General features: G+C 55.0%; 29 protein-coding genes. 3 read left to right on the top strand and 26 right to left on the bottom strand.

Features of this window, described 5'->3' with window-relative positions:
• Nucleotides 1-199: 199 nt before the first annotated feature.
• From DQG23_RS39635 to DQG23_RS39675, 9 genes are all read right to left on the bottom strand, one after another.
• Complete coding sequence (locus DQG23_RS39635) at nucleotides 200-1,819, bottom strand: dihydroxy-acid dehydratase (protein ID WP_272949091.1); 1,620 nt, start codon at nucleotides 1,817-1,819, stop codon at nucleotides 200-202.
• Nucleotides 1,820-1,877: 58 nt separating this feature from the next.
• Complete coding sequence (locus DQG23_RS39640) at nucleotides 1,878-3,026, bottom strand: Gfo/Idh/MocA family protein (protein ID WP_158560943.1); 1,149 nt, start codon at nucleotides 3,024-3,026, stop codon at nucleotides 1,878-1,880.
• Between the two features lie 645 nt (nucleotides 3,027-3,671).
• On the bottom strand, nucleotides 3,672-5,141 hold the full coding sequence (locus tag DQG23_RS39645) for a PP2C family protein-serine/threonine phosphatase (RefSeq protein WP_113036590.1): 1,470 nt from the start codon (nucleotides 5,139-5,141) through the stop codon (nucleotides 3,672-3,674).
• Nucleotides 5,142-5,162: 21 nt separating this feature from the next.
• Nucleotides 5,163-5,501: an STAS domain-containing protein gene (locus DQG23_RS39650; RefSeq protein ID WP_113036591.1), complete on the bottom strand. Its 339-nt coding sequence runs from the start codon at nucleotides 5,499-5,501 to the stop codon at nucleotides 5,163-5,165.
• Nucleotides 5,498-5,938, bottom strand: a complete 441-nt coding sequence (locus DQG23_RS39655; protein ID WP_158560944.1) for an ATP-binding protein — start codon at nucleotides 5,936-5,938, stop codon at nucleotides 5,498-5,500. The genes DQG23_RS39650 and DQG23_RS39655 overlap by 4 nt, the downstream gene beginning before the upstream one ends.
• A 46-nt stretch (nucleotides 5,939-5,984) precedes the next feature.
• Nucleotides 5,985-9,173 (bottom strand): HEAT repeat domain-containing protein, encoded by a 3,189-nt coding sequence (locus DQG23_RS39660; protein ID WP_113036593.1) that lies wholly within the window; start codon nucleotides 9,171-9,173, stop codon nucleotides 5,985-5,987.
• 175 nt (nucleotides 9,174-9,348) lie between these two features.
• Entirely contained in the window at nucleotides 9,349-9,849 is a 501-nt protein-coding gene (locus DQG23_RS39665) for a GNAT family N-acetyltransferase (RefSeq protein WP_113036594.1), read from the bottom strand.
• 18 nt (nucleotides 9,850-9,867) lie between these two features.
• Nucleotides 9,868-12,669, bottom strand: a complete 2,802-nt coding sequence (locus DQG23_RS39670) for an adenylate/guanylate cyclase domain-containing protein (RefSeq protein WP_113036595.1) — start codon at nucleotides 12,667-12,669, stop codon at nucleotides 9,868-9,870.
• 187 nt (nucleotides 12,670-12,856) lie between these two features.
• Nucleotides 12,857-16,135: a copper amine oxidase N-terminal domain-containing protein gene (locus DQG23_RS39675; protein WP_146762476.1), complete on the bottom strand. Its 3,279-nt coding sequence runs from the start codon at nucleotides 16,133-16,135 to the stop codon at nucleotides 12,857-12,859.
• A gap of 438 nt (nucleotides 16,136-16,573) precedes the next feature.
• Here DQG23_RS39675 and DQG23_RS39680 point away from each other — a divergent pair, with 438 nt between their 5' ends.
• From DQG23_RS39680 to DQG23_RS39690, 3 genes are all read left to right on the top strand, one after another.
• A complete protein-coding gene (locus DQG23_RS39680) occupies nucleotides 16,574-16,960 on the top strand; it encodes a DUF4280 domain-containing protein (RefSeq protein ID WP_113036597.1) in 387 nt (128 codons plus the stop codon).
• Nucleotides 16,961-17,079: 119 nt separating this feature from the next.
• Nucleotides 17,080-18,912 carry an MORN repeat-containing protein gene (locus tag DQG23_RS39685; protein ID WP_158560945.1) on the top strand — a complete coding sequence of 611 codons (1,833 nt, stop codon included), beginning with the start codon at nucleotides 17,080-17,082 and terminating at the stop codon, nucleotides 18,910-18,912.
• Between the two features lie 26 nt (nucleotides 18,913-18,938).
• Entirely contained in the window at nucleotides 18,939-19,901 is a 963-nt protein-coding gene (locus DQG23_RS39690; protein WP_113036599.1) for a glycerophosphodiester phosphodiesterase family protein, read from the top strand.
• A 162-nt stretch (nucleotides 19,902-20,063) separates the two neighbouring features.
• On the opposite strand, the gene DQG23_RS39695 is transcribed toward DQG23_RS39690, so the two are convergent.
• The 17 genes from DQG23_RS39695 to DQG23_RS42475 all read right to left on the bottom strand — a co-directional run.
• Nucleotides 20,064-21,920 (bottom strand): extracellular solute-binding protein, encoded by a 1,857-nt coding sequence (locus tag DQG23_RS39695; protein ID WP_113036600.1) that lies wholly within the window; start codon nucleotides 21,918-21,920, stop codon nucleotides 20,064-20,066.
• Between the two features lie 303 nt (nucleotides 21,921-22,223).
• Nucleotides 22,224-25,457, bottom strand: a complete 3,234-nt coding sequence (locus tag DQG23_RS39700) for a heparinase II/III domain-containing protein (RefSeq protein WP_113036601.1) — start codon at nucleotides 25,455-25,457, stop codon at nucleotides 22,224-22,226.
• A gap of 68 nt (nucleotides 25,458-25,525) precedes the next feature.
• Complete coding sequence (locus DQG23_RS39705; RefSeq protein ID WP_113036602.1) at nucleotides 25,526-29,251, bottom strand: hypothetical protein; 3,726 nt, start codon at nucleotides 29,249-29,251, stop codon at nucleotides 25,526-25,528.
• A gap of 87 nt (nucleotides 29,252-29,338) precedes the next feature.
• On the bottom strand, nucleotides 29,339-30,220 hold the full coding sequence (locus DQG23_RS39710; RefSeq protein ID WP_113036603.1) for a carbohydrate ABC transporter permease: 882 nt from the start codon (nucleotides 30,218-30,220) through the stop codon (nucleotides 29,339-29,341).
• A gap of 18 nt (nucleotides 30,221-30,238) precedes the next feature.
• The gene (locus tag DQG23_RS39715; RefSeq protein ID WP_113036604.1) at nucleotides 30,239-31,192 is read right to left on the bottom strand and encodes an ABC transporter permease; all 954 of its coding nucleotides are present in this window, start codon (nucleotides 31,190-31,192) and stop codon (nucleotides 30,239-30,241) included.
• 91 nt (nucleotides 31,193-31,283) lie between these two features.
• Nucleotides 31,284-32,918, bottom strand: coding sequence for an extracellular solute-binding protein (locus tag DQG23_RS39720; RefSeq protein ID WP_113036605.1), 1,635 nt, complete (start codon nucleotides 32,916-32,918; stop codon nucleotides 31,284-31,286).
• A 185-nt stretch (nucleotides 32,919-33,103) separates the two neighbouring features.
• Nucleotides 33,104-34,858, bottom strand: coding sequence for a sensor histidine kinase (locus tag DQG23_RS39725; RefSeq protein WP_113036606.1), 1,755 nt, complete (start codon nucleotides 34,856-34,858; stop codon nucleotides 33,104-33,106).
• Nucleotides 34,859-34,871: 13 nt separating this feature from the next.
• Entirely contained in the window at nucleotides 34,872-36,284 is a 1,413-nt protein-coding gene (locus tag DQG23_RS39730) for a response regulator (RefSeq protein ID WP_113036607.1), read from the bottom strand.
• Nucleotides 36,285-36,911: 627 nt separating this feature from the next.
• The gene (locus DQG23_RS39735; protein ID WP_113036608.1) at nucleotides 36,912-38,585 is read right to left on the bottom strand and encodes a hypothetical protein; all 1,674 of its coding nucleotides are present in this window, start codon (nucleotides 38,583-38,585) and stop codon (nucleotides 36,912-36,914) included.
• A 21-nt stretch (nucleotides 38,586-38,606) separates the two neighbouring features.
• Nucleotides 38,607-40,715 (bottom strand): phage tail protein, encoded by a 2,109-nt coding sequence (locus DQG23_RS39740; RefSeq protein ID WP_113036609.1) that lies wholly within the window; start codon nucleotides 40,713-40,715, stop codon nucleotides 38,607-38,609.
• A 93-nt stretch (nucleotides 40,716-40,808) separates the two neighbouring features.
• On the bottom strand, nucleotides 40,809-43,058 hold the full coding sequence (locus DQG23_RS39745; RefSeq protein WP_113036610.1) for a putative baseplate assembly protein: 2,250 nt from the start codon (nucleotides 43,056-43,058) through the stop codon (nucleotides 40,809-40,811).
• A gap of 52 nt (nucleotides 43,059-43,110) precedes the next feature.
• Entirely contained in the window at nucleotides 43,111-46,158 is a 3,048-nt protein-coding gene (locus DQG23_RS39750) for a putative baseplate assembly protein (protein ID WP_113036611.1), read from the bottom strand.
• A 41-nt stretch (nucleotides 46,159-46,199) separates the two neighbouring features.
• Nucleotides 46,200-46,601 (bottom strand): GPW/gp25 family protein, encoded by a 402-nt coding sequence (locus DQG23_RS39755; protein WP_113036612.1) that lies wholly within the window; start codon nucleotides 46,599-46,601, stop codon nucleotides 46,200-46,202.
• Between the two features lie 38 nt (nucleotides 46,602-46,639).
• On the bottom strand, nucleotides 46,640-47,365 hold the full coding sequence (locus DQG23_RS39760; protein WP_113036613.1) for a phage baseplate assembly protein V: 726 nt from the start codon (nucleotides 47,363-47,365) through the stop codon (nucleotides 46,640-46,642).
• Nucleotides 47,362-48,453 carry a phage late control D family protein gene (locus DQG23_RS39765; protein ID WP_113036614.1) on the bottom strand — a complete coding sequence of 364 codons (1,092 nt, stop codon included), beginning with the start codon at nucleotides 48,451-48,453 and terminating at the stop codon, nucleotides 47,362-47,364. The genes DQG23_RS39760 and DQG23_RS39765 overlap by 4 nt, the downstream gene beginning before the upstream one ends.
• 4 nt (nucleotides 48,454-48,457) lie before the next feature.
• Nucleotides 48,458-49,087 (bottom strand): CIS tube protein, encoded by a 630-nt coding sequence (locus DQG23_RS39770; RefSeq protein WP_113036615.1) that lies wholly within the window; start codon nucleotides 49,085-49,087, stop codon nucleotides 48,458-48,460.
• A gap of 68 nt (nucleotides 49,088-49,155) precedes the next feature.
• A partial coding sequence (locus DQG23_RS42475; RefSeq protein WP_202866026.1) for a hypothetical protein occupies nucleotides 49,156-49,914 on the bottom strand: 759 nt, incomplete at its 5' end.

The raw sequence follows: 49,914 nt of genomic DNA on the forward strand, positions 1-49,914 counted from the left end.
GCACCGAGCAGCCGGCTTCAATCAGCATTTGTTCGTAGCGGTCTGCAATGAGGCGAGTGTCGCCGGTCACGCTCGCCATCTTGACGAGCTCGAGCGTATCGTCTACGACGCGCCCTACATGAACCTGTTCCAATATTCGTGAAAGCGGCATCGTGCCAAGCCCTTCTTTCTTTCCTATAGTATGGAGTGGCTGAGGAGCCTACCCTCTGCCGACGATCGGCGGGACGAAAACGGCTTCCGCCTTGCTGTCGGGACGCAGCACGTCCAGATCGCAGCCTTCCGGCGCTTGCAGCGTATGCTCCGCAAACAGACGCGGATAGCCGCGTTTATGCTGCGCTTCCGGCGGCTGCCAGGCCGCGAGCCGGGCTTCGATCTCGCTGTCGTCGAGCATCAGTCGAATCGTCGCAGCCTCGATATCGAGCTCGATCCAGTCGCCGTCCCGCACGATTGCAAGAGGACCCCCGACCGCCGCTTCTGGCGCGGCATGCAAAATAACGGCGCCGTAGCTCGTCCCGCTCATCCGCGCGTCGCTGATCCGCACCATATCGCGCACGCCCTGCTTCAGCAGGTTGGCCGGAATCGGAATGGAGCCCCATTCGGGCATCCCCATCGCCACCGGACCGCAATATTTCAAGACCAGCACGTGCTCCGCCGTCACCTCCAGCTCGTCGCTGTCGATCCGCGTCAGCATATCCGTGTAGTTTTCGAATACGACGGCTTGCCCCCGGTGCTTCATCAAATGCGGTGATACCGCGGACTTTTTGATAACCGCCCCTTGCGGCGCAAGATTCCCTTTCAAAATGCCCAAGCCGGCACGCTCCTTGAACGGCGCTCCGAGCCGGGCGATGACTTCGGCGGCCGTCTCGTATTCCGGCATCTCCGAGCCGTAGATGCGCCCGATCGTTTCGCCGGTACAGCCCAAGCAATCCTGATCAAGCATCGGCATCAGATTATGGATAACCCGCTGCAACCCGCCCGCCCGATGGAAATCGTCCATGCTGTACGATCCGCTGGGCTGCAGGTTGACGATGAGCGGCACCGTCTCCGTCAGCTCCGCATATCGCTCGATCGGAATGCGGATGCCGAATCTGCCCGCGATCGCGGTCAAATGAATCGCCGCATTCGTGGAGCCGCCCATCGCCGCCAGCAGCTTGATCGCGTTATGAAAAGCGGACTCCGTCATCAACCGGGAAGGCGTGAGGTTTTCCCGCACCATCTCGACGATTCGCATCCCGGTCGCTTCGGCCGCTATTTTGCGTCTGGCGTCGGTAGCCGGAATGCTGGATGTGCCGGGAAGCATCATGCCGAGCATCTCGGACAAGCTTTTCATCGTCGACGCCGATCCCATGACCGGGCATCCGCCCAAGGTGCAGGAGATGGATTTCTCCAGCTCCCGCCACTCTTCATCGGACAACAATCCGGCTTTATAGTCGTCCGAATACTTCCACAGGTCCGTTCCGTAATTGACCGTCTTGCCGCGGAAACTGCCCGACGAACGATGGCCGGCGGCCAATTGCAGGGCCGGCAGGTCGCAGCTGGCCGCCGCCATCAGCTGCGCGGGCACCGTTTTGTCGCATTCGCACAAAAGTACGACGCCGTCGATCGGCTGCGACCGGATGCTTTCCTCCAAATCCATGGAGAGCAGGTTGCGGTACAGCAAGTCGGACGGCTTCATAAAGTCGGCAGGCGTGGAAATCGTATGCAGCTCGATCGGATATCCGCCGGCAAGCAATACGCCCTTTTTGACGTATTCGACCAATTCCTTATGCGGATAATTACAGCTGTTGAAATCGNTGCGGAACGGTGCTGGAAGGTCAATTCGGCGTTATCGTTTTCGAACCATTCGCTGCTGCGTAATTTCATCTCTTTCACCTTCTTCACAATTTGACGATCTGCTCGCCGTACGTTGAGTTTTTACGAAAATCGGGCATGTCCATCGTCCGCCCGCCGTTCATGACCGACAGCTCGGACAGCAGCGCCACGGCGGTCCATTCGCAGGCATCATACACGTCAATCGCAGGCTTGTGCAGCCCCTTCATGGCGTTGACGAAATCTTCAACGATGAAGAAATCGCCGCCCCAATGACCGGCGGATTTTTGCTCCTCCGTTACGTTCTTGTACCTTTCCGGCAAATGCTCGTTAAAATCGCTGAGCGGCGACCATTCCGCATGACCCGAATTTTCGCCGTCCGCGGCAACATACACTTTATGCTGATCTCCGAGTCCGCGCGGCGCTTCATAGCTGCCCTTCGTACCCTGAAGCGAATAGTAACTCATATTGTGCGGACGGTTCGATATACAGTCTAAACGGAGCTTGATCAGCTTCCCGCTTTCCATCTGACACATCGTGACGGACGTATCCTCTTGTCTAAAACGTTTGTCCGTATGCCAACCGGTCGCGAAGGTGGAGACGGAACGAATGCGGTCGCCCTGAAACCATTGCATGACGGGTCCTAAACTGTGCGTCGGGTAAAAGTTGCCGCGTTTGCCGAGCTGCCAGTATTTACGCCACGAAGGAGTCGTGCTCTCCCCTACGCCAGGGCGATTGAACCGATAGGACAGGCCGCGGATATTATGCAAATATTCGCCTTCGCCGAAATAAATCTCGCCGAACATTCCCTTCTTGACCATGTTACATATGAGCTGGTTTTGCGGAATATAGCAGTAGTTTTCGGCCAGCATGTAAACCTTCCCGGATTGTTCCGCGGTTTCTTTCAGCCACCAAAGCTCATCCATCGTTACGCCGGCCGTAACCTCGCTCAGAACGTGCATTCCGCTTTGCAGCGCTTGAATCGTTTGCGGCACGTGCAGCTGCATCGGCGTGGAAATGACTACCGCATCGATATCCGAGGCGAGCATGTCTTCAAAAATTCTGAACGTACGGGGAATACCGTGCTTCTGGGCCTGCATGCGAAGGTAGTCTTCATCCAGATCGCAGAGCGCTACTACCTCGGTATTGGGAAGGAACTTAAAGCCGGTAAGCATGCTAAGGCCCCTCACGCCGACAATTCCTATCTTGATTGTCATAGTTGTTATTTCTCCTCTCATCCTAGTAAAACTATTGATCTCTAGTAATCGTCGTTCATTTATATACTTCAAATTCCGAGGTTGCCATTTCTCCCCACTGCCTATTCGGACCGTTCGGTATCACAGCAACTACTCCAGCTACTAATTCAAACGGAACGCGGGAGGAAAAACCATACACATCTTTCGGGTCGGTATACGATATTCCAGTTCCGACGCTGCATGAGCAAAATTGTATATAGCCGATTTTCACTTATCGCAAACGGTTCTAATCATCAAGGATAAACGCTTTCGGAGAAAGCGACTTCGTAAGCATAAGCTTATGATGAGTCGCGTTTACTGGGAAACGGAACAATCAGCCGAGGATATGCTTTATGACAAATAAAAAAAACCGACTACAGTTAGCCGGTACATCCCCTATACTCATCTTCCTGTAATAGCGGGCACTTTCTCGACATCCTTCCGAGATCGTGAACCACGAAACAAGCCGCCTAAAAAGCATACGCCTCAAAAAAATAATGCCATGTAAGCTGCATTCAGCATACATGGCACATTCATATTGACAAATACGTATTTCCGCCAAACGGCTCTCGTTTAAAATGCGTCTTGCGGGGTCGCCCTAGCTTTGACAGCGGCGGTACGCCGGCATCAAGCCGAAGCCGATCGACCCCAGTTGACGACCAATACGGCAATGTCATCGGATTGCGGAGCGCCGTTGGCAAAAGAATCCACGCTTGCCAGCAGCTCCTGTGCCGCCGCTTCCGCCGACATGCGGGCAACTCCGGACAACAGCTCGGACAGCCGCGCGCTCCCGAATTGCCGCTGATCGGCATCTTCGGCTTCGGTAATCCCGTCCGTGTAAAGCACGACGCTGTCGCCTGCCGCCAGGCTGACTCTCTGATCATAATACTGCGCTTCTTCCATCGCGCCTAGCGGCAGCCCTTTGCGGGCTTTCAATGGCGTGACCGTGCCTTCCTTACTTACGATGTAAGGGGTGCAATGCCCCCCGTCGCAATACGTAAGATCGCCGGTTTCCATATCGAGCAGGCCGCACCAGATCGTCGCAAACATCGCGGATTCGTCTCTGCACAGCTCTTCGTTCACTTCGCTCAGCACTTCTCCGGGAAAACGTCCCGGCTGCATCCGCGCCTTGAGCAGAGTTAGCGTCACCGCCATAAACAGCGCCGCAGGAATGCCCTTGTCCGAAACGTCCCCCAAAATGATAAGCAAATGTCTGCCGTCAATCGGATAATAGTTGTAAAAATCTCCGCCCACCTCGCGCGCAGGACGCAGCAGAGCCCCCACTTCGGCCACCTTTGCGGCAGAACCGGCGATCAAGCCTTCAGCCGAAGCGGCAACCTCATCGATCGTTCCGAAAGAAAAGTCGAACGGAACCGCACGAAACGTTTCCGTCTGTTTTTTTGGAAGGAAGCTCATTTGGATGTCGCGGGCGATCCTCAGCTCCCCCTCCATCTTTTCCTTCACCGAAGTCGTCTCTCGCAGCGCCTGAAGCGACTTCTCGAGCGCCTCGTACAGCACAGCATTTTCAAGGGCGATCGCAGTCGGAGCGGCTATCGATTTCAGCAGCTGCTCGTCCCGTTCGTCGAAAGATTTGCTGCCGCGTTTGTTCAGCACCTGAATGACGCCGACGACCTCTCCGCGGTTTTTGACCGGGACGCAGAGCATATTTCTCGTCACGTAATCGACCTTGTTCGCAACCTTGCTGGACCAGCGGGGGTCGCGAGCCGCATCGTCGATACGGACGGACTCTCCCGTCTGCGCTACCCAGCCTGCGATTCCTTCGCCCATGGCAAGCCGGATTTCCCGTACTTCATCGCCTTTGCTGCCCAGCGCCAGCTCAAAATAAAGCTCATTCGTTTGATTATCGACCAGAATGATCGAAGACGCTTCGGCATTGACAACCTCCGCCGTCGACTTCATGATCGTTTGCAGAAGATCCTGCTTGTGAATCGTCGAATTGATTTCGAGGCTGACCTCGAACAGCATCCGGGTTCGCTCCATCTCATGTTCCGCCGAACGCCTCTTTTTCCGCTCGATCGCCCACAGCCAAGCGGCTGCGGCAACCGCGCAGGCAAGCAGCAGCACCGCAGCCTGCATCGCAATCACCTCGTAACCCGCTTATACGGCAACGGCCTGAAGCGCCTCTTCTTCCGAGCCGTATATCGCGAAAATCGTACTGAAGCCCGACATATCGAACACTTCCTGCACCTGCTCGGTCAGTTGGCATAATGCCAGCTTGCCGCCGAGCGCCTTCATTTTCTTCGCCGCCATAAGGAGGCTGCGCAAGCCGGCACTGCTGACATATTCGAGCTCCGACATGGCAAACACGAAGCTTTTTTTGCCTTGATCCACCAATTGGCCGAATGCCGACTCTAGCGAGCCTGACGTGTTCGGATCCAGCCGTCCTTGCAATGACAGCACGATCGATTCGCCGATTTGCCGCTCTTCCACTTTCATTCCGTTCCCTCCGAACTCTTGTTACGTTTCATAGTCATGCTGATAACATTGTACCGTCCCGATCGCTCATAAGCTACCCGTTCCATCACGCGCTTCACAAAATGAATGCCAAGTCCGCCTATTTCCCGCTCCTCGACGCCTAACGTCAAATCGGGGCTGTCCCGATTTTGAAAGGGGTTGAACGGACGCCCGTCATCCTTGATGGCAAGTGCGACTTCATCTGGCGTGAATGTAACCGAAATTCGAATCGTACGTTCATCATCGCTGTCATAACCATAAGAAATCGTATTCGTTACAAGCTCGTCGCATACGAGCTGCAGATGAAATGACGCTCTTGCACCGATGCCTTGCTCCTCGCCTATCGCCGTTATCCGGTCGGTCAAATGGGCAAGCTCCGAAAGCCGATTCGCTATTTCAATCGTGTACTCGTTGGTCAACGTTTTCACCGCCATCCGTATCATGAACCGCTAAGCGATAAACCCTTTATCCCATTTTCATCAGCATGCTTTCGAGTAATCGTACGCGCGCTCCGGAAGCATGCAGCAGCCCGATGCCGATTTCCGGATACAGCCGGACCAATCGCGTCAACCCTTCTCCTTTAAGGGCCAGAACGCTCACCTCGTCAAAAATTGCTTGCGCCGTAACAGCGGACGGGGAACGGTCCAGCGCCGTCGTATCGCCGAACACTTCCTTCTGGCCAAGCACGCCGATCGTCCCTTCCCAGCCGTTAGCCGAAGAAGCCGCACTCAGTTCGACCGTACCGTCCACTATAATGTACATCGTCGGATTTACCTCGCCCTGCCGCAGCAGGATCGAGTCCTCCGGGTGCAGCTCTTCTTGTGCGATACCCGCGATCAACCCGAGCTCGTCGACCGACAAATGAGAAAATAACGAGACCTGCTTCAAAAAGATTACTTTATCCAGCATGCTTAAATATTTGCGTTCTTCCTGCATCGTCTCCTTCTCCTTTCCGGCAAGCGCGTGCGCAGCGATCTCCTTCAGCCAATAGTCCGAGCCCGTAGCCGCATTCAAGATCGCCTCGGCATCCCCGCCTGCCGACGCCGTTTCATGGCCTCCCTTCAATAGCTCGAGCAAAGCCTGGGACAATCGGCGATCCCCGATTCCTTCCGCTAATATTTCAAGCCCGTTCTCACGCGTCTCTTCGTCTTGGTCATCGATCGATTGGCGGATGGAGGCGACAACCTGCTCGTCGGCAAGCTTCTCCAGCACCAGCCAAACGGTGTCGCTTAAATCAAGCCGGATTTCGCGATAACGCTGTTCCGCCAAAGCCGCCAGCTCCGGCTTATTCAGCTTTTCCAGCTCCACAGGCATCGCTTGCCCGCCTCGTGCGCCGGCAATTCTTGCAACGCAAGACTCGACAAGCACGTCGCGGACCTTGCCGCTCGGCAAAATACCGCATAGGGCGGATACCGCCGCCTTCCAAACTAGCGGATTCTCGTCCCGCAAGCCTTTGTACAAATGCGCCGATCCGGCATCGCCGATCGTAATCATCGCTTCGACAAGAGCGCTGCGCAGCTCCTGGTCCGCCGCGGGAAACATTGCCAGTAAACGCGGCACCGCATCCGCATAACGCTGCAGCCCGAGGCAGCGGACTGCGGCTACTTTAACCGCCGGCCGCTCGTCATCGAGCAGCTTAAGCACGGCCGGCGTGTAGGACGCCAGCCGCAGATCGCCGATGGCGCGGCAAGCCTCGACGGCGCCTGCGCCTCCCGCGGCAAGCAGCTTGTCCAGCGCCTCCTGGCAGGCGGCATAGCTTTCTTCGCTGCGCAGCGCGTAAAGCGCCTTAACCGCCTCCGCAACGACGCGCGGATGCGGATCGAGCAGCTTCATACGCACGAAGAAATGCGCCTGACTGCGCATATGATCGGCTCGGCCCAATAACCGCAAGCCTTCGCTTCGCACCGCCTCGTCTTCGTCCTCCAGGAAGGACGCTACCTTCGCCAGCGCTTCGATTCCCGCCCCCTTCAAGCTCATGGCTCTCAGCGCGGCGATACGTATCCGCGGGCTTGCATCGCTGACGACTTCGACGAGCTGCGGCAGCAGCGAACGGTCTTTCGTCCGGCCGACAATTTCGAGCGCCACCTCGCGAACATGCTCGTTCGGATGCTTCAAAAAGCCGACGATACCGGCGAGCGCCTTCACGTTTTTGATTCCCCCGAGAAACGACGATGCCAGCTCGGAAATTTGCGTTTGCAGCGACTGGACGCTTCGAACCAGCTCGTTTACGTACAGCATCCGGCCGTACCAGGCAAGGCCAAGCAGCAAAATCGCCAGCCCCACACCGAGCAGCGACTGCACCTCCAGAGTCAGCCAGCGGGACGAATGCAGGAACGATAGCAAGGCGCCGAGCAGGATTCCTCCTGAGGCGGCGATGCCTTGAGCGACATAACGGAAGCCGTCCCGCTGCGCAATCGGAAGCATTTTGAAAAACAGCTGATAACACGGCTCCGCAAAGTAGTACAACAGTACATAAAAGAACCCATATCCCAAAGAGACGGCGAACAAGGCAAAGTCCGTTTCGATAAAAATTGCGCTGAGGATGAAACCGCCCAAAAACACGAATGACACGGCAAGAAGCAAATTGCTCGCCCCCAGCCAGTTCATCAGCCGCCCGGATACCGTTTGCAGCAGAAGCGAAGCGGTAAAGAGCAGCGTAACCATCATGCCGTAATACGACGTCAAATCCGATTCTACCGGAAATCTCTGCTCAGCCGAATAAAAATATTGGTACTCGATCATGAAGTAAAGCGCAGGCATTAACGTCATAAGCCCTACCGCACAAAGCAGAAAGGGCGATTTGAGCATGGCGCGCACATAATACATGGAAGATGCCGGTGCTTCATCCCCCGCGTCTCCGGCAGCTGCGTCTTTCCCCGTTTGTTTCGGCGATTCCGAACGCTGCCGCTCGGTTGCCGTCAGCTGGCCTGCCGCATGCTTGCCGCCTACGCCGAAATTCGCATCGGCTTCAATCGCCGCAGCCGCTTGAGAGGCAGCCGAACGGCCTCCCGCTCCTTGCTGCGCGGCAGAGGAATCCCTAAGCATAAGCGGTACGAGATAACGCTTAATGGCGACGCGAAAATTGCGGTAACCGATCAGCATCATAATAGGAGAAAGCAAATAGACGTATTCGGTGCCGAACGCCGGCCCGATCCCTTGAGCGAGAAAACCGGCTGCAATGCCGCCGACAGTCGCGCCCGCGACGAATAGCGGCATCAGCCTTTTCGCCTGCTGCGTCGGACATAGATCGAACGCCGTACTCCATAACAGCAGCGTCATCTGGCGAACGACAAAGTTGGAGGACAGGAATAAAATAGGATAATAAAACAATAATTCAACGCCGCTTAGCTTGAAAAACAGCAGCACAGCCGCATTCAACACCACCACGAACGACATGATCAGATACAAGGTTCGCATAAATTGCGGCTTGGACAACCGATTGGCCAGCATCGCGAGAATCCAACCTTCGAACGGCAGGATCAACGCTTCCGCCATATAAATGAGAGGCAAATTTTGCACGCCGAACCGCTGGTTGAACAACGCCATAAACCCCGTATAGTTAAGCAGCTCCGCAACGCCGCCGAAGAAAAATACCGGCAGCATCAGCCACAGCTTTCGCATATCGTCGGCACGTACGCCTAGCCATTTCCACATCTTCGTTTATTCCTCCCTGCTGCTCAACCTCCGTAATGACCCCGTAACGGTGTGGGCGCCGTGTTTATTCGGTAAAAATACCGTACAACGCCTGCATTCCGCTACGAGAAGAGGTCCCAAGAGAAAGACCGATGTCGCAGCAGCTCCTCTTGGTGCTAGTCATGAACGAACCGTCTTACATCCTCTTCAAAAACGTCAGCCTGCCTTCGCCGATATAATAATAATCGGGAACATGCCCGACCCCGACGAAGCCGCGCTTGATAAAGAGCTTCTGGACCGAGTGGTACTCCGGCAAATCGCATGTGTAGGCGAGCACGTAACGCCCTCCGTTCAAGCGGACGAAATCGAGCATCTCGTCAAACAGCCGGCTGGCGATTCCATGCTTGCGGTAATCTTTATGAACCGCGATGTAGTCGAGATTGTAGCCGCTCGTTTTTTGCTCGTTCTCAAAAACGCTGCATGCTCCTATAAGCTCATTTTGCTCATTAACTGCATACCAGAAATTGTAGTTTGGCTCTCTGAGTGACACGAACGGGTTGTACTGGAAGTGCTCGATTTCCCCTGGCGTATAGTGCTGATCGTCGAAGGAATCGCGTGACAGAAAAAAATCCCGGATGCTGCTCGCTTCTTCCTCTGTTGTCATTAAACGGATCGTATACTGCAAAGCGGTTTGCATCTTCTTCCCCCCCTAGCGTCAGGAAACGGACAGCGTACCGTTCCAATCCGACGTCGTACCGTTCTGATAATATTCGTCGCACATGTAAAAATAAAGCTTGGCCGCCTGATCTTGCCTATTGATCTTGATCACTTGCACGAAAGCCTCGCGGGCGTCATAGAAGCGTCCCACTTGATAGAGCTCGACGCCGCGCTCGAACAGCGCCTTGGTCCGGTCTTTAAGCGCGCGGATCGTCTCCGTGTCTCCCTCGTAAACATCGTACAACACGATCGGCGCATCCTTGCCTTCGACGCGGATTAAGCCGAGACAGCGGTATTGAAAACGGTCGCGATTTACCACCGTCCTCATGACGTGCTCGGTAGCCAGAACGGATACGCCGAGCGTATCGGTCAGCTTCTCCAGCTCGTTCGCCATGTTGACGTCGTCGGAGATGACGTTGTTCTCCATCCGCTTCTCTTCCCCGATGATGCCTAAACGGAGCGGTCCCTTATGAATCGCGATTCCGATATCGACCGGCTTGTATCCGGAGTTGGCGCGATGCATGTTGTAGATGTCCAGCTCCCTGCGCATCTCGATTGCGGACCGAAGCGCATCGTCGGAGCCGGAAGCGTTCGGGAACAGCGCCATAATGCCGGCGCCCAAGTATTTATTGACCAGCCCTCCGTTATGGTGGATGTAAGGACCGAAACGTTTCAAATACGAGTTGATGAAATTAAAATTTTCTTCCGGCGTCAATCTTTTGGACATGCGGTAAAACGAGCGGATATTCGTTACGAGAATACTCATATCTTGTTCCACCTGATCGCCCAGCTGTACGTCGAGAATGCTCCTTTTATCCAAATACTGCAAAAACTGCTGCGGAACGAAACGGTAATACGCTTCGCTGAACCTTGTAATTTGAGCGATATAGTCGCGGATATGCTGCGTCATCATATTGAACTTCTCGCCGAGATCCTGGACTTCGTCCCGCGTTCGGATCGAAACCGACACATCCCAGTTGCCGCTTGCGATTTCCGTTACGCTTTTGCGCAGCTTGCGGATCGAAGCGAGCTGGAAATACGTCATGACCATAAACAAAACAATAAGGACGCCCGTAATGATCGCCAAATTTTGCACGATGCCGCGAAGCAGCTGCTTGCGGTGCTGGACGATGCCTTCGAGGTTTTTGCTTATTTCATAGAGGCCGACAACTTCGCCTTTGGCATTATATAGAGGGCTGAGCGCATACATCCAGGAACCCGTATCGTCCACCCACTGGTCGGTCACGACTTTGCCTTCTTTGATGACCTGCGCATTTGCGGGAGTGCTCTCGAACGGCTGGTACATGTAGGCGCTGTCGTCGTCTTCGATCAGCCGGTAAATAACCCCGTTCTCGACGCGATAAAGCGCTTTGTAATAATCGTCGTTCCGGAAATCGCTTTTTCCTTCAAAAACGAAATCCATGCTGCGGCGGAATTTTTGATAGTCCTCGTTCATGTAATCGAGCGGAGAATTCATTTGCTCCAGCTTGTCCCCGTCGATCAGATTGCGGCCGTTATGCGCCAGCATGGCAAGCTCCCTGAGCGATTCCTCTTCCAGCTTTTTGCTGAAATTCGTATAGATGAAATAAGACAGTACGGACATCGAGATGACGATGATCGGCACGAAAACCATGATTTGCTTCAGCATGAGCGAGATGCGCCGTTTCATCACGTAAACGTAGTAAATCAGCGCGGCAGCGGAAAAAGCAATCAGTGCAACAAGCGCCGCTCCCCATGTCAACAGCCGCATGGAGCGGTAACCACCTGAGTATAAAGCGCTGTCGATCGTCCGCTTCACTTCCCCGTTAGAGCCCAGCTGCATGATCCTGTCCATCACCGTTACGGTTAGCTCTCCGTTACCGTTTACCATCAAGCTCCGCATGTCGTAGAAGCTTAACTCGTTCCCTTTCGCCTGCTGCTCCTCTGCTGAAAACAATGTTTCCAGCACATAAGGATTTTTCAGATTCAGACGGCTGATCGCATTCATGTAATAATCCAAAAAATAAAGATTACCGTTTCCGTCCGCCTTCAAGCTTTCCGGATAATTCCGATTCGTCCGGTTCGTACCTGGAAGAGGATAAACGACCGAGGACCGTCCGTCTGCCGCCAGCGAATATATTTCCCCGCTTCGCGTCGAATAGTAGATACTTCCGCGGGCGATGCCCTGAACCTCTTCCAAATATTTATTGTCCGGCAGCTTGAAGCTGAACGTCGTTTGCTTCTCCGAAGCGCCTTCGCCGAACCGGTACTGCGTGACGTCGGAATCCGCGTTCACATAATAATACAGGACATCGTCTTGCACCATAAGCGATTTGAAATTGCCTACGCGCAAACGCTTTTTGTTGTTCTGATCGTAATAATCCAAGCGGTGAATGACTCTGTCGAACACGCCTTTGGGCGTAAAGCGGACGATTTGCTCCGATTTGACGCGAAGCCCGTAGGAATCAAGCACCGTATTGACCGTATACAAGTAACCTTTGGAGTCGACAGCCAGCTCGTTAAAATTATTCAGCTCGCTCACGGTGTCCGGCGTCTCGACGATTTCATACTGGATTTTATCCGAAGCGTCGAGCTTATAAATCGTTTTCTTCGAGTTCGCGATGACATACATGCTTCCATCGTCACTCGTAAGCGCTGCGGACATGTTTTGTAAAGATATGGAGCTTTTCGTCGGCATTTCGACCGCAAGCTTTTGCTCCTCCGTATACTCCACCAGCATATTTCTGTGAAGATAGGCATACCAACCGCATGCTGCTGCCGCAATCGCCAGCAATACGAGACATGCTACAACCTTTTTCATCCGTTTCGCCCCTCCTTACCGTCAACATACGCCGATAGTCCTGTCGGACATCTGCGAGCGCATATCTATTTATAAGCTGCCTCTTATTGAAGAGTTGACGGTCAAGCACTCCCGGCGCGCGTTGCACGGTCACGCGCCGGCTGTCAAAATCAGCAGTTTGAAGCTTGATCGTGAGCTATCAATCCGTTTAATTAGCGCTAACTTTAATCGTTCCCGCAGCCTCGTTCCAATCGACTGTCAGCCCCAGCGCCTCCACTGCGAAACGCAGCGGGATCATCGCACGTCCCAGCACGAGGACCGCTGACGGAAGAAGCTCATAAGGCTCCCCGTCGACAAAAGCGATACTGCCGCCGACTTGGCAGACGATCGTCGTATCGTCTTTGGTGACGGTTACGGTCGCCGATTCCTGATCCCAGTCGACCGACGCGCCGAACGCCTCCAAAAGCGGTCTGATTTGAATGTATGTATTGCCGTAAATTTGGACCGGAGGCACGTCGAATTTAAAATCGAGATCGCTCGACACGATCGACTCGACAGCCAGCGGCGTTACTTCGCCGGCAGACGCTTCGCGTATTAGCTCGGCATATTCTTCCAGCTGCCGCAGCTCCTCGGCGGTATATTTCCGCTTCTCCGCTTGCTGCAGCTCCTCGGCCGACCGTTGCAGCCACTCATCCAGTAAAGGGCTGCTTGCAGCGCCTGCTTCCTGGAGAACCTCCGCCAATTCTTCGGCGATTTCCCGGGCTGCCGCCTGCTCTTCCTTTGCGACGAGCCGAATTTGCTGCTCCAGCGCTGCCGAGGAATCCGCGTACAGCTTTGCACGCTCCGTTTCGCTCTGCTCCTGCGCCGCATCAAAGGCAGCGTCCAGCATGGTTTTGGCATCTTTGAGCGCCGCCGCCGTTTCGGCAAAGCCGTTCTCCGCTGCCGACAATTTCAGCTTGGCGTCAAGCAGCTTCCCGACGATGACATCGACCGTTTGAGCGTCTCCACCGCCGGCAAGGAGCGTTGTCAGCTGATCCTGAAGCTCACCGGCAGATGCCGCGAGCTCCTCCTGAGTCGCTTCGCCCCCGCTTGCCGCGCCGCCTGCTCCAGATGCTCCGCCTTCGCCTGCCGCGCCACCTGCTCCAGATGCTTCGCCTTCGCCTGCCGTGCCGCCTGCTCCCGATGCTTCGCCTCCGCCTGCCGCGCCGCCTGCTCCCGATGCTCCGCCAATCGCTGCCAGCTGAGCCGCCGCCGCTTTCGAGTCGCCCGCAAGCAGCGCTTCCAGCAGTCTATCCTGAGCTGTCAGCTCCGCCGCTCGCTCAGTAAGTCCGCTCAGCTCCTGCAAGCTTCCGTTCTCTTGAGCCGAAGCCTGCTCTTCAATATTTTTCTTGAGCTCCTTCGCGATCGACGCTTTTTGGCCGCGAAGCTCCTCTGCCGGCATCGCCGCCGATACTTCGCCAGGCTTCAGTATCTGAAGCAAAAGCTTCATGTCGGCAACCTTCTCCGCCGATACCACGGTCCGTGCCGATGGACGGGAAATCGCGTCCAAATCGGTCGCATTCTCGATGTTAATCCAAGCTCCTCCAGCAAATTCGGACTTGTAAAGGATCCCTTGCCCCGACGTATCGATCGTCTTCTGCGCCGCGACAACATTCTCGGGCGTGAGCGCGTCGCGATGTATCATGTACGTGCCGATGATAAGCGTGCCGGCCGGAATCTCCGAATTCCCGGAAGACGGTTCCGGACTAGACGAGCCGGCACTGCTCTTTCCGTCTTCCTCGATACGCGTCACCTTCATGACCCCTGAAGAGCCGTATCCTTCCAATCTCGCTTCCGCTGCGAGGGCGCCGTCCCTGAACAGCTTGACGAGCAGCGTATCCATACTGCCGAACACAAAGCTCAAATGACGTACCGGCTCTTTCAGCTTGACCGTATTGCCGATCTGCAGTCCGCCGGGCGCATACACCGCATAACTGTCGGCCTTCAATTCTTTATCCGCCGCTTTATCGAGCTTCAGCGAAAACTGTCCCGTCATCGTCGGTACAGGCTGATCCATGGTCCAGACGCCCGTCAGGCCTTTGGCTTGCTTCGGCGCTCCGCCGATCGCCTCCAACCCGTCGTCGACGTCCGCATAGGGCAGCTCCCCCGGTCGATAGTCGGCTTCGAGCGCCCCTCCCGTATCGAAATTCAGCTTCGATAAGGCGGACAAATAGCCGAATTGACTCGAGAGCACGCCGTTATCGGCCTGCTCGCGCGCCGTTATCGCCTGCTCCAGCCCGTCCTTCGCCAGCAATCCAAACCTGTAGTTACGCTCGGCAGCCGCTTGTTCGCCGGCCGACTTGTCGCGCTTCTTCAGCGCCTGCACATACGCTTCTTCAGCCGCTTTGGCGTCGAAGTAGGATTGCTTCACGCTGGCGGTTACCGACTTCCGGGCTTCTTTCTCCTGATTGACCGCTTTATTCATCTCCAGCATCGAAACCGGAAGCGAATATTTCTGGTCGTCAAAATAACGCAGCCCGTCAAATTCCCCTTGAATCAGCGATTTCGGAATCGGAAGCGGGAGCCAAATAAACCCCTCCCACTCCTCCTTGATCTGCGTCAACATATTTTCATAAACCGCCATGAACGCTTCATGATCGAGATCCTGTATGTTGAACATGCTCTCTACGGCTTTCGTCGGACCGTTCCCGAATTTGCTTATGTAGAGCTTACGCGTAATCTCAATCCGGAAATCGGCCAGCTTGCGCGTTTCGGCTGCTTTAAAAAGCTCAAGGCTCGATTTCTCCGCAGCGTAGATAAATCCCCAAAGCCTGTCTTGATGCAAGCTGCCGTAATACGGCTGAAAGTCGAATGAAACCGGCTTGTCGAAGTTTTGGCCGATCTTGTCGCCAAGCGCAAGCCTCGCCTTTTTTGCGGCCAAGCCCGCCACTTTCAAATCGGACTGCGATTTTTCCAGCTTTTGCTCCGCTTCCTCGGACTCCTGCTTGGCTAGCTCCGAATAAGTAAGCTTCGTACGCGCTTCCTTCGCGAGCCGCTCCGCTTCCGCCAGCTTGCCGCTTGCTCCCGTCTCAGCAAGGGAAGCTTGTACGGCTGACAGGAAAACCGTCTCGATCTCGTGCTTCACTTTCCGTTCCTGCGCAGCCAGCGACTGCTCCGCCTCGATCAGCTGCTTTTTGGCTTCCGGCTCCTTAAGACTGATTTCCAGATCCTTGCTCAAGCTGTGCGGCTTGGCAAATAAGCTCCGGTCCTTCGCCTCCTGACTTTTGACCGCATGCTGGGCTTGCTGGTACTCCGTTCTTTTTTTCGTCAGCTCCGTTCTCGCTTCCTTAAGAGCCGGGCTCGCCTTCAGCCCCTCCTGCATCGCATCGGCAAGCGAGAGCCGTTTACCGCCGTTGTCGAATGGCGCGGCCGCAGCCGGTTGCGACGTCGAACACACAGCCGCTATCGTCACCGCCAGACACCATTTGACAAGTCGAGAACTAAACAACCGAATCACCTCAAAATGGTAGAACCTCCGGCACCTCCGCACCGAAGGAAAGCGCCTGCTAAAGCGCGAAATATCGCGAAAGACGCTTAAACCTTGTTACTTTCATACTACTATATTTACCCAATAGACGCATCTATTAATTTGTAACTGCTGGCAACTATTTGATTGCCGCCGCAGCCGGGTTTAGTGTACTATGAAGTTAGCATTTTTCGACAAGAATCATCGGCTTACCCGTCTTATGGGCGAGATCAGCGAACAATATATTAAGCAAGATTTCAATGACAAGATTGTCCGTTTCATAGTTCCATCGACATTTCCGCCCGATGCGAAGCATGAAATAAGCACTAGCGGCCGCAATTGCAAGCTTCTCTTCGTTTTTGCGGGCGTTTTTGATTGTGCGGCTTCGCTTTGCGAGGTTGAACGAAGGAGGAATGTAAGATGGGAATGCTCGTGTGCAACGGCGCGATGCTAATGTGCAGCTTCGGAGCCGCTCCCTCTTCCCTAACCGTTATGCCGGTCAACCAGGTTACGACATCTACGCCTATCGCCAATATTATGGATAACAAACCTATGGTCAATATTATGCCATTCGGCGTTTGCAATTCATTGGCGAATCCGACGGTCGCATCTGCAACCGCTGCCAGCCTCGGTGTTTTGACCCCGATGCCTTGCGTGCCGGTGACGGCCGCGCCTTGGGTCCCGGGTTCTCCTACCGTCCTGGTAGGAAACATGCCGGCCTTGAATAACAACTCCAAATGCATGTGCAACTGGGGCGGCGTCATTCAAATCCAGGTGCCCGGGCAATTTACGATCCAAGTTCCCTAGCACCGGCTGGTTTTGACGACTTCCGGCAAATCATGGCTGACGGAACGGCTTGCTTCTCCGCAGCAGATTCCTTTCATAACTCGAGCCGATATTTTGCGACCGTTTACGAGGTGGTATTTGTGAGTAACGAAGTGGTGAAGACAGGCGAGAAAATATTGAAGCCGGTCCTTCATCCCTATATTCAGACGATCTTAAAGCCGGTGCGCGAGGCCAAAAAGCTCCCCTCCGTCGCCATTCAAAAGTCCCAGGCGGTGCTTCGAAAATTTTTGGCGACCCGAGAATATTCGCTGAAAAGCTACGTAAGCATCGGAAGGTACTACGTTTCCAAGCGGCTGTTAGTCGCCGTTTTTATCGTCATTCTCGTGCTCGTTTACTTCCTCTTCATTAAGCCGCCTGCCTTTCTAAACAAATGGCTCGGCAAAGTTCCGACTATCCAGGCTTCCGCTCCCAAAGCAGCCTCGTTTACCGGAAAAGCGAAGGTTGTCGACGATGCCAAATTGCCGAAATATTCGGGCGAGCTGGTCGACGGCCTCTATGCAGGCCAAGGCAAGCTGTATAACGATAACGGCAAGCTCATATATGAGGGCCAGTTCGACAAAGGACTCAAAAGCGGGACCGGCACGCTGTTCGACGATAACGGAAACATCGCGTATAACGGACAATTTGCAGCCGACGTTTTCAACGGGATCGGCATGCTCTACTTCCCGGGCGAAGGCCGAAAAATCCGGTACGAGGGAGAATTTCAGAACGGAACTCCGGGCGGTGCCGGCAAAGAATACTACCCGACAGGCGAGCTTAAATACGAGGGATCGTTCAGTGCGGATACGTACAGCGGCGAAGGCAAGCTTTTTTATTCGGGCGGTAAAATACGCTACGAAGGCGGCTTCCAGGCGAGTCAATTCAGCGGCAGCGGCAAGCTGTTCAACGAACAGGGCGCCGTTCTGTATGAGGGCAACTTTGTGAACGGCAAATATGCCGGCGAGGGCGTCGAATATTATCCGAACGGCTTCGTCAAATACAAAGGGAGCTTCACCGGCGGCAGCTACCATGGGGAAGGCGAGTCCTTTTCGGAGAAAGGCGTACCGGCGTACAAAGGCACCTTTGCAAACGGTGCATTTCATGGAAGCGGAGAACGATACGACGAAGAAGGAAGCCTACTTTATAAGGGCAGCTTCAAGAACAACGCATACGAAGGTCTGGGAACGGTATTCGATAAGGACGGAGCGGCCGTCGTCAAATCGTTCTTCAGCAACGGCAAGCTGAATCTTCAAGGCTTTATCGGTTTATCCAGTCAAAAAATCGAAGAGCTGCTCGGCAAACCGACCGAGGTGCTTCTCGCCGATTCCGCTTCTGCAGCCGGAGCGGGCACAGGGACGGGCGGCATCATTCCTGAGGACGCCGGCTCCGCTGCGGAAGAGAACGCCAACAATGCTTCAGCAGCGCCAGCCGCCAAATCGGATAATAAGGTAATCGTCGGCCTGCCCGCGGCAGAACCCGCCAAAAACCAAAACGCTGCATCCCAGCCGGATGCAAAAACGGTTACGGCCGGCAACGAATCCGCCGCAGCCGGCACGGACGACGCTCCGCTTACGCCTGATGCGGAAGCTGACGGACCCGTCAAGCTGAGGATGTCGTATACGAATCTCCAGATGGCGTTCGTGCTCGAATCGTCCGAGACGAATCCGAAGGAAGCGGTCGTCACCGACATTTCCTTATGGAGCAGCAAGGCGATTGCGCTTATCCAGCCGGATGTCGAAACGTTCAAGGATATCCAAAAGCCCAATGAGCTCGGCTACATCGTTATGGAGCTAAAGAAACCCGTGAACGGCAAATCGTACAGCAACAGTTACTTTAAAGATGATGCCCTTGTAAAGCTTACGCATATGAACGGCGACAAAAACGCTTACCAGCTCGATATAACGGCCGTTCCCCCCAAAGGAAACGGAGAATAAGGCTTAATTAGGGGGAATCAACCAGCATGACGCCGTACAGCGATTCATCGACCCGGCCTGCAGCAGTCGGACGCAAGCGCGGAAGAAGCGCGCTCCGTATCGTATTGGCGATAATCGTGACCGTGCTGATCGTACATACTTTCATGTATTACGTTTTCGTACCGAAGCAGCCCGACGTTTTTCAAGCGTTACAAAAGCCGCTCAATATCGCGCATCAAGGCGGTGAGCTTCTTGCCCCCTCCAACACGATGGCCGCTTTCGACATCGCACATTCGCTCGGCGTCGATGTACTGGAAACCGATATCCATATGACGAAAGACGGGCGGCTTGTCACCATTCATGACGCTACGGTCGACCGTACGACCGACGGCAAGGGCCGTGTCGACTCGTTTACGCTGGAGGAGCTTCAGAAGCTTGACGCAGGATATACGTTCGAGGATTTGAAGGGCGAGAAAAGCTACCGCGGCAAAGGCGCATACATCCCGGAGCTCGACGAGCTTTTTGCCAAATACGGCAAGGAGCATTATTTCAACATCGAAATCAAAGATACGTATCCCAAAACCGGAGAATCGCAAATCGAACGAAAGCTGTGGGAGCTGATCGAGAAGTACGGGCTGGAGAAGAAGGTCATCGTCAACTCTTTCGATAACGGCATCGTCAAAAGATTTAATGAGTTTGCCGGTAATAAAGTCGCGATAGGAGCCGGTAAAAGCGAGGTCGTTAAATTCGTGCTGGCCCACAAAGCGCTTCTGCCGGGCTTCTACCGTCCCGGAGCGCAAGTATTGCAAATTCCGACGGAAAACAGCGGCTTCAACCTGAAAACCCGCAGCCTGATCGAAGGCGCCCATCGGCTGAACATGCAGGTCCACTACTGGACGATTGACGACAAAGCCGAGATGAAGGAGCTGATCGAGCTCGGCGCCGACGGGATCATGACGAACAGGCCGGATCTGCTGAAGGAAGTCATTCAGGAAATGGGACTGAAATGATCCTATAAGAAACTTTGCGAACTTACCCAAGCTCTAGGGACTATCCCATGGGCAAAAGAGAACCTCCAGTCCTGCTTTAACCAAGCGGAATGGAGGTTCTTTTGTGTAAAATTCTCGATTCCCCGCAACCCGGGAATAAAAATCGCCGGCAGCCGTATATCGTTATTCGGCTGCGTTCATTTTGGCATACGCTTCGTTCAGCTTCTTCAAAATATCCGTGTAAGCAGGATCATTCGTCAGCTTCTGCACGTATGCTTGCCACTGCTCGGTAGATATTTTGCCCATGATGTAACTCAGCTTCATTTCGGTCGTTTTCACGTCCAGCTCATGCAGCTTGGCTTTATCCTCCGCTTCCAGCAGTCGGCCGTCCACAGGATTAACCGCATCGAACGAAAGCTTCTCCCTCTCCTGCAATACGGCTTGCTTGAGCGCCGCGGCAGCATCCTCCGTACGTTCGCCTCCTGCGTTCCAGCCGATTGTTTGATCCAGTTGCTCCGCTGTTTGGCGGCTCAGGCCGTCCGCAAAATCGCCGGCGCTTCCCGTTCCGGCCAGCCGTTCGAGGAAAGAAAGAATTTGAATCGTTTTCGCTTCGGATACGTTGTACGGTATCGCGAACATGCCGGCTTGGCCGGAGCCGACCGGGACGACGCTTGTTTTGCCGTTAGCCTGCAGAGACGGCAGCGGAACGACATCCGCTTTCGCAGCCGTTTGCCGCAGCTGCCCGCTTATCCGGACCGCTTCGTCCAAGGAAAGACTTCCTATTCCCGCGTTTCCTTCCGCTATGCCGAAAGTCGGGGAGTCTGCGTCCTTGGCGAAATCCCCCTTCAGCAAGCCGTCGCGGAACGCGCGGCTCAGCCACTGCAGCGCTTCGAGCTCTCCAGGCGCAGCGATCGTATCGACAATTTTACCGTCCGCCAGTTTGAAGCGGCCTGCGCTTTCATTAAACACATGCTCGACCCATGCAAAATCGCCGAGACTGTCGGACCCGACATTGCCGGCCATACCGATTGTATCGTTGCGGCCGTTGCCGTCAGGATCCTTGCTCTTGAAATCGGCCATCACCTTGTAGAGCTCGTCCATCGTTTGCGGAAGCTCCAGGTCCAGCGGCTTCAGCCAGTCCGCACGAAGCGCCGGGAACCTTTCGTCATAGGGAGATTTCAGCTTTGCCAAACCGAATAAACGGCCTTCGATCCGCAAGTCCTTCGCTTGCTGCGACAGCTTGTCCAGGTTCGGGAATTTCGGCAATTTGTCCGTCAAATCCCGGAATATCCCCGGCAGCATTGTTAACGGATATACGGTTTGATCCGGAACGAACAGCAAATCCGGCAAATCGTTTGCGGCGATCATTAGATTCAATTTTTGCTGGTAATGCTCCGCAGGAACGGCGATAAGCTCGAGCCGGATGCCGGTTTCTTCCTCTACCTTCTTGAAGATCGCTTCCGCATGCTTTTGATCGGTTAACGAATCCGTTCTGTAAACGATTCTAAGCTCCGTTAAATCTTGTCCTTCGCCGATTGAAATTTCCTGCCATAGCCCGTCCCAACGCACTTCGCGCTTGTCCGCTTCCGCGACAAAACGAAGCGGAATATATGGAACGCCACCCAGCAGCTTTGGTGCCGCCGGCATTTTCAGTTTCTCCCCATTTACTGTCGCTTCATCGCTGCCGATCGTCAAGCGCAGCGATAAATTCCGCTTCTCCGCACTGACCGTCCCCGTTTTCTCGTCCCAAGCCGTTTCGAAGCCGAGCCGTTCCAGCAGCGGACCGTAAGGCGCCAGCGTGTTGCCTTCTTCAATAACCGGCGGAGTTTGGAAGGTTATTTTTCCCGTTCGCAGAAAAACGCCGATCGTCCTGTTCTCCTCCAAGCCTTCGGCCTGCGTCAGGTCTTCCGTGTCCCAAACGCCGCCGGCGTAACTTGCGCTGCTTCCTGCCGCTTGCGGCGGCTGCACGTCTTGCGCATAGGCCGAAGGTCCGACGAGCATGGTTGCGGCAATACCGGATAGCACCCATTTTTTACGCATGTATGATCATCTCCGTATGTAAATATTTTCATACCTGTATACCATACGAGGAAGGACCTTTAAAGGTTGCACGATTTTACCGTCAAGACCTGCTCTTTTGGGACTTGCTCCGCGGGGAACCGGGTCGCAATCGGGGCCTGGGAGCCTATCTTTGCCAGCGTAGCTGATTCCCCCGAACCTCCGGGAAGCAAACAGGCACTCCATCCGAAGCCGGATGAAATGCCTGCGGTTTGCCGCCTAATATCCCATTCCGCACTGCGTGCGACTCCCCGCGCGCATCGCCGTCCTCAAAACCGGCAGCCTTTATTTCCGCACGCTGCTATGCGTTAAAGGAATGCGGAACGCCGCCCCCTCCGCCACATCGTACAAATAACCTTCGCCGAGATCGCTCGGGTTCGCGTATGCGCGAATCGTCGTTATACGGCCGATGTTTATGCTGTAACGGCCGCCGCCGAGCTCCGCAGCGCCGCAAATGCGGTATGCCGCATTGCGCACACCGTCGTTCGCGACGATAATCATCGCGCCTTGCAGCTGCGAGAGATCGACGCCGACGGCATTCATCTCAACGATCAATTCGTTCCGCACGGATAATTCCCGCGTAAAATCGAAAACCGTTCCGGTCAGCGCCGCCGCTTGCCCGGAATCCGGCTCGCCTATCGGAGCGAAAACCGTCCCGTCGTGGACGTAACGGTACGTCTCCCGGCCGTTCCGCTCGCTGTAAACGCCGAACGATCCCTTAAAGCGAAGCATGCCGCCGACGACGTATTTGATCGAAGGGTCGAGGCTGCTCGCGATCGTATCGACGCGGCCGTCGGCCAATGCGACCCGAACCGCCACGGCATCGGCTCCCGATACGGGAACACCGTTTGCGGTCATTCCAGCCGGCTCGATCGAGGAGACGAACCGTTCTCCTTTATAAGTTTCGATGACGGACGTAAAAGAGCTTTCCAGATCGGACCCTGTCCGCTTCGCCAGCATATACCGGAGGGAAGACGGGTTGCCCGGCTTGTTGCGCGGCGGCATGCCGTCGGCAAGCGCCACCTCGTCCAGCTCGCCGAGCATCGTCAGCCTTACGTGAACATCCGTTGGCGCACCCTCTCCGGCGCCGTATACGTTCCACGTATCCTTCAGCTTCCAGTCGACGCTGAACGCAGCCCCGGGCTGGCGGTCGCGGTCGACGTTTCTCAGCCAATGATAACCGCTGCCCCGATAGTTCCAGCCTTCGATATCGTCCGCCCGGACGCCGAACGGTACGTCTGGACCTGCGTAAGTACCCTCGTATACGCCTGATTCGTCCGCCTGCCGCGACATGCTCAGCCCCGCCGTCGTAACCTCCGCGTCCGCGCCGTGAAAGCTGAAGCAATGCTCGCTGCCTCCTTTAACGCGAAAAATGTCCACGGCGTACGAGTTAACCTCATCCGCACGAATCATGGCCGTCATTCGGCGGTAAAGACGGGTCTGCGGGTATACAAGCGGCGCCTCGACATCGATAAGCTGCACGGCGCCGCTATCGTCAAAATGATGAGGCAAACCGACCCATTGCGGCGATTGCTTGCGCTTGTCGACGACGACGGTATTATGGCTGACCGTATTGATCACCCATTGCGCGCGATGCATATCCACGTCGTCCGCAAACTCCGGATAGCCGAGATCCGGGGTTACATCCAGCCCGAACCCGTGCATGCCGATCTGCAGCGTATCGAAATGTCCATGGCCCGTATTGCGGCCGTAGTACATCCAAACATCCCGCAGCGTATTCGCTTCGCCGTTTCCCGCCGCAACACGCTCCGCACCAGCGCTAGCGCCAGCCTCGGTCTCGCACAGGGAGCCGAAGCCCGAACCGGAGCTATAGCCGTCGCGCAGCGCGGCAAGGCCGTAGCCGGTTTCATTGCCGCTATCCATCGCTAGCGTACCATGAGCGGCAACCGCTTGGCGTATCGCCTCGGCGATTTGCTCCGGCTCTTCGGCGAATATGTTCCGGTGTATGCCGTCCGCCGAATCGCCGTTCAATTTGTATGCCCACTGCGCGAACAACGGATCGCCGTATTTATCGAATCCCTTAAGTACGTCGGACATTCTCGCCCCGATGCCCGGTTTGCCCGTGCTGCCGGTATCGCCGGTGTTATTCGTGTATCGCTCGATAAAAATTTGCGGCAGCAGCGCGTAAAACATGCCGCGGAATTTTACGTTCCGGTATAAATCCGCCTCGGGGTATTTGTCGTAACCGTCCAAAATATCCGCCGTTTCCTGATGCTCGGTCAGCCATAGCGCATTGTAGCCCGGCGACGCCTCATCGCCGTTGCCGTCCCGGTCGACCAGACAAACGAGCGAGTTGAATACGTTGCCGCCGGTTACCCGCCATGGATCGGACTCCAAGCCTCCCGTTTGAAAGACGAAATCGAGCCATTCCTTCGTCTCCGGCATCGTATCGTAGACGACAGCCGCCATCGCCAGCGCGCTTTGATGCATGCCGTCATTGCCGTGAACCTGCGCATTTCGAACGGCCGGGAACACCTGCTTGACGATGCCGTCCTCGATATTGCGGCGGATCGCGTCCCCGCTCGTTTTCGGGTTCGCCAGCTTGCAGGACGCCGCCTTCCGGCTTAAGAACGCTACCGTTTCCGGATCGTCCGCAGCGGGATAAAACGCATCGTACGCCCGCAGCAAATCTTTAATGAGGAACGTTTCCCATATGTTCCCTATCACTTTGCCTTGGCCCGTCAAGCCATGAGAGTTCAAGAACGATTTGGCGTCGTGCCAAGATATGTCCATATCGGGGTACACATCCGCGATCCGGTCGAGCAGCACAAGACCGGATCGTGCGTATTTCGCGTCGCCCGTGTATAGATACGCATCGCGCAAATGATTGACAGCCTCGTTCAGCAGTCCGTCCGCTCCAAACCATAATATCCAGTGAACATAATAAGCGATGAACGTGTACCGGACGCCGTTCTCGTCCACCCATCCGAAACCGTCGTCAACGCCCCAGTCCGGCCCTTTTTCCGGATAAAGCGTATTGACAAGCAAGCAACGGTCCGCTAATCCGGGCTGAAAAATTCCGTGCACGTCAAGCCCGCTCGCGTAATACGCGCCGAAATCGTTGGATGGGAACGTATAACCGCTCGACGGATCGACGATTTTCCAAGGCTCGTTAAGCGGATCTCCGCGATACGGATAGTTCCCGTAAGCATCGATGCCGCGGCCTGTAATCGGGCTTCCCATTGCTTGATTCACGCCGTAGCTTCGCGGGAGCGTCTGCGCCGGCACGGCGGACCAGAGCGCATCCAATCCGAAGGCGGCATATCGCTCCGCTTTGCTTACGGCGGAGTCGCGCAAGCCTGCTGCCCATCCGTAATTCCGTACATTTTTACGCGCCGCCGCCACCTTCTCGGACGTATACAGCGAAGATCGCTTTTTCGCGCACGTTATATGGCCGCGCATCGCTTCTGCCGGCACCTCGCCGGATTGGCCATCCGATACCGGAAGCCGACTGTCAGACTGCCCGGAACCGCCTTCATCCTTCTTATTATGCAGCATGATCCCCACGCCACCTCCAGCGCCTTATTATCCGTTCATCCTTTGTTCAATCACATCCGGATACAGCTTCATCCCATCCATACATGCCGATGCACCGAGAAACTGTCGCCAGGCTTGATGTCCGTATAAACGTCCTTCCCGTCGAATTCGAACCGTTTTTTGCCGGCGAGCGCATGTTTTTTCTCTATCGCTTCCCAATTCGCGTCCAGCAAAAAAAGCGTCATTTCGGACTGGAACGATAGCTTCCGCCCCTCGATCGTTACGTCGCGCATCATGTACGTAGAAGGCTTCGCATAGTCGGGAGCGTCGAGGAAAGCGACTCTCCCTTCCAGCTCGGAAGCGGCGATCGATTCGTCGGCAGAAAGCTCGATCGAAACCCGTCCGGTTACATAATCGGCATCCGCAACCGCGCCCGTGAGGGAGGTGCCGTTTCGAGCCACGCGGAAATCTCCCGCTTCCACCCGGCTAACCCCGACAGCTTCGGCTTTCTCCAGCTTATCCCCGTCATAACGAAGCAGCAGCGCACGCGCATCGCTCGAGAAGCTGCGGCCCGCCGAATCCAAAAAGCTGACGGGCTCCGTATCTTCGCGGTTTGCGATTACGACATCCCGCCTGCCGTCCTCGAAAACGATTTCGATGCCGACCGCTCGGAATTGTCCCGGCCCCTTGGACAAATCCAGCACCGGCTCCTCACCCGATGCGCGCCGCGCTTCCCCGGCCAAATCCGTCCGCTTTAACGGACGTACCTCGCGGATAAAGCTCTTTGCTTCAAACGGCTCAAGCACGGTAACGAAGCTGGCAGCGTGAATGTCTGCATGCTCATCCCGGTCGCGCCACATGACGAACGGGAGCCAGGACGACTTGCCCGTTTCCTCGCCTCCACGCTCGCCCAATGCGCACACGAGCTCCCGCTCCGATTCCCCTTCGTCGGGAACGGCATGAAAACGCAGCGACGCATGCTTGTAGCCGAACGTCCAGGAGAACGACCGATCGGGCTTCGCCTTTTTCCATGCCTTCATCCATCCATAACCCGGTTGGCTGTACAGCTCCACCTCCGGCCCCGCCATCGTTCCTTCAAGCGTTTTCCACCGCTCGCCGGAAATGCCGTCGAATTGGAGGCCGTCAAGCGGCAAATCCAATCCAATCGTATTATAATCGAACGTAGTTCCGCCCCGGGCAAAGTTGACGTCCACAACATACGCATCCTCGCCGTTCGGCGCAGTCACGAGCCAGCACCAGCGTTCCATATGGCTCCCCGGATAAGCGACGGTGTTTTCCATCCCCGATCCCTGCAGCAGTTTGCCTTCGTAATGGCATTTCAGCCTGGAGTAGGACGGCTTCTGGTTTTGCCCGTCTTTTACGACAATCGTGCAAGCGGCGGAATGAACCTCCCATCCCTGAAATTTGGGACTAATCCACGTGAACGGATATCTACCGGCCCCGGAAAGCAAATGGTATCCGTAAGCGCCTATCCATAACCCAAGCTTATCGCCATGCTCGTGGGCGGCGGTAGGTTGACCGTATAACACCACATGCTTGCGGTTCCGCGCATTCGTCCCCGCCCGCAATATGCTCGTTTCGGAATCCTGCAGCAGACAGGATTTTTGTCCCCGTTCGGAAGTTATACCGTACGAATCGTATTCGGACCGATCCCTCGCCGTGGCGAGCAGCAAAAGCGCGTTGTTCAAATAAGTGTCCTTCGCGCTCCGGAGCCTGTAGGCTTCCAGCTCTTCGTTTAGAAAATGACTCAGGATCGGTGCGATATCCGCTCTCAATGACGGCATCCTGTCGAAGGCGATTTCCATCACCGGATTATAATCGAAAGCGCCGTTCCTGCGTCCTTCCGCAAGCGGCTCCTCGTTGTCGCCGCTCGTATCGCCGAACATCGGCGTCAGCCCGCCGAACTGGAGCTGGAAATACAGGTTGCCGATCTGTGCGATCCCGTACCTGCGGTCTTCGAACATATCGATGCCGTCCGGAAAATAAGATCCGTCCTCGAACCTGTAGTTGTTGTTCGCCATCAAGAGCATTTGCTTGCAAATATGACCGATATATTGCGGCGAATCGTATGCGTACCGGCCGTCGCGAAAAAAGCTGTTTCTGATTTTGGACTGCAGGCTGTAAGGCCCTTCGTTAAGCACATATTGCATAAGCGGTCCGCTTCCCATGAAAGAGGCGATCATCAATTGCAGATGAATGTAACGCATCGACCAATCGGAACGCTTGTTTTTTTCAAGCTCGCATGAATAAAGCAAATAGGGAAGCATCCCGTATACAGCTTTTTTAACGCAAAACGGTTCGCTCCGCTCGCCGCGGTCCGGTCCCGGCAAAGAAGCGAAGCATTCCTGCAGCCTCGAACTTAACCCGTCGATTTCATCGTACAAGAGATCCGCCGCTTCCAAAAGGTTGGACATCCAAGAGGATTCCGTCGTCGAAGGTTCGGCGATATTTACCGTATCCGAATATGTACCGTCGCCGTAGTTGCCATTCATATACGGAAGCAGCTCCGCAATGCGGCCGATCAATAGGAGCGCCTTGCAGGCATATTCGCTTCGGCCGGTCAGCACGAAAGCGTACGCCAGGTTGTTGATCGCTCCCGCATATTTTTTGCCGCTCGTCTCCGGACAAACGGTCTTGTCTTCGAGTACCGGACAATACGGGCTTCCCAGAAGCATGGATAGCAGGAACAGCCGGTAGGATGCGGTAAACATATAGCGGACTCCCGGGTTCGGAAATCCGTCGGGAGCCATAAAGCCTTCCCCGCCGTCATGGAACTCGAGCTCCTCGCCCGTTCCCGGATTCGTAAGCTTCATCCCGTTCCGCCACCAAACGCCGGTCGCCGGATTGTAGTACTCATACGGCCTTTCCAGACACACTTGAAAAGCGCTGCGATTGCCTTCGTGCAGAGGATCGCCGAAATATTGCCCGGGGGTCAGCGCCCTTGGGTTGCCGTCAGGCACCAGAGCCAGCAGCTCCTCATCCGATTTCGCAGCCCAATAATCCGCCGTTTCCAGCACCGCTTCCTTTATTTTGCGGCCCCACGTGGTATGCTCCGCCTGATGCCGGGCACGCTCCGCATCCTGCCGCCCGATCCGGATCGTAAATCCGCGCTTCTTGGAAACGATCCATCCAGGCCGCGGTTCCGGGCAGCTCTGCCTCTTCCATTGCGTATAAGCAATTTCGCTTTCACGGGCGGCCTTATCGGTCAAAGACGCGATTGCCTCTTCCGGCATGCCGTTCACGAACAGCAAATCGCCCGCCCCTTGAGCGATCACCGCAGTGTCTCCCGGCAACCCCGACCAGCGGTATTCCGTTTGCTTGGCCCCTTCCGCCGCTTTATGAAAAAAATTAAAGCCGACGATTCTCCGTTCCGCAAGCGTTTGCCCGAGCATGGACAGAGGAAAAAACAGCCGGAAGCGTGTCCGCCTGTCATCGCCGCTTTTTTCCAAATGAATAAGGTTCCGTTCCTCCGCCTCCTCCCACATATAACGATATCTTTCGGCCTTAAGCAGGCCGTCGCCGCCGACCTGAATCATGAAAGCATTATGAGGCCTGCGCCCGGAATGAGCCGGGTCGAACAGCAGCGTGAACGAATGCCTTGCTTCGGGAGCGCCGTGAACAAAACCGAAGTCGATATGCAGATTGCCGTCATCCGTATACATGCGGAAATCCGTCCCGCACTCGGAAGCCCGATTCGAATAACCGGCGTAAAACCGGGTTTCGGCTGCGATGCCCAAACCGGCCGCCTTTTCATATACCTTATATACCGGGTAAGCATAACGCTTGTCAGACACGGTTCATGTCCCTCCCTATTGTCGCAGCTCCATTACCTGCTCTCTGCAGCAAGTAAACGCCGCATGTCAGGCCTCTCTGCGTCAAACCTAGCCTTTTACGGCTCCGACGAGCTGTCCGTGTATGAAAAATTTCTGCACGAACGGATAGATTACGATGATCGGCAAAATCGTCAGCATAAGCGCGGCCATCTTCAGGTTGTTCGGATGGATCGTCGTTTCCTCGTTGATAAGCGCTTTCTGCGTTTCCGAGTCGATCAGCGCCGAGTTGATCAATATTTCTCTTAGCTGAAACTGCAGCGTCCACATCGTCTTCTCGCGGATGAAAATCAGAACCCCGAACCATTCGTTCCAATAAGCTACCGCGCTGAACACGACGAACGCCATGGCCATCGGCATCACGAGCGGTAAAATGATATTGATCAAAATGCGCATCTCGCTTGCTCCGTCGATTTCCGCCGATTCCATCAGCTCCTGCGGCAGTTGGTTGATCTGATTGCGGAATACGATAATATAAAACACGTTGATGACGCCGGGAAGAATAAGCGCCCAATACGTATTGTTCAATCCGATTTTATTGACGAGCAAATAAAACGGAATGAGTCCCCCGCTAAAATAAAGCGGAATAATCAGAACGATAAACAGGAAGCCGCGCCCGATCAAATGCTTATGCGCCATCACGTAGCCGGCCGAGAGCGACAAGACGATAACAAGAGCCGTGTTAACTACGGTCAGAAATGCGGTATTCATAAAGGTTCGCAAAAACTGTTTGCTGTACGCCAGCTTATGGTAAGCCTCGATATTAAAGCCTTTCGGCCATAAACCGATCTTTCCGATCGCCGCCGCCTGGTAGCTGCTGAGCGAAATCGCGATCGCGTTAATGAACGGAACGAGTATGGAAATACAGAACACAATAAATAATATTACGTTGAATATATCGAAAACACGTCCGGCAGTAGTCCGGTGCAGCATGCTTTTCTCTCCCTTCCGTCAATAAAGTCCCATGCCCACCAGCTTTTTCGACACTTTGTTCGCGGTAATCAGCATTAGGAAGCCAAGGATGCTTTGAACGAAGCCGATGGCGGTCGTGAGGCTGTATTGCGACTTCTCCAAGCCGATGCGGTACACGTAGGTGCTGATAACGTCGGAGACGTCGAGTACGATCGGGTTCTGCATCACGAACATACGATCGAAGCCGATTTCGAACATATTCGACAGCCTTAGAAGCAGCAGCAGGATGATCATCGGTACCATCCCCGGCAGCGTAATATGCCAAATTTGCCGGAGCCGGCTGGCGCCGTCGACCTTCGCCGCTTCGTACAAGCTGGAATCGATGCCCGCGATAACCGCAAAATACAAAATAGCGGACCAGCCGACGTCTTTCCATATCCCCGCCGATACGACGATGCCGCGGAACAGCTCCTTCTCCGTCATAAAATAGATGGGCTCGATGCCGAACAAGCCGAGCATGGCGTTAAATAGCCCGTCATTAGGCGACAAAATTTGGTAAAACACCCCCGCTACGACAACCCATGACAGGAAGTGTGGCAAATACGATATCGTTTGCGTCACCCGCTTGAACATGCCGTTCGTCAGCTCGTTGGCCAGAATGGCGAATACGATCGGGGCGGAAAAGCCGAATATCAAATCGTAAAAATTGATGATCAGCGTATTTCGCATGACCTGCCAAAACGTTTCGTCCGTCAGAAAATGAACGATATGCTTCATCCCGACCCATGGACTCCCGGTTATGCCGCGAAACGGAGAAAAATCCTGGAACGATATCGTAATCCCGTACATCGGAATATATTTGAAGACAAGCAGCAGCAGCAAAGTCGGCGCCAAAATCAAATACAGGGCGAATACGGTTTTCTTGTATACCCGCCGTTTGGTCCGAATAGCGGGCCGTTTGCCGTTTGTTCTAGGCTCTGCTGTTATGCTCACGGTTTAGCCCTCCTCTTTCCTCTCGAATGCGTTTGCAAGAATAATGGGCGCCTCCGGCTATAGCTCAAACCGGAGGCGCCAGGGCCGAATTCTACCAATCGACCTCTTTAACGCCAAGCTTCCGCAGTTGATCTTTGTTCGCGTTCATGTACTTCGTATATTCGTCATAAATGAAGCCGTATTTTTTCTTGTACTCCTCGACCTTCTGATCGAACTGCTGCATCGTGATTTTGCCCATGATCGCTTCGACGGTAGCTTGCGAAATAAACTGGTTCGATTCCGTCCTTTTGGCGGCCGTATCCGCAGGCAGCTTCACGAACGGCTCCAGCGGCAAGCCGGTCTGTTTTGCCGTTTCTTCCAGTTTCTTCATGCCGTCGATCCGTCTGTTGAATTCATCCTTGTTCATGACTTTCTCTGCGGCAGCGATGCTGGATTCCTTCCTGTCGTTGAAGCCGAAAATAATGCCCAAATGCAGTCTGTAGTATTTGTCCTTATTGGCCAGACCCTGATTTTCGATCGGCGTCTTCTTGCCGTTCTCCATCTTGTAGTCTTCGCCCTCTTTGCCCCAGAAAATCGCTTCGTGCAGCTTATCCGAAGCGAAGCCTTCGATGACTTTCCATGCCCGGTCCTTGTCCTTTGCCTTGGCGGAAATATAAAGGCCGTGGCCCGTGATCGGATACGCCAGCTTAGGCTGCACATATTTGACGTCCTTCAGCACGGTAGGATACTGCTTGAGCGGCGGCGCGAACTGGGACTCTTTATGCTGATCCTCGGGCAGCTTCGGCGTTCCGGTTGGAATGAGCTGATCCGCCGTATTTACGTTAAGCAGCACGTTCCGGTTTTTCAATTTATCCGCGTACTTCGCCGTATCTGTCGTTGCGAATTCTTTGTCAAGTATGCCTTCGTCATACAACTGCTTCATCACTTCGACAGCCGCTTTATACTCCGGCAGCGTAAATGTGCTTACCGCTTTCCCGCCTTCGATCCGGTACGTAAACGGCTTTGCCCCGTACCAATAGAAGAACGGCACGCCGGCATACGTGATCGCCATCTCGTTAACGACACGGTTCGCAAGCGGAATGGAATCCGGCTCCGCCTTTTTGATTTTGCGCAGCAGCTCGATCCATTCCTCAACCGTTTCCGGCATTTTGCCGTCATTGTATTTGACTACGAGATCGTACCGCACGATTACGCCGTCGCCTTGCGGCACCGAAGACCAAGACATCGGGATGCGGTAATAATGGCCGCTTTCGGATTTCGCCATCTCCATCATTTCCGGCGTAATATACTTCTGAACGACAGGCGACTTGTCATAATAGGATTTCAAATCAATGAAAGCGCCTTCATCCGCACGCTGATAAGCTTCATCCGGATAAATCGTATGCACGATGTCGGGCAAATTGCCGGAGGAGAGCATCAGATTGAATTTTGTCTTGAAGTCCGCATAGTTGGGCACCTCAAGCTCAAGATCGACGTTCGCATATTCCTTGACGACGTTGATATACGGATTGTCGTTCGGGTTGACGCCCTCCGGATGCGGAATGCCGGAGTTGGTCATGAACATCTTCATGTTCAGCTTCTTCTCCTCGACCTTCGGAGACGCCGAGGCTGAAGGCGAGCCCGGTGACGACGGCGCCGGATCTTTACTCCCGGAACAGCCTGCCACGACTACGCTCGACATTAAGACGGCGGAAACCATTGCTGTAATCGCTTTCTTCTTTCTCATCAAACGACACGCTCCTTTTTGATCTTTGAATGCGCTCTCTATTATTCTTGGAGTCTACTGTCATCATAGAACAAAAAAGCCGCCGTGAGAGGTCACGATCATCCTGAATGAAGAGCACGATATCATGATTTTTCGGATAGCCGTCCCAGTTTTTTTCGGACGATTTTTACCCTTTCTGCGGACGATTATTCACCTTGGCGTTCCTCCGCAAGCGGAAAGCGCAGCACGATCGACGTTCCCTCGCCCGGCTTGCTGCGAATGTCGATGCTCGCATCTTCACCGTAGCGCGCACTTATCATCCGATTCACGTAGCCGATGCCGATACCCATTCCGCTTTTGCGCCTTTCGCCCGATTCGGAGGCGAATAGCTGACGGATTTCTTCCTCGCTCATTCCGGTTCCGTTATCGTTTACTTCGACACGAATATGCTTCTCGCCGTCGAGTGCGGCCTTCACCTCGATTCTGCCGTCATCGCCGAGTCCGTGATACAGCGCATTTTCCACAAGGGGCTGCAAAATAAACCGGGGAATCGGGACCTCCATAAGACCGTCCTCGGTGCGGATGTCGATTTCGAATTGAAAATCGTAGCGAATTTGCTGCAAGGCCACATAATCGTTCAAAAGGGCGATTTCTTGCCCGACGGTTGCCGTGCCCCCTTTTCCCATATTGTAATAAAGCACTTTGTTTAACGTCGTAACGAGCCGTTCGATTTCTTCCTGCGAATTCAGCCGGGCCAGCCAGCGAACCGTATCCAGCGTATTATGAATAAAATGCGGGTTGATCTGGAACATCAGCTTCTCCACTTCCAGCTGCGCCTTCAGTTTCTCGTTCCGCTTGACCTCCTGCAGAAGCTGCCAAATACGTTGGCGCATCTCCTCGAAACGGTCCAGCACGTAATCGAATTCGGCTATCCGCGGATATTTCAACAAGGAATGGAAGCCGCTGATCTGAAGCAGACGGATTTCCTTATTGAAGCCGGAAAGCGGCTTGTATACCGTTCTCCACAGCATCGAGGCGAAGCCGAGCGCTACGGCCAAAGACACCATTCCGAAGATCGCGAACTGGCGCAGCCAGCTGTATTTCTCCCTGTCGTAATCCTTCTTCGGGATGATCGCGGCCCATGTCCATTCTCCCGTTTTCTCGGTAAACAAGTAGCTGCTGCGCGTTTCCTGGGGATGCTTGCTCGATACCTCCGGAGCGAACTCCGTTCCCAAAGCAAATTCTTCATCGTTTTCACTGTAGGCGATACGATTGCTGTCGTCTGACATCAAATAAGCCATCGGCATGCCGGGCTGACTCGCCCCTAAAACATGTGATACTAGATTAGGATTGGTTTCAACGTAAACATGCAAATTTCCATACCCGGGAATGAAAATCCGCCGGTCGACGGATAAAACGAGCGAATCAGACGTAGGGGAAAGCGACTTATGGAGGGCATGGTACGTAATCCCACTAAACGAGTAAAGCTTCGAGAGCTCGCCCGGATCAATCTCGGTAGTATTGTTGTTAACTTTAAATGCTATTTTGTTCGTATCCGAGAAATAATAATGGATAAGCCCGACATTCGGGTTTGTATACGTGATCAGATTGATGTAATTATGAATCGACTGCTCAAAAATATATTTCTCATAGACGTCCTCGGACGACAAGTATGATTTCAGCTCAATGCCGACCCCGCCTTCGAACGAAAGCTGCATAGCCACATGGTTCAGGCTTTGAATTTCCTTGTCCAGCGAGAAAGCGGTTTGCTCCATTTGGCTGCGCACGCCGTTCAACACCTTGTTGTCCAGCATCGAAGCGATCGTATAATACGAAACGTAGCCGATCAAAATTAGCGGAACGAGCGAGCTCAGCAGCAGAACGGCAATCACTCTGCTTCTGAGCGTGTAGAATAAATACGGCCTCATGCGGGAAGCGGACATTTCGGAACGTTTTGTCATGCAAGGCTGCACCTCACTTAGGCATTTGACGGTATTCGCTTGGCAGCATGCCGATTCGTTCGCTGAATACCCGGCTGAAATATTTTTCGTTCACATAACCGCACTGCTCGGCCACCCAGTAGATCGGGTTCGCCGTTTGCTGGAGCAGCACCTCCGCATGGGCGATTCGCAAGCTTCTCACGTAATCGTTAAAGGACTGTCCCACGATATCCTTGAAGCATTGACTAAAGTAGCTCCTGCTCATATTCGCTTCTTTGGCCGCATCAGCAAGACGCATTTCCTGGTTAAAATGCTTGCGAATATAAGTTACCGCTTTCATAATGCTTTGCAGCACCTCGTCCGAGTACGTTTTTCGCAGCTTCCCGCGCAGCTCCCGCCTTACCGCATGAAGCCATTCCACCCCGTTTGCCCAGAACGGAAAAGGCTGCATCGAGCCCAGTGCCGGAAACGCCGATTCCGGCAAAATACGTCTCCATTCCGCCGCGGCCGAGTAAAAAATGCTCTCCAGCCGTGACACGGGCGGACGCAGCCTCTGCGTCTCGGCATGCAATTCTTCGTAAACCGCATCGTCCGTCGCCCAGAACAACGCCGTCCAGCCTTCCCGCAGACGCAGCATTTCGCTTTCGGCAGGTACATGAAATTCGTCGTAGAACAGTTTATCGGCCGTCAGCTCATATAAGCTTTGTCCGGGCACGTAGTCGTAAAAAAACGCATGCTCTTTATACGCATGGAGTCTCCCATGGAATTCGTTCTTGCCGCTGCCGCTCGTACCGCTTACGCGAATGATTGCCCAGTCATGCTGCAGCCCATATCGCGCGAGGATGTCCGTGTCCGTATCGGGAATCGCGCCGCCGGTTTCAAGCACCCATAAACCGAAGCCGATTCCGGTCAACGGCAGCGTGCGGACGAAAGGGATGGCTTGAAGCGCTTTCGGATCCGCTTTGCCGAACAGATTTACAAACACGATGCTGCCTTTATGCTCACCTGTCATTCCCGGCGCTTCCTGAAAACCGCCGGTCAACCTTTGCCGCGAATCAAGCATACGCTCGTCGCGAATCCGGTTCGCGATCCTGCCGAGCACTTCCTCCATTCGCTCCTGCTCCAGCTGCACCTTGGCAATGTAATCGATCGCTCCGATTCGCAATGCCTGCTGAATGTTGTCAAAATCTTGATGGAACGTCAGAACGACCATCCATATATGCGGATACGCGGCCTTGACATGCTGCATCAGCTCGATGCCGCGCATTGCCGGCATTTCCAAATCGGTAACAAGCAGGTCGACCTCTTGTCCCGCGAGAAATTCGAGCGCTTTGACGCCGTTATTCGCTTCTCCGACGACCTCCATGCCGAAATCCGCCCAAGGCATCGTGAGGATCAATCCTTTGCGCACCAATTTGTCGTCATCGACAATCAGCACTTTTAGCATTTCCGTACCCCCTCCTACTACTTGATGTGTGGAGCCGATTCTGATTTATTCGCTATATTTCGCGTATCTCCTTTTTGGCTATCTCTGGGATCGGACTTGCTGCCGTATTATGGACAATAAAAAGCCATCCGGGAAAATGTTCCGGACGGCGCTGGAAGCTTTGGCTCGACTAGCATCTGCAGCCGGCATGCAGCCGATTGTGTCGTGATTGCGGCCTGCTTATAGCTGTAATGCCATACTGGACTTCCACTGGCAAAGCAATGAATATAGTTCCTTTCAAATACCGCATTGCTTTGTTGATACCGTGAAAGAACATGCGAGGCTATGCTAACTGTAAAACCTACAGGTATTTTCGTCGGAAAGCCGAGAAAAAGGTATTTAACGGGAAAAACTACAGGTAAAAATAGGTGTTTTCGCGTTTTGGGGCCATTTCTACAAAACGAACTACAGGTATTACATCTAATTCGATAAATAACAGAGATTCCCGAAAATTTAATGTAGTTTTTACATCTACTAATAAGTGTTGCAAAGCGGCATGTAAGTTGACATTGAAAAAGAACCTTCGTTCCACAATGGGTCCGAAGGTTCTATGCAATCGTCCGTAATCATCGTCAACCTGCCAAAAGCTTACTGCTCGTCGATGCCCGCCGCCGCTTCCAAGCGGGCGGATGTAAGCTCGCTCAAGGCTCCGCCTGCCGGCGCGGATTCGGCCTTAAGCGGCTTTTTCATCGCCCACCACCGGACGCGCACGCGGGTCGCTTCAGTAGCACCGAACACTTTCACCCCGATGCGCAGCGTCCCCTTCTTCGGATAAACGAGCGCGCCGACCGATACGTTGTCAAGATTCGGCGCATACGCGCTGTCTTTAAACACATCGACGCTGCCGTAATACACCTGCTCGCTGTCGTTTATCATCTCGCCGAACGGTTCGACGCTGCTGTTTTCGAGTCCCGCCGTTACATAAACGTTGCCTTCCCCAAGGCCGTGCTCGATCTCACCGGAGAAAAAGCTTTTGCCTTGCTTGGAAAATGAAATGATGCCTTGACGCGATACGTTTTTGATCTCGATTTCGACTACGCCGCTGCTTACTTCCTCTCGGCCCGGTTGGCCTCCGTAAGCGAGCGCCGGTTTTGTTTCAGCCGCGCTTGCCGTTTGGCCGGCCGAAGCCGATTCGGATGCCGTCAGCTCCTTCTGGGCTTGCGCGTACGCCTTGCTCTCCTCGAATTTTTGCGCGACGGTTACCGCTCTACGCTCAAGCTCCCCAATGCGCTGCAGCACGGACGAATTCGTCACATATTCCCCGAACGGTACCCGTTCGACCTTCTCAATCATATAGGTAGGTCCCATTTGCAGCAGTCCGATTTTGGCCAAGTAGATGCAAGGCTCGGAAGGAGCATCCATCGCCTGATCGATCGTGCGGTTGTAATAGTCGTCAAGCAGACGCTTCTGCACCGGCTCCTCCGCGACAAAAACGGTATTCGCGGCAGACGGCTCGACCGAAACCTGCCGGTCGCCGATGCGCAGCTGTCCCGTTATGCCCAAAGCGCTCTTTACGTTTGAACGGCTGCCCGCCCGCAGAAGAACAGGGATCGAATACTCGGTTTCCTGACTGTCCGCAGGCTCCCGAAAAACGATGTGCGCATGCTCTTCATCCGCCGGCTCGAAGTGCTCCGCAGACAACTCGAACTGCAGCGATACGGGCGGCGTCTGCAGCGTCTTCTCGATTTTCAGCCTGGCCTCGAACAGCTGACCCGGATTGACATAACGAGGCGTCGTCAACAACAAGCGAACCGGACCGTCCGCAGCAAGCACATTCGTTTCCTCGAACAGATCGGCATACGGGAAGGAGGACGGATCCGGCGCTTCTTCCCTGACGAACAGCCGGTAGCTTTCAAGAACCCGGTTATATTCGCTGATTTCTTCCGAACGCACGGAGGAATTCGCGACGGCATGAACGGGCTCTTTGCCCTTTTCGTCATAGGCGATGCAAAGATAAACGTTTTTGGCGTATTCGTTGTTCGTGAAGCCCTCGACCATCGAAAGCTTAAGCGTCACCGGAGACGGGACGATAATTTCGCGGCCGAGCGCATCGAACGCGGCGCCCATTTCCACCGATACGGATTTGTCGTCGATCGCGACCACCTGCAGCCCGGTCACGACCCCTGTGCCGTAAAGAAGCCGGTTCAAGAGGCGGCGCTTGTCGCTGAAGTACTTTTGCTCGGACTCGAAATCCCGCACGGTAAGCAGCTTTCCGTAAAAATAGCGGTTGCGTTCGAACGGATAGTAACGTGATTTTTTCATGGCCCATATCCTCGCTTTGCATTATTCTAAATCGGAATCGAGCTCGAGTCTCGTATGCTGATCCATGCGGCGATCCCGGTCTACGTCGATAAGAATCGTGTTGTACGGCATCGAAGATTTTTCGTCCAGGCTAAGCAGCGTCGGCTCCGATAAAACGGTATTGATACCCGTGTACGTATGCATATCCATAAACATCCATTCCTGCAGGACGACCAGCTTCGCTTCCGTGAAAACCGGCTTCTGCTCGTCGACGATTTTCTGGATGAACAGCCGCTGCGCTTCCGTTTCGACGCATTCCGGACGCATAAGGATACAGAACACATACGGATTATCGCCGTATAAATCGCCAAGCAGCCGGCTTAATTCGGACTGCTCCCGCATGCTTTTATATTCGAAATATTCGATAATGATCGGCGGATGGCCGGTTACAAGCTCCAGTATCCGTTCGATCGCCCTTCTCGTTCCCCGCTGTTTGTACAGCTCCGGCGCCATCTTGATCAGCTGCCTGCGCTTGCCCTCGTCCCAGCTTTCGTCCTCCGCGATGCCCATCCATGTTCCCAGCCATTTCAAATAGTCGCCGGAAACCGAATCGGGATCGAAATATCCGGCCATCCGTTCGACGTTCTCCTCCGTTTGCTGAAGAAACGAATCGAACAGCGCCAAGTAACGGTGCAGAAAATCCCGGCTCTGAGGATGCTCCTGGTAGATGGGCGGCAAATAATCGAGCAGCGATTGTCTCGGGAAATATACCCGCAGCTTGCGAATGCAAGGCGTATCGGTCTCGCTGCCGATGATGCGGATCTTCAGCCATAAATACCGGCCTTTGGCATTGCGGATCAGCGCATCGCGCGGATTGACGACCGGCTCCGACCACAAATGCCGAGTCGCTTCCAGCTTCTCTCGAATGGCGATCGCCGGATCGGCCAAATACGGCTCCAAATCCGTTATGATGCCGCCGACCTGCTGCATGCGCCGATCCGAGGCGAAGAACGAAATCCGAATTTGCGTTTCCTCCGGAATGTCCGCTTCCAGCCATAACTTGTGCCACTCCGTTTCTTCCTCCGTCGAATCGAGAGCCGCCGCGAAATAAATCCCCTCAGGCAGGCCGCTTTCCTTCATCGCCATCGTACGGTGCTGGAGCTCGAGCATCGTAATATCCTCGGTTTCCCCGTTCAGCACGAACATCCGGTCGCGACGGTCGAGCAGCAGCTTGTCGCAGCGTCCGCGAAACCCCGAAATCGCCGCTACGAAACGTCCCTCCGAATCGAACTTCAGCATATAGCGGTCGTCCTCCGCATCGGAGCGGACGTATCGGCAATCGCCTATATAAACATGCTGATTCGCGTCAATGGAAAAGCCGGCATACGGAATTTGGCGGGATAGCGAATACATTTGCTCCGCTTCCCCGTTCCTGCCGAAGCCGATCACAAGCCGCTTTTCCGCATCGAATATATACACCTGCCCGTCGCGTACCGCAACCGCATAACGGTGCTGCAGCTGCGCAGCCATCATAATCGGCTCGTTTATGCGCAGCAGTTCATGCGTATATACCGCCGCAGGGCTCCCGGAAGCGTCCCAGCGTACGATGCCGATTGCGCCGTTTTCCGGAAGCTCCGGATTTCCATTCACGTCAACCATCATATCGAGAGGCGTTGCCGCATACACGTTTTTGGCTTCATCGCAAGCGACCGCAAGCGGGAAAATAGGCTTGCCGTTCCACGAATCGGCCGTCCAAACCGCTTGTCCGTTCGAAACCGAATAAGCCGCTATTTTGCGTTCGCCGGCCGGATCGGCCACGAAAAGCGTATCGCCGTTCGCGGCAAGTATCGCCTCGTTCGTAAACTGGCCGTGCCATTCCCGGAAAATCGGCTCCACATGCTTATTTTCGTAGTCGTATGACCATAACGCCGTCGTCTGATCCATAATATAAAGCTTCCCGTTCGTACCGGGGGTGAAATCGGCCAGACCGGATATCCGCTCCAGCTCCGACAGTCGGATAATCCGTTTGACGCCGTATTTTGCCGTCCTGCTCATGCCGATCCCCGCATCCCCGATATGCAGGTTATGAACATATCCCCTGTCCCAGTCTTCGGATTTATTCAACGAGAAAAAGCGGGATTCGCCGCTCATGCCTGTTCACCTCCCTTGTTGTCGACTGTATCGTCCCTCCGCCCGCAGGAAGTAGGGCAAGGTACGAAAAAATAGGAGCCTGTATCCCTGCATTCACAGTGCGTCGGTTATGCTGATAAGCTCGATTTCATGCTCGCCGGAGTAAATGAGCCCGCTTGGCGGAATCCGGATATCGCCGTCCGCCTCCTTGAAGCTGCCGCCGCCATCCGCATCCAGCCATAAATCCTGTACGTATTCGACGCCTGCGACCCGGTTGATCGCCCCGAATACGTCTCCCTTGTAAACCGTCCTGCCGAACGCCCATCCCGTCGAGCCGTTTCCTCTCGCCATCGGCGACAGCAGCTTTCGCAGTTCCTCGCGCACTCGCCGCTCGGCGTCCCGCACATGCTGCTTCACGACAACTACGGCGTGCACCGTCACTTTGATATACTCCGCGGGAATGACGTGCAGCTCGGTAGTAACGAGCCTATATTGATCAAGATGAGCCTTGACCGTTTGCAAAAAGCCCGCGCTCGCCTTCGGATGATCGGATTCGCTGTAAGGAACGACGACGACGGTCATCTGGCCGGGCGCTTTCTGACGCGGATAGTCGCGCTTTCCCTTTATGTAGAGCGGGATCGCCTTGACTCGCGCTACGCGCAAACCGGGCGTGTTCGCAGCCAAATACTCGTAATCCTCGCACGTCACGGCGCGCGTCGGCGTCTTCAGCTCGCGGAGCGCGCGATCCTTCGCATCGGGGACGGTTTCACGTTCCGTACCGCCCTTCGCCGGCGCATGATTCAATACCTGGATGTCCGTATACATCGGATGATCGTCTGCGAAGGCGCTTATGAAGCGTTCCTTTACGTTGCCGCGCCTTCCTCCGCCGCTGCGGTAAGCTAAGATGCAAATATTGTCGGTGTCCGATGCCTGAGGGAGTATCCCTTCTTCGTTATTGCCGAATCGCAGCACGTTGTCCTCCGGATCGAGCACATAATGCCGGTCGTAAGGACCCGAGCGGTCAAAATCGTCAACGCGGCTCCAATCCTCCCAGACAAGCTCCGTCTCATCGTGAAGGCGCCTGCCGATCTGCAGCAAAAATCCGTCGCGCATGCAATGCCGGCCATCCCACTCGAACGTTTGGCCGGGTAGGCCGCTGCTGCGTCCGATGAGTCTGGCTTCCGCGAAGTCCGGCGTATAGGCGATAATCCGCACATTGTTTACGCCTTTATCCGGAACCGCTCCGTTCGCGCCGTCGCCGAATGCGACGGTCATCGTACCGCCCGCTTCGTCCTTTTCCAGCGAGAAGCTTCGATCCAGCGGTCCCGCAGCGGACAGATCGTCCGTCTGCCGCCAATACCGCCATCCGCCGCGTTCCCCTTTGACCTGCACGTTAACAATCCCGTTATAGGGTAAATAAGCGCTGACGCTGCAGCGCAAAGCCGCTTCGCCGGTCGCGTCGAATTCATAAACGGCGCTGGCCGTATCTTGTTGAACCGCGGGTACGGTATTCAAGCAAACCCGCTGAAGCTTCGGCGACAGCTCATAACCTTCCGCCTCAAGCGTACAGCAAAGCCAATAACGGCTCCGGTCGTTCGCAGGCTGAATCGGCAGCGGCTTCATCTCCGAGCCGATTCTCATCACGATCCTGCCGCTATCGGAAAGCTCGACGGTTTCGTCGCGGACGATTTCGACCGGCAGCCAGCCTTCCGCGCCGCCGTCGGCCGCTCCGTAATATTTCCAGGACACGCGTGCCGAAGAAAAGCGGCGCCGGTCCGAGCGGTCCCCTTCTTCGCCGACAGCGACCGGATAATCGTCAAACAGCAGCATGGCCAAAGTAATGTCCGCCGCTTCGGGCAGCGGCCTGTCAAATCCAAGGAACAACCGGTTATCGCGCTTCGGCTCATGTCCGAACGGGTAAAACGAAACCGCCGCATGATCGTTGGAGGAAGTGACGTCGTTCGTTACGGCGCCGACCCGGGTCAGCACCTTCTCCAGCCGCGCCGGAACAAGCTCCAGCGTCCGCTCCGTCTCGAATTGCTGGTCCATCGCCGTCAGCCGCGTTCCCGCAGGCAGCACAAGCCTGCCGTCCACTTGCTCGAACGATACGTCCGCACGCGCCGGCGCCGGTTCCATCGGCCGGACGCCGAGCAGCTTCAGAAATTTCCGCTCGTTCTTGAGCGTGACGCGGTTCATGTAATATTGCTGCATTTCCGCCAGCCAAGCAAACAATTCGATCATCGTAATGCCCGGATCATGAGCATTCTCGTCCGTCCACTGCGGCTGCAGATGGGGGATCGATTGGCGCGCTTCCTTCACCAGCTGCTCGAAAGCTTTATCGTCCAAATTCGGTATCGGCAGCATCGCTTCTTCCTCCTTCTCGGTTGCGGACTTTACCGTCTATGCTTGATGCCGTTTAAACGAGCGTAACGTTCACTTCATGCACCCCGCCTACGACAATCCCGTGCGGCACGTCGCCCAGCTTTCGCGGGTCCAGCTCCGTACGGACGCCGTCCTCCAGTTTATGAACGGTCATATATAGCTTCTGGACATGGCTGACGGCTGGAATCGATTTGAGCAGTCCGTAAAAAACGGATACGTGCAGCTGCTGGCCGATCGCCCAGCCCTTGCCGTCGTAGCCGCCGGTCAGCGGGTCGAGAAACTTGCCGAGCAGCCGGATCGACTCAAGCTCGGCCGAAACGATGTGATCCATGTTCGTTACCGCCATTACGACATGAACCGATATTTCCAGGTATGCCGGTTCGATGACCTGAATGTTTTCCGGGAATGCGACGACGCTCGGCACCCGCTCAAGCATATATTTTTCGACTTCCCGCTTAAGCTCGGGAAAGCCTTGTCCGCCTTGCAATCCGTCCTTCGCAAGCACGACCAGCGTGATCGAGCCGATTTCGCGCTCCATGCGCACATTGACGTTAGCCAGGCACTTCACCTTGGCAATATTCGGATAAGCCTCGCGCGCCAGCCATTCGAAATCGTCCGCAGTTACGGCCCGGTCTCGATGCTTAATCAGCTGCGGGCCCCGCCGGATCGCTTCCTGTACCGTTTCACCGTCGCAGCCTCCGGCCGCAGGCTCCGGGTTCTCTACCGTCTGCACGAAAGCGATCGATTGATGCAGCGCGGCAATTTGCTTGCGTCCGACATTGCCCCGCCGACCGGCCGACACCTTGTAGCTGACCCGAATCCGTTCTCCGCCTTCCGGAACGGCCATTCCTCTGACGCCGTCTCCGAAAAGCAGCTTTCCGCTATTTCGGTCGATGACATAATGGCGGTCTTTCGGCTGCGAATCGCCGAGCGAGCCGACAGGCTGCCACAGTATCCGGATGCGCTGAAGATTTCCTTCCGAATCCCGAAGCACATTGCACTCGGCGCCCGACGCCTCGAGCGACTCCAGTTCTTCTTCCCCGAGATGCTCGGTCTCGTCGATCCATACTTGCTCCGCGACGATCGGCGTCCGATCCAGCCAATGCTCGAAGCCGCGCTCGCCTTCAACCGGTATCGGCACTTCATCCTCGACGGTTTCCTGTTGAACGACGCGTGTCGTATTGACAAAGAAGCCGTTTGCGATCGGAACCGGCATGTCGTCGGGGCCGGCCTCGTATTTGGAGTCGCGGTTTACTGCGCGGAGCCAGTAGAGCGGCGTTCCGAAGATCGGCTCGCTCGTAAAATCGTGAGGCCCTGCAAACTGAATCGTTCCGCTTTGCGTCAGCCCGTTCGTCTCGTCAAAAACCTTAAGCGGGCGCCATTCCGCTTGGCCATGCCGTCCGCCGAGATATTCCCACTCGAAGAGAGGCACGTGCGCTTGCGTAAGCTTCATCGGCTTCATCGAAACGTAAAGATGGATCGGACCTCGTACCGGCGGCGCATCGAAGCCGAAGTAGAGCGACGGATACTTGCAATCCAACTGCATGAAGGGCCTGATCGCCGTACCTTCGAGGTTCAAACGGGAAGTTTCGTCCTGCAGCAGCGTATTGTTCAACGCCGCGAGCCGTTCCGGGGCCAAAAAACGTTCCCCATACCCGTATGCAAGCGAGACGTTCTCGATCCACGGCGATAAATAAACCGAGCCGGGATTGTAAAGATTTTCGATTTGCAAAATACGAGCTCGAATCCAGTAGCTGTACTCCCCGTTGACGAACGTTTCCGCAAGATCGGCCGGGCATTCGAAGGAAAGCTCCCTCTCCGCCTCTTCCGGCCGGTAAAACATCGTTTCCTCCGTCTCGCCGACAGGCAGCCTTACCCAAGCGCTGCCGTTCCAATACTCCCATAACACGCTCGTTATCGATACCGGCTCGTGAACCTGCTTCTCGAATTGCGACTTCTTCATAATCAGCTTCCACTCGATTTGCGGCTCTTGTTCCGGCGAGAGCCGGTTTTCCACCGCCCGCATACGAAACCGGATCGAGATGCGGCCTTCCCGTTTGCTGAACGCTTCCTGGCTTGCGATGTAGAAGGTGCCGTACGGAACGAAAAACTCCCCGAACGGGTACATCCCTTCATTACGGCCTTGAACGTCCCCGGCAAACAACCGGTCAGGAGCAAACCCTCCCTGTCCATCCGCATCCGCATAATCGGTCTTCGCCATAATCGAATCGAAGGATACGTTCCCCGACAGAAGCGGAGTTGCGGCCGGCCGCAACCGGCAAGCGATCCAATGCGACGAAGCGCCTCCTATTTCCCGCTCTTCAATGGCGCCGCCGCGATTCTTATGCAGCGTGATTCTGTTTTGCTCGGAAACGGCCAAGTCAAAAGGCGCCCAGCCGTTTTCTGTTGCATACAGCCACTCCGCCAGATTCGGATCGGTCAGCAGCCTGCATATTTCCTGCTCGCGGTATCGCATCAAGGAATTGCCGAATACGAGATCGATCTTCACCGTCCGTTCGAGCAGAAACAGCCGCTCGTGACCGATATATAACATGTGCTGCTGCAAATTGTCGGCTCCGTCAAAACGAAACAAAGCCGTCGGCCGTTCGTCGCCCAGCCCGCTCGCTTCAAGGAAAGCGTCCGGCAGCTTGCGGATAACGTCCCGCCGGTTGCTGACTTCGTAAAGCGAAACAAGCTTGGCCGGGGTAAGCATGACGCCGCGTTCGGTTTCGAAGACGATTTCGCCGTCCTCTTCGGCCGCGGACAGCTGCGTGCCGGAAGCTACCCAGACCGGATCCCTGACGCCTTCGCTCAGCCGAAACGTCACTTGCGCGCGGGCCGGCCTTGCGGGAAGCTGCGATACGTTCAGCATATTGAGAAAAGCTACGAAATTTTTATATGGCACCCGGTTCAGCCGCTGTATGTTATCTTGATACATATCGGCAAACAACAGAAACAACGCCGTTCCCGGATCGGGATCCTCAGGCGTGAAGCGCCATTCCGGCGTATAAAACGGCGCCATCTCTTTCATTTGCTGGATGAGCGCTTTCGCGTCGCGCCGGTCGATTTTTGGAGGCAACACGCTTGAACCCCCTCCCCATGGAATGTAAATCGAAAATCGAGTTATTTGGAGCCCTCATATAAATAGAACGGATACACCTGGTTATACAAATTATTCGTCGTCCGCACCGCATAGCCGACATGGATAAACAGTTTGCCGGGCTCCCTCGCATCCGGCTCCGCACGAACGTCCAGCTCGTGCACGCGGGGCTCCCAAATGCGGATCGCCTCGGTTATGCTTGCTTCGAGCAGCCGAAGCGTCGTATCGTCCATTTGGCCGAAAACGAACTCGTTCACCCCGCAGCCGAAATCGGGCCGCATCACGCGCTCGCCCTTCGACGTGCCGAGAATGATCCGAATCGCTTCGGCGATATCCTCTTCATATTCGGAAGTCAGAATCCGACCTGTCGTAGCATCCACTTGGACGGGAAACTTCCAACCGCGCCCCAAAAACTCCTCGCTCATGCCGGCTCCTCCTTCCGCATCACGTAACTTAAGGCAGGTCAGTTGATTTTAACTAGGCTGCCTTTTATATTGATAATTCCGTCCGCTTTAATATCGAGACTGGCGCCCGCCTTCAAGGCAAGTGCCGCCTTCGCTTCAATGTTCACCTGCGTGGACGAAATTTTGATTTCCTTGTTGCTTGTAAGCGCGATATCGCCTTTGGCGTTCATCGTTATCGTCGTGGACGCGCTTTTCACCGAGATTTCGTTGGCGCTGCCGCCCTTGATTTGGATGGAATTGTTTCCGCTTTGCTCCGCGATCGTAATCGTATCTTCCTTGTCGGCCATTTCGATTTTTTGGCCCTTCTTGGTTTTGATCGTAATCGTACCTTGGCTGTCGTTGTCGTCAAAAATAATCTCATGCCCCGAACGCGTCTTTATTTTGCGAATATCGTTCTTGTCGTTGCCCTTGGGGGCCGCTTGCTTCTGGTTCCACAAAACGCCGATGACAAACGGCTCGCGCACCTCGCCCAGATGAAAAGCGACAAGCACTTCGTCGTTCACCTCGGGAATGAACAAACTCCCCATGTCTTTGCCGGCCATCAGCGTCGCTATGCGCACCCAGTCGGTCTCCGTCTCCACTTCGCGCAGCGGCAGCTTCAGCTTGACGCGCCCGAGCCCGTCCGGATCCTTGTTGTTCGTCACGATGCCGACCATAACGCCGCTTACCTGCGGATTCATACACCCGGCTAAAGACGGAGCGAAGCGATCCGAAAAATTCATCATATCGCATTCCCCTCCAGTTGAAATCGCGTTACATAACCGTCCTTATCGATCAAGTGCGTGGCCGAAACGATATAATAGGGCTGGCTGTGTTTTTTGCCGACGCCTGCAAGCTCAATATAACGTCCCGCCCGGATTTCCGGTATGCCGATGCTTTCCCCGCTGCCCGAAATAAGCCGCATGGACCGTTTATTCAGCAAGGAATCGGCTTTATCCTTCGCCTCGGCGGCCGAGCCGACGTTGGCGAGAACGAACTCCACATACTTGCCAAGCGAATTCATAATGTCTTTGCCGGTTTTGGAATTGCTCCCCAGCTTCGTAATCGCTCCCGATTCGCCGACGATCGCTTTCTGCTCCTTCGGATCCCAGCCGCGCACCGTTACGCCCGTAATTTGCTCGGCGATGTTGACGTCAACCGTCAAACTTCGCAGCGACGTTCCCCATTGCAGCGTGATGACCGGCGACATTTCGGTTAACGGCTTGCGGAAATAGAGCGTTTTGCCGACGACGAAAAAATCGTAATTTACGATACCCGCCAGATGTTCGAGGAAATGATAATCGTCGATCTGGTTTTGCGCGATCGTTCCGATCACTTCCTTCGTATCGTCCACCTTCGTCTTCGCGCCGTGCTTCTTGGCGATTTCTTTCACGACATCGCTGTATTTTTTCTTCTCCCACGAATTCGACTTGGCGCCCTTCATCATAAGAAAAGACAAATCCATCCCCCGCACGATGATTGCCGGCACGCCGTCCTCCGGAAAATCGCAAATAACCGATGTGATGTACCCGTTAAAAACCGGCACAAGCTTGTCCAGGTAACCTGCCTTGATCAGGATCGGCTTGCCGACGGTGAAGCTGTCCAGCCATTTGAATTCGCTCTTCTCGAGATCGAACGCATTCGTAATTTGCAGGGAAAACGATTCCGACTTCGATTCGATTGTCGTTTCCACGCGCAGATCGGTAACCGCGATATCGTCGCTGATTTTGCTGCCATTGACATGAACCTCGAAAATCGGCGAGAAAAAATTCGCGTATTTAACAGCCAGCTCGTCAAACTTATACTGCTTCGTATCGAGAACAACATCGCTCATCGGATCACTCCAGCCTCGGCACGGTTATTTTGCGTCCGCCCTGCAGCTTGCGCGGGTTGTCGATGCCGTTGGCGCGGGCGATTTCCCGCCATTTGCCGGGATCGTCATACTCCTCTGCGGCGATCATCCAAAGCTCCTCGCCCTGATTGAGCATCCTTTGCTTGGTGCGGTCGGCGGAATGCCGCGGAATATGCTGCAGCTGCTCTTTTTTCGTATACCATGATTTGAATGTGACGTTCAGCGTGGCGCGGACCGGAATGCCGGACTCGAGAAACATCGTGAATTTGGACGTCACTTTTTCGACGACGCCCTTGAAATTAAGCGAGCCCCAGACGAACTGGCAAACCGGAGGAGCATGCAGCTCCTTCTCGATATCGAGCAGGCCGACGATTTTTTTCGTAAAATTGCGGACGTCCGTCCCTTTCTCGTACGTATCGAAAAACATATCCATCGACAGCGTCGAAGACTCGCCGCTGATAAATTGTCCGATCGGGTACGAGAGTCCTGGAATTTTTTTCCACCTGTACTGGTTTCCGCTTGTCAGCGTGTACTCGTTCGGATTAAACAGCACATCGACCGTTTCTTTTTTTCCTTTGCCCTTGTCGATGATGATCATCGCTTTTTTCAGCGCCATGCCGCATGCTCCTTCCTTGCCTTGCCGATTATCGGTCGGGCAGTTTATTTAAATGACGGATCGATCGCTTATAAGCCTCTGCGCTGCTGATCGAATTTAAGCCGCTTCTCGATTTCCTTGTATACCTTGTCGGCCATCTTCGCGACGTCAAACTGCGGCAGCTGTTCGATAAGCTCCTGCAATTGCTCGATGTCGATTTCCTTCGCCCCTGCGTTCGCTTCAATCCGCTCCGGAGCGGCGGCGTCAACGGCCGCTTGCACGCGCTGCTTCAAAAAATCCAGCTGCAGCTCGCGTTCGTCCCCCGGGGCGGACAGCTGCGCCATCGCTTCTCCGGACGCCGCTTGCTGAACGAACGGCAGCTTGTGCGACAGCTCGACTGCCTGCTGCTGCGCCGGCCATTCGTTTTCTTCCGCCGGCTTTCGCTGCCGGGCGGCTGCGGCTGTCGCCAGATCCGCGCCAAGCTGCGTCATAGGCTGCGCCGCTTGCCTGACCGGCGGCGCCATGACGGCAGCTGCTGCCGCCGTGCCGATGACGCTGCCTCGTGCAGCCAGGCGGCGGCGCACAGCTGGGGCAATCGCGCCGGCCAACGCGTCCGAGCCTGCGGCATCGGCGGCATGCGCGGCAGCAGACGCCTGCACGGCGCGCGCGGATCGCGGCTGCAGCGCAACCGCTGCGCCTGCAATGTCCGCGCGGCGATGCTCCTGCGGCGTTGCCGCCGGGCCGATTGCTCGCGCCGCGCCTGCCGCTGCCGCACTGCCCGCAGCGACGCGCGCTGCGATGCGGCGCCGTTCCAGCGGCGAGGCGGCCGTGCCTGCGGCTAACGCCGC

It is taken from the genome of Paenibacillus contaminans, from assembly GCF_003285015.1.
Taxonomy (GTDB): Bacteria; Bacillota; Bacilli; order Paenibacillales; family NBRC-103111; genus Paenibacillus_V; species Paenibacillus_V contaminans.

Bases quoted from the DNA above. Each gene is read 5' to 3' on its own strand.
- DQG23_RS39640 (WP_158560943.1), bottom strand. From the start codon at position 3,026: ATGACAATCAAGATAGGAATTGTCGGCGTGAGGGGCCTTAGCATGCTT.
- DQG23_RS39645 (WP_113036590.1), bottom strand. From the start codon at position 5,141: ATGCAGGCTGCGGTGCTGCTGCTTGCCTGCGCGGTTGCCGCAGCCGCT.
- DQG23_RS39650 (WP_113036591.1), bottom strand. From the start codon at position 5,501: ATGAAAGTGGAAGAGCGGCAAATCGGCGAATCGATCGTGCTGTCATTG.
- DQG23_RS39660 (WP_113036593.1), bottom strand. From the start codon at position 9,173: ATGTGGAAATGGCTAGGCGTACGTGCCGACGATATGCGAAAGCTGTGG.
- DQG23_RS39665 (WP_113036594.1), bottom strand. From the start codon at position 9,849: ATGCAAACCGCTTTGCAGTATACGATCCGTTTAATGACAACAGAGGAA.
- DQG23_RS39670 (WP_113036595.1), bottom strand. From the start codon at position 12,669: ATGAAAAAGGTTGTAGCATGTCTCGTATTGCTGGCGATTGCGGCAGCA.
- DQG23_RS39680 (WP_113036597.1), top strand. From the start codon at position 16,574: ATGGGAATGCTCGTGTGCAACGGCGCGATGCTAATGTGCAGCTTCGGA.
- DQG23_RS39690 (WP_113036599.1), top strand. From the start codon at position 18,939: ATGACGCCGTACAGCGATTCATCGACCCGGCCTGCAGCAGTCGGACGC.
- DQG23_RS39695 (WP_113036600.1), bottom strand. From the start codon at position 21,920: ATGCGTAAAAAATGGGTGCTATCCGGTATTGCCGCAACCATGCTCGTC.
- DQG23_RS39700 (WP_113036601.1), bottom strand. From the start codon at position 25,457: ATGCTGCATAATAAGAAGGATGAAGGCGGTTCCGGGCAGTCTGACAGT.
- DQG23_RS39710 (WP_113036603.1), bottom strand. From the start codon at position 30,220: ATGCTGCACCGGACTACTGCCGGACGTGTTTTCGATATATTCAACGTA.
- DQG23_RS39720 (WP_113036605.1), bottom strand. From the start codon at position 32,918: ATGAGAAAGAAGAAAGCGATTACAGCAATGGTTTCCGCCGTCTTAATG.
- DQG23_RS39725 (WP_113036606.1), bottom strand. From the start codon at position 34,858: ATGACAAAACGTTCCGAAATGTCCGCTTCCCGCATGAGGCCGTATTTA.
- DQG23_RS39730 (WP_113036607.1), bottom strand. From the start codon at position 36,284: ATGCTAAAAGTGCTGATTGTCGATGACGACAAATTGGTGCGCAAAGGA.
- DQG23_RS39735 (WP_113036608.1), bottom strand. From the start codon at position 38,585: ATGAAAAAATCACGTTACTATCCGTTCGAACGCAACCGCTATTTTTAC.
- DQG23_RS39740 (WP_113036609.1), bottom strand. From the start codon at position 40,715: ATGAGCGGCGAATCCCGCTTTTTCTCGTTGAATAAATCCGAAGACTGG.
- DQG23_RS39745 (WP_113036610.1), bottom strand. From the start codon at position 43,058: ATGCTGCCGATACCGAATTTGGACGATAAAGCTTTCGAGCAGCTGGTG.
- DQG23_RS39755 (WP_113036612.1), bottom strand. From the start codon at position 46,601: ATGAGCGAGGAGTTTTTGGGGCGCGGTTGGAAGTTTCCCGTCCAAGTG.
- DQG23_RS39760 (WP_113036613.1), bottom strand. From the start codon at position 47,365: ATGATGAATTTTTCGGATCGCTTCGCTCCGTCTTTAGCCGGGTGTATG.
- DQG23_RS39765 (WP_113036614.1), bottom strand. From the start codon at position 48,453: ATGAGCGATGTTGTTCTCGATACGAAGCAGTATAAGTTTGACGAGCTG.
- DQG23_RS39770 (WP_113036615.1), bottom strand. From the start codon at position 49,087: ATGGCGCTGAAAAAAGCGATGATCATCATCGACAAGGGCAAAGGAAAA.